Consider the following 54,662-nt stretch of genomic DNA (forward strand, 5'->3'; position numbering starts at 1 on the left):
CGATCGCGGCTGACGGGCAATACGGCGTGTTCTTCGCTGCCCATCAGGTCGCCACCATCGACTTGACGGGCTCAAAAAGTGTCGGTGATGTCTCCGAACGGGTGTCGGCCATGTCCCCGGACTGAACATCAAGCCCGGCAATGACGCGGAATATGTGGAGAGGCATCGCCCATCGTCGGCGCGACGCCTCACTCCCTCACCCCTTGCCCTTCACCGTCGCGACCGTGCCGATCACGCCGCGCGTTGCGAGCGCCGTGATCTCCTCCGCGCTCAGCCCGAGCATCTCCGACAGCACCTCCGCGTTATGCTGCCCAAGCGTCGGCGCCGTGCTGCGGACCGCGGGCGGGTGGGCGGCGAATTCCGCGCGCCAGGGCACGGTCGGCAGCAGGTGCGGCCCGATGAAGGGGCGGTCGGCGCTGTGCCAGTGGCCGGTCGCCAGGAGGTGGGGATCGGCGGGCAGGTCGCCCGGCAACCGGGCGATGCCGGCGGCGATGCCATGGGTCTGCAGCGTCGTCATCGCGACGTCCGGTCGCACGGTCATGGTCCAGTGCGCCACGGCGGCCTCGATGCGGTCCTGCTGCGCGCGCCGGCCGTTGGCGGTCGCGAGCTCCGGATCGTCGCCGAGATCGGCGCGCCGCATCACGGCGCACAGCGCGCGCCATTCGGTGTCGCTGCGCACCGCGATGGTGATCCACTGGTCGATGCCAAGACACGGGAAGCAGCCGTGCGGCACATGCTCTGGATGGCGGTTGCCGAGCCGCGGCGAGGAGCGGCCGGTGATCGACTGCGCGATGATGAAAGGCGCGACCAGCGGCAGCATGCACTGCACCTGCGACAGGTCGATGTGCTGGCCTTCGCCGGTCGCCTGCTGATGGGCGAAGCCGAGCAGCAGCGCCGCGGCGCCGTTCAGCCCGCCGAGCGGGTCGCCGAGCGCGGCATGCAGCATGGTTGGCGGATCGCTCTCGCTGCCATTGACCGAGGGCAGGCCGGAGGCCTGCTCCAGCGTCGAGCCATAGGCGCGCGCGCCGCTCCAGGCGCCGCTCATGCCGAACGCCGGCATGGTGACGACGACGAGGCGCGGGTTGATCGCGAGCATCGCCGCGGCATCGAGGCCGAGCCGCGGCATCACATCGGCGGCGTAATTGTCGATCACCGCGTCGGCGTCAGCGAGCAGGCGCCTGAGCAGCGCGAGGCCTTCCGGCGTGGTGAGGTCGAGGGTGATGCCGCGCTTGTTGCGGTTGTTGAACTGGAACCAGTAAGTCTTCTCGTAGAGCGTCTCTTCGAGATAGGGCGGGCGGGTGTCGGTGCCGCGGAACCAGTCCGGGTACTGGCAGGACTCGACCTTGATCACGTCGGCGCCGAGGTCGGCCATCTGCCGCGTCGCCGTCGGGCCGGCCCAGCCCATGGTGAGGTCGATGATGCGCATCCCCGCGAGCGGCAGCGGATCGTCGGCTGTGGCGGCGCGGCTCGCCCGCCTTGTGTGGGGCGGAAACGTTGCGGCATCGCTGCCGCCGGCGCGCGGCGCGTGGCCGTTCGGCTTTGGCGGGGTGCGGGTGAGCGATTGCGGCAGCACCGGAGCGTCGAACGCGGCGGTGCCGATCGCCACCTGCGCGAAGGCGCCGCGGCTGCGGTGCACCTCCTGGGTCAGGAGCTCGGCCATGTCCGGCACCACGGCGAGCGGCAGCCGCAGCGGGATGCCGCGCTCGAACCACTCCTGCGCCGTGCGCTGCATCAGCGCCGGTGTGATGATGTCGCGCAGCGCTTCCGCGCGCATGAAGCGGTTGAGCATGGTGTTGTAGGCGGGATCGTGCCCGAGTTCGGGCAGGCCGATCAGCTCGCAGAACGCCACCCATTGCGCCGGGGTTACCACGGTGACGCCGAGCCAGTCATGCCGGGTCATGAAGGTGCCGGACGGATAGCCGCGGCCAAACCGGTTGATGCCGGCGCGCGGCCGCGAGAAGCCGGATTCGAGCGCGAGCCCGGTGTCGAATTCGGTGATCTGCAGGAACGCTTCGAAGCTATTGACGGCAAAGCGGCGCGCGCCGGTCGCTGCGCCTCCCATCAGGCCGGCAAGGCTCGGGATGAAGGCGGTCAGCCCCGCGGTCATCGCCACCTGGCCGTCGCGCGGCAGCACCGGCGGGCCGTCCACCGGACCGACCAGCTTGACGAGGCCGGCAAGGCTGCGGCACACCGACTCGGTAACGTGAAGGTCGCGATAGGGACCGTGCTCGCCGAACCACGACAGCGCGGTGATCGCGAGCGCGGGATCGGCGCGGCGCAAGTCGCTGTGAGACAGCCGAGAGGCTGCGATGTCGGTGGGCAGCCGCCCGTCGAGCAGCAGGTCGCTGGTCGCGAGCAGGGCGCGCACGCGCGCGACATCATCGGCATTGCCGAGATCGGCGATGACGCTCGCCTTGTTGGTGTTGAGCCAGGCGAACACGCCGCTCTCGCGTGATCCGTCGCCGGCGTCCACGAGCGGCGCCGCGCGGCGCATCGCATCGCCGCCGGGCGGCTCGATCTTGATCACCTCGGCGCCGAAATCCGAGAACAGCTTTCCGCAGTAGCCGAGCGCATCACCGGAACCGACTTCGACAACGCGTATTCCAGTCAGCGGAAATTGTTGCATCTGCGCTCCACCTGCTCGGAAAAAGCAGTGTGAGCGAAGTCGTCGCAAAGCTCAATGTGCGTGCGCGCATACGGCGGAGGTGGTTTTGCTTTGCTCAGCGGTGGCGAATGATCCCATCGCTTTTGCTGGGGCGGTCCCCGGCCGCCTGGACGGAGAAGTGCATGGCAGTCGAGGGCCGAATTTGCTATATTACGGAAATGAAATCGGATGCCGAGACGAGCCGTCTCATCGCGGATTTGAGCCGCAAATATATCTGGTGGGAGCCGGTCAACGGTAGCTCTCATTCCGACGATCGTGTCATCGCGCAGGCCATGAACCTGGCGACGTTCGAGGATGTCGTGCGGCTCGAACAGATCATCGGACGCGACCGGCTGGTTGATCTCATGCGTCGCGCCGAGCCCGGATGGTTCAGCGAGCGTTCCTGGGAATTCTGGCGGGGGCGACTCTCTTTTTCGACGGGCGGGTCGATCGCGAATGAACCACCGCGGAGGGCGCTTGATGCCGCGGCGTCTTGATCCGAAGCGGTCGATCCTGCCTGCTGCGCAGCAGGAGATCTGGAATCTTTTGAAACCTGCGCCCGACCTCTCCCTTGTGCTCTATGGAGGGACGGCGATCGCCCTGCATCTCGGTCATCGACAGTCCATCGATTTCGACTTCTTCAGTGCTGATCCGCTGGACAAGGCGGCGATCAGGTCGGCTTTCAAGTTTGTCCAAGGCGCCACTGTCCTACAGGACAGCCCGGATACTCTTGTCGTGCTCGCTCACATGCCGTCGGGGCCCGTCAAGGTGTCGTTCTTTGGCGGGCTGGGGATCGGGCGTATCGGCGAGCCGCTGCTGACCGATGACGGGACGCTGCTGGTTGCTTCGCTCGACGACCTGATGGCGACCAAGCTGAAGGCGACACTGGATCGTGCGGAGGCCAAGGACTATCGGGATATCGCCGAACTCATATCAGCAGGGGTGTCGCTGCCCGCCGGATTGAGTGCCTTCGGGCAGATGTTCAACGGAGAGCCATCACAAGTGCTGCGCGCCATCGGCTACTTTAAGGACGGCGATCTGCCGACGCTGGATGCGCGCGACCAGGCGATCCTGCGGGACGCGCGGGATCGGGTCACACATTTGCCCGGCGTCACATTGCTTCGCGGCTCGCTTGCGCCTTGATTTGCATAGCTCTCGGTTTGCTGCTCGTTATGTGTCCGCGCGCGGCGGCGTCGCGGCGAGGGCGCTTGCCATCGCGCTGATCAGCGGCTTCATGAAGAATGCGTCGTTGGCCGGATAGATGTCGGTGCGCAGGCCGTGCGCCGTCAGCTCGTCGGACACCGCGGGACCGACGGAGGCGATCTTGGTGCGCCCGAGCGCGGCGCGCAGCTTGTCGTCGTAGCCATTGGCATGCGCGGCATCGATCAGCCGCCGTACCTGGTTGGCGTTGGTGAGCGCGATGGCGTCGACCTGTCCGTTCGCCATCTGCTCGATGGCGGTGAGGATGTTCGTTTCCGCGGTCTGCGGGTCGTAGACATAAGGCAGCACCGCGTCGACATCAGCGCCCAGTGCGGTGATCGCCGTGATCAGCGGCGCGTGGTCCTTGTCGGGATAGAGCTGCAGGCCGACGCGGTGGCCTTGAAGGTCGAGGCCGGCGAGCAGCGTTGCGACGCCCTCGGAGGTTGGCGTCTCGGTGGTGAGCGAAGGTGCGAGCCCGACTTCGCGCAGCGCCTTGCCGGGCTTGGGGCCGCGCGCGACGGTGCGGGCCTTGCCGACCGCGGCGATGGCCTCTTGCGCGATGCCGAGCCGTTCGGCGAGCTTCATGAGCCGGCGCAGGCCCTCGCCGGTCATCAGCACGAGGTCGTCGAAGGGCTGGGCGATGCAGCGGCGCAGCCAGGCCTCGACCGGCGCCGGGTCGGGGGCGTCATGGATGACGAACATCGGGCATTGCAGCACCTGCGCCCCCTGTTCCGCCAGCAGGCGGGAGAACTGCGCCTCCTCGCGGGTCTCGAGGATCAGGATGCGATAGCCGTTCAGTCTGTCCGCCATGGTGTCATTCCCAGAGTTTGGCCCGGATCTCCGGGGTCTTTCGCGGCCGCCCGGCCGTTAACCAGGGCGGTCCCGCCGGGCCATTGTCGCCGGGGCGGGGATTGGCGCAAGAGGGGGCGGGTGGTAGACCAGCGCCGCCAATGCCGGCCGCTTCGCCGCCCGGCGCCCCCGCAAGATGCCGTACAGAAGACCGCTGCCCATGCCCCAGTCCCAGTTCGTGCTGACGCTTTCCTGCCCCGACCGCCCCGGCATCGTTGCCGCGGTGTCCGCGTTCCTGTTCGCCAACGGCCAGAACATCCTCGACGCCCAGCAGTTCAGCGACACCGAGACCGGCCACTTCTTCATGCGCGTGGTGTTCGAGCCAGCGACCTCCAGTGTCGCGCTGGAGGGGCTGCAGGCGGAGTTCGGCCATGTCGCGATGCGCTTTGCCATCAAGTGGCAGATGCGCGATCGGGCGCAGCGCAAGCGGGTCATGCTGCTGGTGTCGAAGTTCGACCACTGCCTCGCCGACATCCTCTATCGCTGGCGCACCGACGAGCTGGAGATGATCCCGACCGCGATCGTCGCCAACCATCCGCGCGAGACCTATAACGGCTTCGAGTTCGGCGACGTCCCGTTCCATCACCTACCGGTCACCCGCGAGACCAAGCCGCGGCAGGAGGCCGAGATCCTCCGCTTGGTGGACGAGACCAAGACCGACCTTGTGGTGCTGGCGCGCTACATGCAGGTGCTGTCGGACGATCTGTCGGCGAAGCTGGTGGGGCGCTGCATCAATATCCACCACTCGTTCCTGCCGGGCTTCAAGGGCGCAAAACCCTACCACCAGGCCCATGAGCGCGGCGTCAAGCTGATCGGCGCCACCGCCCACTATGTCACCGCCGACCTCGACGAGGGTCCGATCATCGACCAGGACGTCGAGCGCATCAGCCATCGTGATGCGCCCGACGATCTCATCCGCAAGGGTCGTGACATCGAGCGGCGGGTGCTGGCGCGCGCGGTGCGCTTCCACCTCGAGGACCGGGTGATCCTCAACGGCCGCAAGACGGTGGTGTTCACCGACTAGTGTCCCGAATCCGAAGTTCGCACGATTTCGCGGTTGGCTCTTTCGCGAACTTCGGATTCGATAAGGACACTAGCAAGATACAATTCTCTCGTGTCCTGATCGGTTCGCAAGTTCGCAACGAGGTTGCTGCAGATGCAACGAACTTGCGAACCGGGACACTAGTTATTTGTTTTGACGCGTTTTCTTAACGCGAACCGGTGTCCACCCCCGGATCAAGTCCGGGACGGGCTTCGCTTGCAAACGCTCTGGGCTGCACCTGCACCGTCTGCGGGCGGGGCAGGGATGACGGCACCAGCGCCAGCGCGCCGTCGCCGAGCAGCGCCAGCGCCACGCTGACGGCGATCAGCACCGCCGGATACTCCCAGCCACCGCCCGCGGCGTTGAACACCCAGCCATTGGCGCCGTGCACCCAGATGATGGCGCCGAGCAGCGGCGGCAGCAGCGCCAGCGCGACCCAGCGCGCCTGGATGCCGAGCACCAGCAGCACGCCGCCGACCGCCTCGGCGGCAAATGTCAGGTAGGCGAGCGGCGCCGGTAGCCCGACGCTGACAAAGAAGCCGGCGGTGCCGGCGAGGCCAAACGTCAGCAGTTTCAGGACGATGCTGTGCATCAGGTACATCAGTCCGAGCGTCACGCGGATGATCAGGACCCCGGTCGGGGCCAAGCGGGAATCGAGCGGCATGGGGCGGACTCCAGTTGTTGTAATTACAACAAAATAGACCCACCTTGTTGTAATTGCAACGATCGACTAGTGTGCGCCCATGATCGACCGCCTGCCCGATGACACGATCCAGACCTGGGCGCGCCTCGTGCGGGTGCAGCAGGATCTGCTCGACCATGTCGAGGCCGACCTCAAGGCCGCCGGCCTGCCGCCGCTGGTGTGGTACGACGTGCTGCTGGAGCTGGTGCGCGAGCCGGCCGGGCGGTTGCGCTACCGCGACCTGCATGCGCGGCTGCTGCTCGCCAAGCACAACCTGTCGCGGTTGCTCGATCGTCTAGAGGCGGACGATCTCGTGGCGCGCGAGGCGGTGGCCGACGACGCGCGCGGGGCCTGCATCGTGATCACCGCCGCGGGCCGGCAGCTGCAGAAGCGGATCTGGCCGGTCTATCACCAGGCGATCGCCACCCACTTCGCCGCCAAGCTCAGCGACGCGGACGTGAAGAAGCTCGGCGAGATTCTCGACAAGCTGCGCCGCTGAAGCCGCTGCGGCCGCGCTCACGCCACCGGATACGGTCCCTCTGCGTACGTCTCGCCGTGATAGCCCTTGCTGCCGACGGCGCGCGCCAGCGGGCTGCGAACATCCTCGCCGCGACGCAGGCTCGCCAGCACATGGGCGAAATCATAGGCTGGCCGCCAGCCCAGTTCGTCCCTTGCGCGGCGGCTGTCGTAGACGCGGTCGATCTGTGGAAACAGCGACCAGCCTTGCGCTTCATAGAGCGCGGCGCAGTCGGGATAGAGCCGGTGCACCACGGCGGCGGCATCGCGGCGCAGCTCCGCGCAGTCGCCGGGCGTGAACGGCGTGGCCGCCGAGATGATGTAGCGCGCAAAGCGGATCGCCGCCGCGCGGTTGAGTGCGCGCAGATGCGCGCCGACCGCGTCGGCGATGTCGACCCGCCGATGCAGCAATTCGTTGGCCTGGGCATTGGTCATGCTGTGGGCGGCGCGCCGGACCGGATCGTCGTCCTCCTCGGGAAAGAACCGCGAGGTCCGCAGCACGATGACCGGCAGGCGATGGCGGCGGGCGAACAGCTCGCACAGGCTTTCGGCGGCGACCTTGGTGGTGCCGTAGATGTTGCGCGGGATCGGCGCGACAGCCTCGGTGATCCAGGCCGCGGGCTCGCCCGCGGCAGGCGTCAGCGCCGCGCCGAAGGCGCTGGTGGTGCTGGTGAAGACGAAGGCACCGATGCCGGCGGCAACAGCGGCTTCCAGCAGCACCAGCGTGCCGGTGATATTGGTGTCGATGAAATCCTGGTCGGTGTGGGTGACGATATGCGGCTTGTGCAGCGTTGCCGCATGGATCACCGCGTCGACGCCGCGCATGCAGGAGGCGACGAAGGCGCGGTCGGTGATCGCGCCGACATGGTCGGTCCAGGGTGAGGGCTTGATGTCGAGGCCGCGCGCGGGCCGGCCGGCGGCGCGCAAGGTCCGCATCAAGGCCTCGCCGAGATGGCCGGCGCTTCCGGTGATCAGCAGCGTCATGGTGAAGTCCGTGGCAGGTGGCGGGCGACACTGATCACGGCAGGTCGGGCGCGTCCACGTATAAAATATGCGTGATTGCGCTGCTCGTCGGCGCGGGTCAGTCGAGTGTGGTCACCAGCCGGCCGGCGCTGCCGTCGGCAAGCGTCAGGCGTTCCCACAGCACCCGGCTCGGTTGGATCGGAATCACCGGATCGCTGTTCGGGCCGGTGTCGACGACGAATTGACTGATGTGCCCGTCATGCCAGCCGCGCGCCGCGAGCGAGGCCTCGGCGGCGAGAATGTCGGGCGAGGCGTAGCGCAGCAGTGAGCAGCCGATCATCTCGCTGGCGGTGACCCGCCATTCGGCGTGGCGTGCCGGCGAAGCGGCGAGCAGGCGGTGGGTGCGGTCGCAGATCAGGTGCACCTTGGCCATGGACGATTCCACCAGCCTCCGCAGCGCAGCGTCCTGGGCGGGATCGGGCCGGCACGCCAGCAGCCGCCAGGCGGCCGCCTGCTGGTCCACGGTCATGGCGAGCGCGCCGCGTTCCCAGCGCGACACGGTGGCCTGTGTCACCCCGAGGCGTTCGGCGAGATCGGCCTGCTTGATGCGGAGCAGGAGGCGGAGCCGCCGCAGGGTAGGGCCGGGCTGGTGGGTGTCGGAATCCATGCCGCGCAACATCACGCGCCGGCGCGGCGAAATCGCGGCGCGCGGAGGCGTCACAGGCCCGCGGCCTCGGCCGCGACGGCCGCCCTGTCGGGAGAGCCGAAGCCCAGAAACCGCGCCGGATTGGTGCCGAGCACGGCGGCGCGCAGCGCCGCGTCCGGCAGCCATCGCGCCAGGGTGGCGAGCGCCGCGGTGATATGGCCGGCGCCGTTCCCTGCAGGGGTCGCGCCGGCGCCGCTGCCCCACACCAGGCGGTCGGGGCGGATGGTGGCCATGGTGCCCACCAGAGCTCTGAACGCGTCGTCGTCGCCGGCAGGAACGCGTCCCGGCAGGCGGATCCAGCTGCGTCCGATGCGGAGCAGGTCGAGCAGGAAGCCGATTTCGGGATCGTCGAGGCCGTGCCGGGCGACAAGCTCGGCCACCCCGCTGAGGCAGACCGCGACCGGAAGCCGCATCAGCGTCCATTCGTGCGGGGTCAGCACCGCGCCGGCGTCGAGCGCGAGCTCGATATGCCAGCCGAAGGGGACGACACGGTCGGCGTAGCGGAGCACGCTCTCCATCTCGGCCCGGGCGGCCTCGGTGTCGCCGGTCAGGGTGAAGCGCACGCCGCAGACGCCCTGGCTGGCAAGGTCGCGCAGCAGCGCCGCCGACGGGGCGGGAGGCGCCGGGATCACGGTGCGTGTGGTCAGGCCTGCGGGCAGGGCGGTGGGCGACAGCGTTGCGGTCGGCAGCGGCAGGCCGTTGATGATGGCGTGCCGGAAGCCGAGGCCGGCGATGGCCTCGGCGCTGTGCTCCGCAGCCGATGGATCGAGGTCGCAATCGGTCCAGCCGACCGCAACCGGCACGGCGGCGTCGGACGATGCCGTCCGCGCGGCGTTCATGAACGCCTCAGACATCGGTGAGCCCCCAGCCCCCTGTCGAATGCGCGGAGCCTAAGTGATTCTACGGTGATTCGCTGGTGTCCCGAGATGGCCGTGCGCGCCGCTCAGTCCCGGCGGCGGCGATCCGGCCCGCGTCAGTTGGCGCGATTGCCGGCGGCTGGCGCCGGTCCGTAGGCTGCCAGCCCCAGGGGTGAGCTGGCGTCACGCCTGTATACAGTTCAAGGATATAAACCTTGATTTCACGTGATAACCAGTTGATTTCGGCGTCGAGCTGTATACACGATGCCCGCCAGATGGGAGGAGGCGGAGCGCAAACCATGCGCCCGCGGCACAACGGAGAGTTGAGACGCAGGGACGCTCGGAGGGGGATTTTAAGGATCGGGTCACAGGCGCGGAGCGCGCCGGGCCGCGGTCGGGCTGAACGGGCTGCGGCGTACGCGGGATGATGATGCCCCGCGGGACGGACGCCGCGTCCGGAGACGCAAAAATCATCCTTTCGAATAGCGCGTGGGGCAGGGTGACTGGGGCAGCGGCTCCGTCATCGCGGCCTGACATCGCGCTGATACGCAGGCCTTGTTTTTGGGTTAGGGTTCACGCCAAAGCCACCGCCAGGGTGGTGATGAACAACGACAGACGAACGATTGGAGGGAAACGACGATGTCAGCTGGCAATCACCTGTTCTCGCGCGCCGCACTGCTCGGCCTGATCGGCGCCGCCGCGCTCGCCTCGACCTCGGCGCTGGCGCAGGACGCCGTCAAGATCGGCCTGATCGTGCCGATGACCGGCGGCCAGGCCTCCACCGGCAAGCAGATCGACAACGCCATCAAGCTGTACATGCAGCAGAACGGCGACACCGTCGCCGGCAAGAAGATCGAGGTCATCCTCAAGGACGACGCCGCGCTGCCCGACAACACCAAGCGGCTGGCGCAGGAGCTGATCGTCAACGACAAGGTCAACATCATCGCCGGCTTCGGCGTGACGCCCGCGGCGTTCGCCGCGGCGCCGCTCGCGACCCAGGCCAAGGTGCCGGAAGTCGTGATGGCGGCGGGCACCTCGATCATCACCGAGAAGTCGCCCTACATCGTGCGCACCAGCTTCACCCTGCCGCAGTCCTCGACCGTGATCGGCGACTGGGCGGTGAAGAACGGCATCCAGAAGGTCGCCGTGCTGGTGTCCGACTATGCGCCGGGCGCCGACGCGCTGGCGTCGTTCAAGGAGCACTTCGAGGGCGGCGGCGGCAAGATTGTCGAGGAGGTCAAGGTGCCGCTCGCCAATCCGGACTTCGCACCGTTCCTGCAGCGCATGAAGGATGCCAAGCCCGACGCGATGTTCGTGTTCGTGCCGGCCGGCCAGGGCGGCAACTTCATGAAGCAGTATGTCGAGCGCGGCCTCGACAAGAGCGGCATCAAGGTGATCGGGCCGGGCGACGTGATGGACGACGACCTGCTGAACAACATGGGTGACGCGGCGGTCGGCGTCGTGACCGCGCATATCTACTCGGCAGCGCACCCCTCGCAGAAGAACAAGGACTTCGTCGCCGCCTATGAGAAGGCCTACGGCACCCGCCCGGGCTTCATGGCGGTCGGCGGCTATGACGGCATCCACCTGATCTACGAGGCGCTGAAGAAGACCGGCGGCAAGGCCGACGGCGACACCCTGGTCGGCGCGATGAAGGGCATGGCGTGGGAGAGCCCGCGCGGCCCGATCTCGATCGATCCGGAAACGCGCGACATCGTGCAGAACGTCTACATCCGCAAGGTCGAGAAGAAAGACGGCCAGCTCTACAACATCGAGTTCGCGACCTTCGGCCCGATCAAGGATCCGGGCAAGCTGAAGAAGTGACGTGACGCGGCCGCGCGGGCACGCTTGTGCGGCCGTTTCCGTTTGTTCGTACCATTCCCTCATGGTGAGGAGCGGCCTTCAGGCCGCGTCTCGAATGAGGCCCGGGTACTGCACCGGCCTCATCCTTCGAGACGCCCGCTTCGCGGGCTCCTCAGGATGAGGAGCAGGGTTCGGGCATGCTGCAGACGATGAACCACCGGTTGGATCGCTCATGACCGTCCTGACCATCCTGTTCGACGGCGTCGCCTACGGCATGCTGCTGTTCGTGCTGGCCTGTGGCCTTGCCGTGACCATGGGGCTGATGAACTTCGTCAACCTCGCCCATGGCGCGTTCGCGATGGCGGGCGGCTATGCCTGCGTCATCCTGGTCAATCGCTGGGGCCTGCCGTTCTTCGCCGCGCTGCCGCTCGCCTTCGTCGCGGCGGCGGTGATCGGCGTGGTGCTGGAGCGGCTGCTGTACCGCCATCTCTATGGCCGCAGCCATCTCGACCAGGTGCTGTTCACCATCGGCCTGACCTTCATGGCCGTGACGGCGATGGACTATCTGATGGGCTCGCAGCAGGTGTTCATCCAGATCCCGGAATACCTGCGCAGCCAGGTCAACCTGTTCGGCCTCGAGGTCGGGCGCTACCGTCTGATGATCATCGTGATCTGTGGCCTGCTGACCGTGGCGCTGCAGCTTGTGCTCGGCCGCACCCGCTTTGGCAGCCGCCTGCGCGCCGCGGTCGACGATCCGCGGGTCGCGACCGGCCTTGGCATCAACGTCGCCCAGGTGTTCGCGCTGACCTTCGCATTCGGCTCGGGCCTCGCCGGCCTCGGCGGCGCGCTCGGCGCCGAGATCCTCGGGCTCGATCCGTATTTTCCGCTCAAGTTCATGATCTACTTCCTGATCGTGGTGTCGGTCGGCGGCACCTCGACCATCACCGGGCCGTTCCTGGCCTCGCTGCTGCTCGGCATCGGCGACGTCGCCGGCAAGTATTACGTGCCCAAGCTCGGCGCCTTCGTCATCTACGCCATGATGATCGTGCTGCTGCTGTGGCGCCCGAACGGCCTGTTCGGCCGCTCGGCAACGCGGTGAGGGACGTCATGCAGCAGCACGGCGCCATGGGAGATCACCTGGTCGCGGCGGCGCGCTGGCGCTGGCCGGAAGTTGCCTTCTGGCTGGTCGCCGCGGCGGCGATCGTCCTGTTCCCCAACCGCTATCTGATCCTCACCGAGATCGCCTGGCTTGCGCTGTTCGCGCTGTCGCTCGATCTCATCCTCGGCTATGCCGGCATCGTGTCGCTGGGCCATGCCGCGTTCTTCGGCATCGGCGCCTACAGCGCCGGCCTCCTCGCCAAGCACGGCATCATCGACGAGCCGGTGATCGCGCTCGTCGTCGCCGGCTTCGCCGCCATGGTCGTCGGCTTCCTCACCAGCTTCCTGGTGATGCGCAGCTCCGCCGATCTGACGCGGCTGATGGTGACGCTCGGCATCGCGCTGCTGCTGCGCGAGCTCGCCAACCGCTATTCCAACATCACCGGCGGCTTCGACGGGCTGCAAGGCATCACCATCGCGCCGGTCCTCGGCCTGTTCGAGTTCGATATCTTCGGCAAGGTCGGCTTCATCTACTGCCTTGCGGTGCTGTTCGTGCTGTTCCTGCTGGCGCGGCGCATCGTGCACTCGCCGTTCGGGCTGTCGCTGCGCGCCATCCGCAACAACCCGCTGCGCGCGGCCGCCATCGGCATCCCGGTCACCCGGCGGCTGATCGCGATCTACACCATCGCCGCGTTCTATGCCGGCGTCGCCGGTGCGCTGTTCACCCAGTCGACGGCGCTGGCGTCGCTCGACGTGTTCGCGTTCGACCGCTCCGCCGACCTGCTGCTGGTGCTGGTGATCGGCGGCACCGGCTATCTCTATGGCGGCCTGATCGGCGCCGTGGTGTTCAAGCTGCTGCAGGAGCAGTTCTCGACCTGGACGCCGCAGTACTGGCAGTTCTGGATCGGCCTCGTGCTGGTGGTGATCGTGCTGATCGGGCGCGAGCGGTTGCACCGTTGGGTGCTGGTGCTGCCGCGCCAGCTCGCGCGCCTCATCGGCAAGCCGGCGCCGGCGCCCTCGGCCGGCAAGGAGGCGTGATGACGCTGGCGCTGGAAACCATCGGGCTTCGCAAGAATTTTGGCGGTCTCGCCGTCACCCGCGACCTGTCGCTGCAAGTGAAGACCGGCGCGCGCCATGCGCTGATCGGCCCGAACGGCGCCGGCAAGACCACGGTGATCAACCTGCTCACCGGCGTGCTGCGGCCGAATGCCGGCCGCATCCTGCTCGAAGGCTCCGACATCACCGCGCTGCCGGTGCACAAGCGCGTGCTGCGCGGCCTGTCGCGCACCTTCCAGATCAACCAGCTCTATCCCGACCTGACGCCGCTCGAGACCATCGGCCTTGCGGTGTCCGAGCGGCTCGGCCATGGCTCGGACTGGTGGCGTGTGCTGGGCACGCGTTCCGACGTCAACGGCGAGATCGCCGAGCATCTGGCGCGCTTTCATCTGCTGGACGTGATGCGCGAGCCGACCTCGACGCTGCCCTATGGCAAGCAGCGCCTCTTGGAGATCGCGGTGGCGATCGCCACCAAGCCGCGGGTGCTGCTGCTCGACGAGCCTGCCGCCGGCGTGCCCGAGAGCGAGCGCCACGATATCCTCGCCGCGGTGGCGAGCCTGCCGCGCGACGTCACCGTGCTGCTGATCGAGCACGACATGGATCTCGTGTTCAGCTTCGCCGACCGCATCTCGGTGCTGGTCAGCGGTGCGCTGCTGGTCGAGGGCACGCCTGACGAGGTGGCGCGCGACCCGCAGGTCAAGGCGGTCTATCTCGGGGAGAGCGCCGATGCCTGAGCTGCTGTCGATCTCCGAGCTGCGCGCCGGCTATGGCGAGGCGGTGGTGCTGCCGAAGATGTCGCTGCAGCTCGCTGAGGGCCAGGTGCTGGCGCTGCTCGGCCGCAACGGCACCGGAAAGACCACGCTGATCAACTCCATTGTCGGCGTCACCCGCCGGTTCGGCGGCAGCGTCGCGCTCGCGGGCCACGACGTGACGCGGATGCGCCCCGACCAGCGCGCCCGCGCCGGCATCGGCTGGGTGCCGCAGGAACGCAACATCTTCCGCTCGCTGACCGTCGAGGAGAACATGACGGCGGTGGCGCAGCCGGGGCCGTGGACGGTGGAGCGCATTTACGAGATGTTTCCGCGCCTGAAGGAGCGGCGGAAGAACTTCGGCAACCAGCTGTCGGGCGGCGAACAGCAGATGCTGGCGATCGGCCGCGCGCTGACGCTCAACCCCAAGGTGCTGCTGCTCGACGAGCCGACCGAGGGCCTCGCGCCGATCATCGTCGACGAATTGCTGCTGGCGCTCGGCAAGATCACCCGCGGCGGCGGCATCTGCTCGATCATCGTCGAGCAGAACGCGCGCAAGATCCTCGGCCTTGCCGACCGCGCCGTGATTCTCGAGCGCGGCGCCATCGTGCATGACGCGCCGAGCGCCGCACTGAAGGACGATGCCGCGACGCTGGAGAAATTCCTCGGCGTGTCCGGCGGCACCGCGCACTGACCTTTTGTTCAACCGGCGTTTCGACGCCCCACCAAGACCAACAAGCATCGGAGACAGATCATGCAGAGAACCTTCCCTCCCTTCCGCGCCGACCATGTCGGCAGCCTGCTGCGCCCGCCGCGCATCAAGGAAGCACGCGCGAGGCTCGAGAAGGGCGAGATCGCGGCGAGCGAGCTCACCCGCATCGAGGATCTCGAGATCGAGAAGATCGTCCACAAGCAGAAGCAGATCGGCCTGCAGCTCGCCACCGACGGCGAGTTCCGCCGCTCGTGGTGGCACTTCGACTTCCTCGCCAGGCTCACCGGCGCGGAGCTGTACCATCCCGAAGGCATCCAGTTTTCCGGCATCACCACGCGGCCGGACAATGTGCGGGTGATCGGCAAGCTCGACTTCCCCGACGACCATCCGATGCTCGAGCACTATCGCTTCCTGCACAAGCAGTGCGCGATGACCGGCGCCACGGCCAAGATGACCATCCCGTCGCCGGCGGTGCTGCACTTCCGCGGCGGCCGCAAGTCGATCTCCAGGGACGTCTATCCGGATCTCGAGCCGTTCTTCGAGGATCTCGCCAAGACCTACCGCAAGGCGGTCAAGGCGTTCTATGACGCCGGCTGCCGCTACCTGCAGTTCGACGACACCGTGTGGGCCTATCTGTGCTCGCAGGACGAACTGGCGAAGGCCCGCGCGCGCGGCGACGAGGTCGATCGCCTGCAGGAGATCTATGCCCGGGTGATCAACTACGCGATCGCCGAGAAGCCCGCCGACATGGCGATCACCACCCATGTCTGCCGCGGCAACTTCCGCTCGACCTGGATTTCGTCCGGCGGCTACGAGCCAGTGGCCGAGACCATGCTCGCCGGCACCAACTATGACGGCTACTTCCTGGAGTACGATTCCGACCGCGCCGGCGGTTTCGAGCCGCTGCGCTTCCTGCCCAAGGGCAACAAGGTCGTGGTGGTCGGCGTCATCACCTCGAAGTTCGGCGAGCTGGAGAAGAAGGACGATCTCAAGCGCCGGCTCGAGGAAGCCGCGAAGTTCGCCGACGTCAACCAGCTCGCGATCTCGCCGCAGTGCGGCTTCGCCTCGACCGAGGAGGGCAACATCCTCTCCGAGGACGAGCAGTGGGCCAAGCTCGGCCTCGCCGTCGAGATTGCAAGCGAGATCTGGGGCAAGTAACACGCCGGCGCCGCCGCCGTGCACGGTGGCGTTTTGGGATCTGTCGGGGCCGGCCGCGCGGGGCGCTGCCGGCCCCGATGCGTTCCGGGGGCGGGAAGCCGGGTCGCTTGCCGCTGCGCCGGACGCTTGCTTCAATGGGGCGCGCCGGCGGTGGCCGGCATGAGACGGGGAAGGTGATGATCGCACGGCTGGAGAGAAAGCTGCGGATGCTGGCGGTGATCGGTGTCGCCGGTGTCGTTGCAGGGCTGGTGTTCGTCAGCGGACAGGGGCGGACGTCATGGCCGACCCTGGCGGCGGCGGTCGCCTATGGCCTCCTGATCTCGCTGTCGATCGGCGGCCTCGAGCTGTTCGTCGCGGATGGCGTGCTGCGCCGCTGGCTCGAGCGGCTGCCGTTCACCGCCAGTGTGGTCGCCCGCAGCGTGGTCTATGCGGGGGTCATCGTTTTGATCCAGGTGTCGCAGCTCGGTTCGCGGCTGGTCGGGCTGCCGTTCGATCCGTCCGAGCAGGGCGTGTGGCACGCCATCGCCTATTCCGGGCTGTTTGCCATCGGCATGAATCTCGCGATCGGCATCGCCAACCTGATCGGGCCGCGTGCGTTCCTGAACTTCGTCACCGGCCGCTATCACGTGCCGGTCGAGGAGAGCCGCTTCGTGCTGTTCGTCGACATCGCCGGCTCGACCGGCCTTGCCGAGCGGCTTGGCGGCATCGGCTTCCATCGTTTCCTCGACCAGGCCTTCAAGCTGTTGACGCAGCCGGTGGTCGACTTTCGCGGCGAGGTGCTGGGCTATGTCGGTGACGAGATCATCGTCACCTGGTCGGAGGCCGCCGGCGGCGTCGACTGCCGGCCGTTGCGCTGCTTCGCCGCGATGCGCGCGGCGCTGGCGAGGTCGGCCGGTGAATTCGAGCGTGCGTTCGGCGCCGCGCCGCGCATCCGCGGCAGCCTGCATTTCGGCCCGGTGATCATCGGCGAAATCGGCAACGTCAAGCGCGCGATCGTGTTCAACGGCGACGTCATGAACACGGCGGCCCGGCTCGAGGAACTGAGCCGCCAGGTCGACGGCGGCTTCCTGGTGTCGCGGACCGCGCTGCAGTGCTTCAACGCCACGCCGCCATTCGCGATGCGCGACCTCGGCCTGCTGCCGATCCGCGGCCGCGCCGATGGCATCGCGGTGGTGGGCCTCGATATGCCCGGCTGAGCCGCGGCCAGCAGCTAGCGCGTCTTGCGGAACGTGAGGTTGAGGCGCTGGCGGCCGACCTGCGGATGCTCGCCGTCGGGCAGCGGCGCGACGCCGTGATAGGCGAGGCGGGCGGGGCCGCCCCACACCACGACGTCGCCATGGCTGAGGCGCACGCGGCGCGTCCTGTCGTTGCGCGACAGGCCGCCGAACAGGAACGTCGCCGGCAGCCCCAGCGATACCGAGACGATCGGCGCGTCGAGGTCGAGCTCGTCCTTGTCCTGGTGCAGCGACAGTTTGGCGCCGGGCTGGTAGCGGTTGATCAGGCACGCATCAGGCACGAGGCGGGCGAAGCCCGCCTCCGCGGCGGCGTCCGCGGCGAGCGCGGCGAAGGCGTCCGGCATCGCCGGCCAGCGCCGGCCACTCTCCGGATCCACGGGATCGTAGCGATAACCGCTGCGGTCGCTGACCCAGCCGACCGCGCCGCAATTGGTCATCGCCACCGACATGCGATAGCCGCCGGGCGTGATCAGGTGGCGGAACGGCGCCTGTGCCACCACCGCGTGCAGCGCCGCCAGCAGGGCATCAGTGCGCGCCAGCGCGAAGCCGCCGAGCACCACCGCCCCCGTGGCAAGAGGCACGTCGCGCGGCTCGCTGGCGAACAGGTCGTCCATCATCTGGCGTCATGGAAGATGATGCCGACGGTGTGGCGGCGGCCGGAGCGCAGCCGGCTGACGCCGTGGCGCAGATTGACGCGGTAGACGCCGCGCGTGCCCTGCACCGGGCGATGGTGCACGGCGAACACCACCGCATCGCCCTGGCGCAGCGGTACCACCTCGGCGCGCGACTGCATGCGCGGGCGCTGCTCGGTCAGCACGAACTCGCCGCCTGTGAAATCGCGCTCGGGCTCCGACAGAAGAATGGCCACCTGCAGCGGGAACACGTGCTCTCCATAGAGATCCTGGTGGAGGCAATTGTAGTCGCCGGCGACGTAGCGGAGCAACAGCGGGGTGGGGCGGGCCTGGCCCGCGGCGTGGCAGCGCGCCACGAAGTCGGCGTGGTCGTCGGGATAACGCACGTCGATGCCCATCGCCTCGTTCCAGCGATTGGCGATCGGCGCAAGGCGTGGATAGAGCGTGGTGCGCAGCGCCGATACGAGGTCGGGCAACGGATAGGAAAAGTATTTGTACTCGCCGCGGCCGAAGCCGTGCCGTGCCATCACGACATGGCTGCGGAAGACGTCGGCGTCGTAGAGCGTGGCGATCCCGACACATTCCTCCGGTGTCAGCAGCTTGCGGATGGCGGCGCAGCCGGAGGCGTCGAGCTCGGTGGAGATTTCCGACCAGGGCATGGCGTCGACACGCTGCGTGACGGCGTCGAGCTGCGGCGGTGCGGCGGCCGCCACGGTGCGTCGTGCCGTGGCTCGACTGGCGGCGGTCATCGTGCGGCCTCCTGCTGCAACAGTTGCGTCTTGCGGGCGACACCCCACCGATAGCCCGACAGTGTTCCGTCGGCGCGCACCACGCGATGGCAGGGGATCGCCACCGCGATCGGGTTGGCGGCGCAGGCGCTGGCGACCGAGCGCACCGCGCCGGGCGTTCCGATGGCCCGCGCGACCTCGCCATAGCTGCGGGTCTCTCCGGCCGGAATGGCGCGCAGCGCCTGCCACACCCGGCGCTGGAACGCGGTGCCGCGCGGGTCGAGCGGCAGCGCGACCGCATGATCGGGCGTTTCGATCAGGCGGATGACGTCGGCGAGGCGGCCGCCGCAGCCGTTGGTGCTGGCGACGAGCTCGGCATGAGGAAAGCGCGTCCGCAGATCGCGCACCAGCGTGTCGGTGCTGTCGCCGAGCAGGAGGGCGCGAATGCCGTTGCCGCTGGCGGCGACGAGGACGGCGCCGAGCGCGCAGGCGCCGGTGGCGTAGGTGAGGACCGGATCGGGAGATGGCCGCATCCGGAATTGATCCATGAACTTGTCCATGGCGATGCCTCCTTGTGTGGGCGTGACCGTTGCGCCGACGATGCGTCCGCGGACCTGCGAACTCCACCCGATTCCCGACGGCGGGTTGGCAGGCGCTGTCGAAGGGCGGCTGCCGTCGTCGGTGGCGACAGCGGCATCCGCACGACGGCCGGATTCGCATGGCGAGAGCGTGCGGAAGGTCTCGCTGTGGTTGCCGAGAACTCGATGTCCCTTCTTATCTGATTGAATTCACTTCATAAAAATAGCGTCATGGAACTGTCATTCTGCCAGTCGGCGCCTCGGTTATGTTGCCGGGCGTTGCTGTGTCAGCGGAATGTCAGTGAGGTCCATCGCGATGAACGAAACCGTCAACCTACCGGCCGTCACAAGCGATGCCTCGGCGGTGGCGCGGATCAAGTCGGAGATCGATATCTCCGACCGTTCTCGCATTGTCACCTTCGGGGATCGTGCGCAGCGCTCGGTCGTCGAGTTCGCGGACAGGATCCTGGCCCAGACCCAGAACCGCGAGCTCGGAACGACCGGCAAGCTGCTGTCGGACATCCTCGCCAAGGCGCGCGGGCTCGATCCCGCGGCGCTGCAGGACAGCGGCTTCTTCACCCGCTTGTTCTCCTCCGTGGAAGCGCGCCTGCGGCGTTTTTCTGAACAGTTCGGCGATGTCGCGTCCCAGATTGACCGCGTCTGTGTCGAGCTCGACCGCAACAAGGAGACGCTGCGGCGCGATATCGCGCTGCTGGACGACCTGCACGAACAGACCAAGTCCGCGCTGGTCGATCTCGACAGCCATATCGCCGCCGGCAAGGGGTTCGCAGAGGAGTTTCGTCGCGGCCAGCTGATCGAGCTGGAACGCGCGGCGAAGACCGGGGCGCAGAACAGCGACGCCCTGTTGGCCGCGCAGACCTATCAGGACGCCGTGCAAGCGCTCGACCGGCTCGAGAAGCGCGTGTTCTATCTCCAGCAGGCGCGTCAGATCGGCATCCAGCAACTGCCGCAGATCCGCATCGTCCAGTCGGGCGACGAAACCCTGATCGAGAACCTGCAGGCCACCACCGAGCTCACCATCCCGGTGTGGAAGCAGAAGATGATCCTGCTGCTCGGGCTGAAGCGCCAGGAGTCGGCGCTGGCCCTGCAGAAGACCGTGACGGACGCGACCAACGCGATGATGCGCCAGGCGTCTGAGATGATGAAGTCGCAGGCGATCGAGATCGAGAAGCAGTCGCAGCGCGGTATTGTCGATATCGAGACGCTGGAAAAGACCAATCGCGATCTGATCGATACGGTTTCCGGTGTGCTGAATGTGCAGGAGCAGGGCCGCAAGAAGCGCGCCGATGCGGAGCAGCGCATGGCGCAACTGACCGACGAGCTGAAAGTCGCCCTGTCCAAGACTCCCGCATAAGACCGCCGCATGAAGCTGACATCGCCGATCAGGCTGCTTGTCGTCGCGCTCGGCGCATGGCTGCTCGCGGCCTGCGCCAAGCCGGTGCCGGAATTCACCATCCTGTCCGGCTCCGAGAACGAGGTTCTGGCGCCGCTGGTGCAGGAGTTCTGCAAGTCGCGCGGGGCGACCTGCACGATCCGGTATCAGGGCTCGCTCGATATCGCGCTCGCCCTCAAGTCGGGCAACGATCCGGCGGCCGATGCGGTGTGGCCGGCGGCGTCGATCTGGATCGACATGTTCGATACCCAGCGACGGGTGAAGTCGGTCCGGTCGATCGCGCAGATGCCGGTCATCCTCGGCGTTCGCCGCGCCAAGGCGCAGGCGCTCGGCTGGGTGGGCGCCAAGGTGACGTCGAGGGACATTCTCGCCGCGGTCGAGGGCGGCCGCCTGAAATTCCTGATGACGTCGGCCACCCAGTCGAACTCGGGCGCGGCGGCCTATCTCGCCATGCTGGCCGCGGGCATCGGCAAGCCCGACCTGATCGAAGCCGGTGATCTCGACAAACCGGGCGTGCTCGCGACCGTTCGCGCGCTGCTGCGGGGTGTCGAGCGCACCGCCGGCTCGAGCGGCTGGCTCGCCGACCTTTACCGCGACGGGGAGCGGACCGGCGCCGACTACGAGGCGATGTGGAACTATGAGGCGGTCATCAAGGAGACCAACGACAAGCTGATCGCCGACCGGCAGGAGCCGCTCTATGCGGTCTATCCGGAAGACGGCGTATCGGTTGCCGATTCACCGCTCGGCTTCGTCGAGCGGGGCCGCGGCAACGACGTCGAGAGCTTTTTCAACGACCTGCAAGCCTTCCTCCTGAAGGACGACGCGCAGGCACGCATTGCGAGGACCGGGCGCCGGGTCGAGCTCGCCCGTGCGGCACAGCTGCCCTTGGACCCGGTGACCAACGTCAATCCCGGCCGCGCCGTCACGGTGGTTCGCCCGCCGGAGCCGGCGGTGATCCAGAAGGCGCTGGGGCTCTATCAGGAGGCGCTGCGCCGGCCATCGCTGACGGCGTTGTGCCTCGATCTCTCCGGAAGCATGCAGGGCAGCGGCGAAAAGCAGTTGCTCGACGCGATGAAATTCCTGTTCACGCCCGCGCGCACCCGCGAGATGCTGGTGCAATGGTCGAAGCAGGATCAGATTATGGTGTTGCCGTTCAACGACCATGTGCTGTGGACCGCGAGCGCGAGCGGGGACGACAGCGAGCAGGCCGGCCTCCTCGCGCGGGCGCTGGAGCTGCATGCCGGGGGCGGCACCGACTTCTACACCTGCGGGGCGCGGGCGCTTGCCGCCATGAAGCCGTCGCTTGATGACGGGCAGCACCTCGCCGCGATTGTCATCATGACCGATGGCAAGAGCCAGGGCGAGATGGCGACCTTCGAGCGCGCCTGGCGCGCGGATGGCCGGCGGGTGCCAGTGTTTGGCGTCACCTTCGGGGACGATGCCGATCGCAGCCAGCTCGACGCCCTCGCCAGGCTTACCGGCGGCAGGGTTTTTGACGGCACGAAGAACCTGACCGACGCCTTCCGTGCTGTCCGCGGGTACAACTGAATGCCGGCCCTTCCGTCTGGCAGCAACTGGGTCGTCGGAGGGGTGGTCGCAGCCGTCCTCCTTCCTGTGCTGGCGATCGGCGCAGCCATGCCGTTCTGGGGTGCCGTGCTCATCAGCGTGCTGGCCGGCTGCGGCACCGTCGCCGTCGTTGCGCCACGCCAGCCGTTCGCGCGGCTCGATGCCAGCGGCGCGGCGCGCGGCAAGATCGAGTTCGCGCGCGAGCTACTGACGGACGCTGAACCGCTGACCGGGCGCATGGAAGCGGCCGCGGCGTCGATCCGCACGCCCAAGATCGCCGCGCATGTCCGCCATCTCGTGACGATCGCGCGGGATATTTTCGCCGCGATCGAAAAGGATCCGCTGCGGATCGACCGTGTCAGGCGCTTCCTGACCTATTACCTGCCGCGCGCAGCCGAGATCGCGGAAGCCTATGATCTCCTCGAACGCAGCACCGTGCCGGATGCCGCGCGGATCGCGGCGACCAGCGAATTGATCGACCGCCTCGATGTCGCCTTCACGCGCTACGCCGCGAGCCTGCAGGACGCCGACCTCGACAAGCTCGATATCGAGTTCAAACTGCTGAAAAGCGCCCTCGACGAGGATCTGGGGCCGGCATCGTCGTCCGGCGCACCGTCCGGTCAGGGCAAGGGGAGATCCTGATGGCCATTTCGCGCCGCGCCTTCGGTGTCGGCCTGCTTGCCGCGAGTGCCGCGGCGACAGGCGGCTATATCTATCTGCGTGGCCACCCGGAGATTGCCGGACGAATGGGCGAGTCGAGGCGGCTGTTCGGATTCGCCGGCGGCGAGAAGGAGGGGTTCCTCGCCAATGCGCGGGTGCGCAACCTGCTCGAACGCCGCTTCGGGCTGGTGCTGGATGCGCGCCGTGCCGGCTCCGTCGAGATGGTGCGCGAGCGTGCGTTGCTCGACCAGAAGCCGCAATTCCTGTGGCCGTCGTCGTCGGTGCTGGTTGAGGTGGCGCGCAGCTCCGGGGTGAAGATCTCGCGCGACCAGGTGATCTTCAATTCGCCGATCGTGCTCTATTCCTGGGATCGCATCGCCGACGGCCTGGTCAAGGCGGGCTTCGCGGAGTCCGCCGGGGGGCCGCGCTACACGGTCGACCTGTTGAAGCTGCTCAAGGCCATCGTCGCCGGCCAGTCATGGGCTGACATCGGGGTCTCCGACCTGTTCGGCCGCGCGCGCGTCGTCTCGACCGACCCCAACAGGTCCAACTCGGGCTTCATGTTTGCGGGCCTCGTCGCCAGCGTGCTGAGCGGCGACCTCGTCATGATCGACACGCTGGGGCGTGTCGACGGCGACGTCGCCACGGTGTTTCGACGCATGGGGTTCAAGCCGCCGTCGTCGGGCAAGCTGTTCGATGATTATGTGACGGGCGGCGTTGGCGCTCAGCCATTGATTGTCGGTTACGAGAACCAGCTCGTCGAATGGGTGCTGCAGGATGCCGAGCGCTGGAAACGCGTCGAGGCCAACGCGCCGGCCAAGCCTGTCATCCTCTACCCGCGGCCGACAGTGTTCTCCGCGCATCCGCTCATCAGCATCAACCGCGAAGCCGACGATCTCATCGATGCGCTGATGAATGAAAGCGTGCTCGAGCTGGCCTGGGAGGATCACGGCTTCCGCGGCCCGCTCGGCACCATCGGCAAGGCGCGCAACGCGCTGCTGCAGTCGCGCCTGCTCGATCGCGTCGACGCGGTGCTGCCGATGCCGGACGCGCCCGTCATGCTGGCGCTGCTGGATCGGTTGGCCGCCTAGTTCGCTTTTGATGGAAACGCGACCGCACCCGCGGCCCCGCGCGGGTCTTGCGGCTATTTCGCTGGCCTGCCCACGCTCTCGTAGGTGAAGCCGTGCTCGGCCATCTCGTCGGCGCGGTAGATGTTGCGCAGGTCGACGATCACCGGCTGCGCCATCTCCGCCTTCAGCCGCTTGAGATCGAGCGCGCGGAATTGCTCCCACTCGGTCACGATCACCAGCGCGTCGGCCTTCGCCGCGCAGGCATAGGGGTTGTCGCAGTAGGTGATGGCGGGCAGTTCGAGTTTGGCCTGCTCCATGCCGACGGGATCGTAGGCCTGGACATGGGCGCCGAGGTCCTGCAGCGCGGTGATCAGCGGGATCGACGGCGCCTCGCGCATGTCGTCGGTGTTGGGCTTGAAGGTCAGGCCGAGCACGCCGATGGTCTTGGCGCGCAGGTTGCCGCCGAGCGCGGCGGACACCTTGCGCGCCATCGCACGCTTGCGGGCGTCGTTGACGGCGAGCGTCGCCTCGACGATGCGCAGCGGTGCGTCGTGGTCCTGCGCAGTCTTGATCAGCGCACGGGTGTCCTTGGGAAAGCACGAGCCGCCGAAGCCGGGGCCGGCATGCAGGAACTTGCCGCCGATGCGGTTGTCGAGGCCGATGCCGCGGGCGATGTCCTGCACGTCGGCGCCGGCGCGCTCGGCGAGGTCGGCGATCTCGTTGATGAAGGTGATCTTGGTGGCCAGAAATGCGTTGGCGGCGTACTTGATCAGCTCCGCCGTGCGCCGCCCGGTGTACATGATCGGCGCCTGGTTGAGGTAGAGCGGCCGATAGATCTCGGCGACGACCTTGCGCGCGCGCTCGTCCTCGGTGCCGACGACGATGCGATCAGGATGCTTGAAGTCGCGGATCGCCGCGCCCTCGCGCAGGAATTCGGGATTGGACGCCACCACCACGTCGGCGTCGGGATTGGTCTCGGCGATGATGCGCTCGACGTCGTCGCCGGTGCCGACCGGCACGGTCGACTTGGTGATGACGACGGTGAAACCCCTGACGTTCTCGGCGATCTCGCGCGCGGCGGCGTGGACGTAGCTGAGGTCGGCGTGGCCGTCGCCGCGGCGCGACGGCGTGCCGACCGCGATGAACACCGCCTCCGCGTCGGCGACGGCATCGCGCAGGTCGAGGCTGAAATCGAGGCGGCCAGCGGCGGTGTTGCTCGCCACCAGCTCGTTGAGGCCGGGCTCGTAGATAGGGATCTCGCCGCGCTGCAGCGCCGTGATCTTGGCCGCATCCTTGTCGATGCAGGTGACCTGATGGCCGAAGTCGGCGAAACAGGCGCCGGACACCAGCCCCACATACCCCGTGCCGATCATTGCGATACGCATGCTGCCGTTCCAATTCGTTACGCTGGCGGGCGCCTTTTAACAGGGGCGTCCCGCTGTGGCGAGGGCCCGCCGCCGCGGTCATTCTGCACCAGGTTGCTGTCGTGGCTCACGTTTTATTGCCGCGAACCGGTCCCTGTTCCCAGCGAAACGGCTATACGTGAGTCCTGTGATTCATTTGCGAACCGCGGACGGTGCTGACTGGCGATGAAAAACGACCCGCTGCTGGCCCAGATTTCCGACTATTGCCGGGAGGCCGGCATCGCCGAATCGACCTTCGGCCGCCTTGCGGTCAATGACGGCAAGCTGGTGTCGCGGCTGCGCGAGGGCAAGCGGATCACCACCGACACGCTGGACCGCATCCGGGCCTTTCTTGGCGAGGGCCTGCCCGGCGGCGCCCCGCCGCCGCGGCCGGAACCGCTGGAGAAGCGCGATCCCCGGGGCAATTTCCGCTTCTTCGAGAATCGCCAGAAATACCTGCTGTTCGTCCACACCTGCAGCGAGAAGCGGGTGGTGGCCCAGCGGGTGGAACTCGAATTCGCCAGCATCCACCCGCGGCCGCCGGCGCTGCGGGTGTTCGATGCCGGCGTCGGCGATGGAACCGTGCTGGCCCGCGTTATGCGTTCGATGCATAGCCGCTTCCCGCATATGCCGTTCTATGTCGCCGGCAAGGAAATCAGCCTGGAGGACGTCCGCCTGGTGCTGGACAAGCTGCCGGACCGCTTGTTCGAGCATCCCGCCACCGTCTTCGTCCTGACCAACATGCACTATGCCGAGGCGCCCTGGCTGGCGCCGCGCTCGCCGGCGGCGGCGGCCGGCATGATCTGGCGGGAGGTCGCGCTGGGCGGCAACGCGGCGGGGGATTTCGAGGCCCAGATCGCGCAATTGCAGCCATTTCTCGAGGAAAACTGGCGCGCCAGCGTCAGTGCACGCTCGGGCATGCCGGTCTATGAGCGGCCGATCGCGCTGGTGTTCTTCCGTGAGGACCACCGGTTCCTGCTCGATGCGGTGATTCCCCAACCCGGGCGGGTGGAGGCCAATTTCGACCTGGTCATTGCGTCGCAGCCCTACCGGGCGAAGTCCTCGGTCAACTTCCGGGCCAAGCGGATCATTGCACCGCTCGCCCGGGCGTTGCGGCCCGGGGGGCGCCTGATCGGAATTCACTCCTATGGCCATGATCCCGGCATGGAGATCATCGAGGCAGTGTGGCCGGGAGAAAATCCTTTCTCCGTGAGCCGTCATGAGCTATTGCGCGCGGTGAAATACGAGCTGGGGACAGCTGGCCGGGATCTTAACTTCAACGCCTATTCGGACGCGCGTTCCATCTTCCGATACGATATGGAAGCATTGCCGAACGAGGTGACCGGAGCGATCGGGAGCTCGACGGCCTTTGCAGCCTGGAACGCGGCGGTGTATGTCGCTCAGATCGAGGACGACCGGTTGACGGAGATGACCCAGAGCGGCCGGTATCTCGACGCGACCCGGGATGTTCTGCGCCGGCACAACGGCCTGTGGTTCTACGATGAATCCTACGTCATTTCGCGCCGGCGTGACTGACGTTTCATGATCATTCTAAACGGACCGCTGGATGGTCCAGCGGAAGGGGTTTTTTGATGCGCGCATCTTACCTGTTCACCAGCGAGTCGGTGTCGGAAGGTCATCCGGACAAGGTCTGCGATCGGATTTCCGATGAAATCGTCGATCTCTTCTTCCGTGAAGGCCCGAAGGCCGGCATCGACCCCTGGGCGATCCGTGCGGCGTGCGAGACCCTCGCCACCACCAACCAGGTGGTGATCGCCGGCGAGACCCGCGGCCCGTCGACCGTCACCAAGGACTGGATCGCCCACGTCGCCCGCATGGCCATCAAGGACATCGGCTACGAGCAGGACGGCTTCCACTGGGACAAGTGCGACATCAAGGTGCTGCTGCACCCGCAGTCCGCGGACATCGCCCAGGGCGTCGACGCGCTGCAGCCCGGCACCAACAAGGAAGAGGGCGCCGGCGACCAGGGCATCATGTTCGGTTACGCCTGCAACGAGACGCCCGAGCTGATGCCGGCGCCGATCTACTACGCCCACAAGATCCTGCGCCTGATCTCCGAAGCGCGCCACGCCGGCACCGAGGCGGTGCTTGGCCCGGACTCCAAGAGCCAGGTCACCGTGCGCTATGAGAACGGCCGTCCCGTCGGCGTCACCCAGATCGTGGTGTCGCACCAGCATCTCGTCGAGAACCTGACCTCCGCCAAGGTGCGTGAACTGGTCGAGCCCTACGTGCGCAAGGCGCTGCCGGATGGCTGGATCAGCAAGGACACCATCTGGCACGTCAACCCGACCGGCAAGTTCTACATCGGCGGTCCGGACGGCGACGCCGGCCTGACCGGCCGCAAGATCATCGTCGACACCTACGGCGGCGCGGCGCCGCACGGCGGCGGCGCGTTCTCCGGCAAGGATCCGACCAAGGTCGACCGTTCGGCGGCCTATGCGGCGCGCTACCTCGCCAAGAACGTCGTGGCGGCCGGCCTTGCCGATCGCTGTACCATCCAGCTGTCCTACGCCATCGGCGTCGCCAAGCCGCTGTCGATCTATGTCGACGCCCATGGCACCGGCAAGGTGCAGGAGAGCCAGATCGAGAAGGCCGTCGCCGAGGTCATGGACCTGACGCCGCGCGGCATCCGCAAGCATCTCGATCTCAACAAGCCGATCTACGCCCGCACCTCCGCCTACGGCCATTTCGGCCGCGCGCCGGACGCCGAGGGCGGCTTCTCCTGGGAGAAGACCGATCTGACCGACGCGCTCAAGGGCGCGGTCTGACACGTTTCCGGACGAGGCGTGGCCGCAAGGTTGATTGCGGCCGAACCGTCGTCGGCGTGACTTAAAATGCGTCCAAACGAGAAATGAGAGCGCGCAACGCTCTCATTTTTTCCTCATTCATGTTGCGTGTTCCCCGCGGCTTCTCGCATGTCCGGGGACATGCCTTTCAAGGGATCCTCCATGAGCACCGCCGACTACATCGTCAAGGACATCAGCCTCGCCGCGTTCGGCCGCAAGGAAATCGACCTCGCCGAGACCGAGATGCCCGGCCTGATGGCGACCCGCGCCGAATTCGGCGCGTCGCAGCCGCTCAAGGGCGCGCGCATCGCCGGCTCGCTGCACATGACGATCCAGACCGCGGTGCTGATCGAGACGCTGAAGGCGCTCGGCGCCGACGTGCGCTGGGTGTCCTGCAACATCTACTCGACCCAGGATCATGCCGCGGCGGCGATCGCGGCGGCCGGCATTCCGGTGTTCGCCTACAAGGGCGAGACGCTGACCGAGTACTGGGACTACACCGCCAAGCTGTTCGACTGGCACGGCGGCGGCATGCCGAACATGATCCTCGACGACGGCGGCGACGCCACCATGTTCGTGCATCTCGGCCTGCGCGCCGAGAACGGCGACACCGCGTTCCTCGATAAGCCCGAGAGCGAAGAGGAAGAAGTGTTCTTCGCGCTGCTCAAGAAGAAGCTGGCCGAGAAGCCGAAGGGCTGGTTCGCCGAGCTCGCCAAGAGCATCAAGGGCGTGTCGGAAGAGACCACCACGGGCGTCAACCGCCTGTACCAGCTCGCCGCCGCCGGCAAGCTGCTGTTCCCGGCGATCAACGTCAACGACAGCGTCACCAAGTCGAAGTTCGACAACCTCTATGGCTGCCGTGAATCGCTGGTCGACGCCATCCGCCGCGGCACCGACGTCATGATGTCGGGCAAGGTCGCGTTCGTCGCCGGCTTCGGCGACGTCGGCAAGGGCTCGGCGGCGTCGCTGCGCCAGGCCGGCTGCCGCGTGCTGGTGTCCGAAGTCGATCCGATCTGCGCGCTGCAGGCGGCGATGGAAGGCTATGAGGTCGTCACCATCGAGGACGCGCTGCCGCGCGCCGACATCTACGTCACCGCGACCGGCAACAAGGACATCATCACCGTCGACCACATGCGCGGCATGAAGGACCGGGCGATCGTCTGCAACATCGGCCACTTCGACAACGAGATCCAGGTCGCGGGCCTTCGCAACCTGAAGTGGACCAACATCAAGCCGCAGGTCGACGAGATCGAGTTCCCCAAGGGCAACCGCATCATCCTGCTGTCGGAAGGCCGCCTGGTGAACCTCGGCAACGCCATGGGCCATCCGTCGTTCGTGATGTCGGCGTCGTTCACCAACCAGACGATCGCGCAGATCGAGCTGTGGACCAACCCCGGCAAGTACGACAAGAAGGTCTACACGCTGCCCAAGCACCTCGACGAGAAGGTCGCGATGCTGCACCTCGCCAAGATCGGCGTGAAGCTCACCAAGCTGCGTCCGGACCAGGCGGCCTACATCGGCGTGACGCCGGAAGGCCCGTTCAAGTCGGATCACTATCGCTACTGATCGCGTGCGGCCGTCGGGCCGCGCGACATCCCCGTCATGAAAAAGCCCCGGATCGCTCCGGGGCTTTTTTGCGTCTGCGCGACCCGCTTTAGGGAGACAATTCTTCGAGTGTTCTGCCCTTCGTTTCGATCGCAAGCAGTGCTGTGACGATCGCGCCGACAAGCAGCACCGCGGCGAATGCGACGAACACAGATTGGATTCCGGCCTTCGCCAGCAACCATCCAACCGCGATAGGGCCGGCCGAAGAGCCGAGCCGCAACCACGCACTGCCGAGGCCGGTGCCAAGTGCCCTCAGGCGAGTTGGATAGAGTTCGGCTGAATAGAGGTAGAGCGAGAAGGTGATGGTCTGGACAACGGCGTAAGCGAGGCCTGCCAGGATCAGCACCTCGATCGGTGAGGTTGCGCCGAGAGTGGCGAGGGCGATGAGGGGGAGCGAACCCAGCATGAATGCGAACACGTACCAGCGCTTGCGCCCGACTTTGTCGATCAGCAAAGCACAGCACACGGCGGCTGCGACGCCAGCGGCCGATGTCAGCAAGCCATAGAGCAGGCTGGTTTCGAGCGGCAGGGCGAAGGTCTGGCGATAGAGGGTCGGCAGCCAGGCGATAAGCCCATTGGCGACAAAGTAGGAACAGAACCACAGGGCCCAAATAGTGAAAGTGCGCCGGCGATAGAAGTCGGAGAAGAGTTCGCTCCATTGCGAACGTGCGTTCATCTTGGGTTTCGCTGCGATCGGCTGGGGATCTGCCAGCACATGGCCCTCGGCCCTCGCGCTGGCCTCAAGCTTCGAAACGATAGCGTCCGCTTCGGCATAGCGTCCATTGGCTGCAAGCCAGCGGGGCGATTCCCTCATAAAGAAGCGCAGGGGAAGCAGGACGATCGCAGGCGCCAAGCCGACCATGAACATCGCCTTCCAGCCATAGGCAGGCACCAGCGCACGGGCGATCAAGCCGGCTCCGACGAGGCCGAGCAGGAACATCACCTCATAGAGCAGAAAGAACCGGCCTCGCCCCCGTGAGCCAATGTATTCGTTGATGTAGGCGCTGGCGACCGGCACCTCGCCGCCCGTTCCGATGCCCTGGATAAAGCGGAACAAGACCATCGACGCTGCGCCTGCGGCAAACAAACAGGCGATATCCATGCTGACGAAGAGCAGGATGGTGAAAAGCAGCACCTTGAGGCGGCCGAAGCGCTCGGCCAGCCAGCCGAACAACACGGCGCCGATGACCTGGCCGAGATAACCGGCCGAAAGAATCATTCCGGTTTGCTCCGGCCGGAGCCCCCATTCGCTGACGAGCACCGGCATGGCGTAGGCAATGGCGATGACCGTATAGCCATCGAAAAAGGTCGCTGCGCCAATGATGTTGCGAGTCCAGAAGACTTGCCTGGTGACGGGCAAGCGCTCAAGCCGGGCGCTGATGTCGCCTGACGGGAATACTGCGGCGTCGGCTTGCGTTCGCAGGGAGTGCTGATTCATCACGTTCCTCCTCGCCGCCGGAAGCTTATTTGCTCCGTTCGGCCACGTGCATCTTCCGGTTGGGGGCGGCGGCACGCCGCTCGCGACGCTTCCGGTGCATGCATCGGAAGCGTCGCGTCGTATTACTCGGCGGCCAGCAATTCCGGCGCGACCGCGCCGATACCCGCAGCATCGAAGGCCGCAAAGATCTCCTTCTCAGCTTTTTCGCCGAGATTCTTCAACGGTTCGCGGATCGTCGCATGATCGAGCAGACCACGATGAACGAGGCCGAGCTTCAGCGCCACGGTCCCTTCCATATGCGATCCGCGGTGGTAGACGGCGCGGGTGACAGGCAGCAGTTGCTCGAAGATCTTGCGCGCCGCGGGATAGTTCTGCGCCTTCCCGGCCTCGATCAGTTGCACCAGCAGTTCCGGTGCGATGTTGCCGTACCCGACCAGCAGGCCGTCGACATCAAACATCGTCGGCAGCAGCCATTCGTCATGGCAGGAGAGAACCTGCAGTTTGGGGTTGGCCTGCTTGATCTGCGGGATCTCGACGTACCAGCGCTTCATGTTGCGAACGCCGTTCTTGGTCGCGACGACACCTTCCTGCACCGCGATCTCCAACTGGGTATCGAGATCGTAGGAGGCCTTGGTTGCGTCGGGGTACTGGAACAGGATGCATTGCAGGCCTGATTCCTCCCAGATCGCCTTGTAGCGGGACTGCGGCGCGCCCTTTTGATAGCCAAAGCGCAGCCACCCGTGGTTCGGATAGACCAGCGCGCCCGTTGCCCCTGCGGCCCTGCACTTCCTGGCCTCTTCAGCCGCGACCTTGGTGCCTTCGCCGGTGATGCCCGCGATGATCGGCACAGCGCCGTTGACCGCCTCGACATAGGTGCGAATGAGGTCAAGGCGCTCCTTTTCGGTCAGGAACGTCCCCTCGCCAGCGTGCCCCAGGATGACGAGGCTCTTCACGCCTTCGATCGATACCAGCCACTTGGCCAGCCGCGCATTGGCGGGGTGATCGACTTCGCCGTCACGCGTGAAGGCGGTCACCGGGGCGGGGCTGAGGCCTCGAAGGTCCATGGGGGTCATTGCGCGTCTCCTCTGAGCGGATGCATGAGAACGTTATTGGGAACGTTCCCATTGGAATATTGCAATCGTTCCCTGTCAAGGCTAGAATCGCATCTGCGGAAAGAAATTCGTTTCAGGGTGACGGATGTGACCGAGCCTCCCAAAGCGCACCCTGCCTCCAGCCGGGTCACAATTCTCGATGTTGCACGCGTGGCGGGCGTGTCGAAATCGAGCGTGTCGCGGTTCCTTGATGAACGGCTGCCCCGATCGGAGAGCGAGACGGCGCGGCGGGTCAGGCAGGTCGCCGCTGAACTGGGTTATGTGCGCGACGTATCGGCTGCCAGTCTGCGGCGCGGGCAGACCAACACGATCGGCGTCATCGTTCCGCGTCTCACCGACACGGTGATGGCCATGCTCTACGAGGCGATCGCTCGCGCCTGCAGTCGGTCCGGTCAGTTCGCGGTCGTCGCGACGACCGACGATGAATCGGATGCAGATCGCGCTGCAGCGCAGACGCTGATCCAGCGCGGCGTCGACGGCTTGATCCTCTCGACCGCGCGTGAGGGCGGTGGCCTCGCCGAAGAATTGCTGGAGCGCGAAGTGCCGTTCGTTCTTGCCCTGCGCACGGATGGAAGGAGCCTGTCCTCGGTCGGCGACGATCGACTGGGCGGCTATCTTGCGACCCGTCATCTTATCGATCTCGGCCATCGTCGGATCGGCCTCATCGCAGGCCCGGACTATGCCTCAAGCAGTCGGGAGCGGCTTGCGGGCTACCGTCAGGCCATGGCTGAAGCAGGCCATGAGATCAATCTTCGCTGGATCGTGCCTTCGACCTTCGGCATCCAGTCCGGTGCCGACGCTGCAATGGCATTGATGGCTCTGAAGCCCGCGCCGACCGCGATCTTCGCGGTCAACGACAACACGGCGATTGGTGCGCTCTCGGCCCTGACGCGGCTCGGCCTGTCCGTGCCGAGCGACATCTCGCTCGTCGGCTACAACGATATTCCGCTCGTCAGTCTCCTGCCCACGCCGCTGACATCGGTGCGTGTTCCTTTTGATCAGATTGCGTCCAATGCTCTCGATCTTCTCAATGCCGGCGCAACATCGCCGCGTGAGCGGATGAGAGTGGCGGCACCAACGCTCATCCCACGCAAGACAACGGCCGCGATCGGTCGCTAGCGAGGTCGAGGGGCTCATTCCTTCCGTTCAGGTCGGGTGGGACGCGCAGTTCATGGTGCCCGGCCTTTCCGCGACATCCTCGCCTCATGAAAAAGCCCCGGATCGCTCCGGGGCTTTTTTTGCATCGTGCGGCTGAACAGTTCCTCGGCGTTCAGCCGGTCTCGGTCACGACCCCGATCCCCGCGATGCAGGTCCGTTGTCTCCTTGAGGTCTGTTGTCTCTTATCGTCAGTTGTCCATCCGCTGGCCCGCGGCCCGCTGCTGGATGCTTTCGAGGGTTTGCGAGACTTCGAGGCTCGCCATCGACAGCAGGTAGGCTGCCATCCGCTGATCGAGCTTCTCGGCCAACTGCATGGTGGACGCGATCCGGTTGCCGAGTTCCTTGAGTTCCTTCTGTGACTGCATTCTTCTCCACCGCAGACTGTTGTGGCCTTCGACAGGCGGGAGGACGAGAACGAGCACAACTGCCGCCCGGCGCGGACAGCCAGAGACTCGTCAAAAACGGCGGAATATGTGGCCCGAGCCCCCGGCGCTGACCATTGGCCAGTTCTGGCTATTGACCGCGGAATGTGAGCAATCGCAACCGGACGGAACCTCAAAAACGGCAATAGCCCCGGGAGGGGCCATCGCAATGACAACGGGCCGGTTCGGCCGGCAGAGAGCCCGTCAGGCGGGCTCGCCGATCGCGATCTTCAGGGTGCCGATGCCGTCGATGCCGCACTCGACCCGGTCGCCGGGGGAGAGCGCCGCGACGCCGGCCGGCGTGCCGGTCATGATGATGTCGCCGGCCCCAAGCGACACCTGCAGTGACAGGCGGGCAATGATCTCGGCGACATTCCAGATCATCTCGGAGAGGTCGCCCTTCTGCCGCTCGCTGCCGTTCACCGACAGCCAGATCCGGCCGCTGGTCGGGTGGCTGATCTCGCTCGCCGGCCGCAGCGCGCCGCAGGGCGCGGAGAGGTCGAACGACTTGCCGATCTCCCAGGGCTGCTCCTTCTTGCGCGAGGCCATCTGCAGGTCGCGCCGGGTCAGGTCGATGCCGACCGCATAGCCGTAGACATGGTCCAGCGCCTGAGCAGGGGCAATGTTGAGGCCGCCGCTCTTGAGCGCCACCACCAGCTCGACCTCGTGCTGGAAGTCCTTGGTCAGCGTCGGGTAGGGGATGATCGCGCCGTTCGGGGCCAGCATGTCGGCATGCTTGGCGAAGAAGAACGGCGGCTGGCGCTCGTCATTACCGAGCTCGCGGATGTGCTCGAGGTAGTTGCGGCCGACGCACCAGATCCGGCGGACCGGGAAGGTCTTGTCGAGGCCGGCGATCGGCAGCACGGGCGTGGCGGTGGGGGGAATGACGAAGGAAGCGCTGGTCGACATGATTGGGGGTCCGCTGGCTGGGCGACAGGAAGGAGCGGCGCAGGCCTGCGGGCCGGCGCCGGCCCCAATTTAGGCGGAGGTCGCCACCGGCGCCAGCGGCGCCGCTTCACGATGCTGCAAGCGGAAGAACGAGGCGTAGCGGCCGCCGCGGCGCAGCAGGTCGTCGTGCTGGCCAGATTCGACGATGCGCCCGCCCTCGACCACCAGGATGGCGTCGGCATGCATGATGGTGTGCAGGCGGTGGGCGATGACCAGCGTGGTGCGGTTCTGGCACAGATGCGTGATGGCTTCCTGCACCTGCCGCTCGGACTCCGAATCCAGCGCCGCGGTGGCCTCGTCGAGCAGGATCAGCGGCGCGTCCTTGAGCAGCGCGCGGGCGATCGCCACGCGCTGGCGCTGGCCGCCGGAGAGCTGGGTGCCGTGCTCGCCGACCGGGGTGTCGTAGCCCTGCGGGAAGCCCATGATGAAATCGTGGGCGCAGGCGGCGCGCGCCGCGGCGATCACGTCCGCCTCCGAGGCGCCGAGACGGCCGAACGCGATGTTCTCGCGGATGGTGCCGCGGAACAGATAGACGTCCTGGCCGACATAGGCGGTCTGCTGGCGCAGCGAGCGCCGCGAGATGGTCGAGATGTCCTGGCCGTCGATCACGATCTGGCCGCTGTTCGCCTCATAGAGGCGCAGCAGCAGCGCCAGCACCGTCGACTTGCCGCCGCCGGACGGGCCGACCAGCGCGGTGACTTTGCCGGGCTCGGCGACGAGATTCATGTGGTCGAGCACGACCTCGTCCGGGCGGTAGGCGAAGCTGACGTCGCGCAGCTCGACGCGGGCCTGCGTCAGCTTGAGCGCCGGCTTGTCGCTGTCGTCCGGCTCGGTCGCCGGGCTGTCGACGATCTCCAGCAGCTTGCTGGCGCCGATCAGGTTGCTGTTGAGGTCGAGGTTGAGGCGGGCGAGGCGCTTGGCCGGCTCGTAGGCGAGCAGGAACGCGGTGACGAACGAGAAGAACTGGCCCGGGGTCGAGCCCTTCACCACCACGCCATAGCCGCCATAGATCAGCGCGCCGGCGATGGCGAAGCCGCCGAGCATTTCCATCAGCGGGCTCGAGCGGTTGGAGACGCGGGCCATCTTGTTGGCGTTGCGCTCGACGGCCGCGATGTTGGCGTCGATGCGCGCGCGCATGGTGTCTTCGAGCGTGAACGCCTTGACCGTGCGGATGCCCTGCAATGATTCCTGCATGGTCTCGAGGATGTCGTTGGTGTTGGCGAACTGGGTGTGGGCGAGGTTGCGCACCCGCCGCACCAGCTTGCGCAGCACGATGATCGCCGGCGGCGCCACGACGAGGCCGAACAGCGACATCACCGGGTCCTGCATCAGCATGACGACGACGAGGCCGATGAGGGACAACAGGTCGCGGCCGACCGCGGTGATCAAAAGGCTCAGCACCTGCGTCACCGAGGTCGCGCCGGCGGTGAGGCGGCCGAGGAATTCCGAGGAGTGGCGGTCGGAGAAGAAGCCGATGCTCTCGCTCATCAGCTTGCTGAACAGCCGGCGCTGGTTGGTGGCGACGATGGCGTTGCTGATCTGCGACAGGATCACCGACTGGCCGTAGGTCGCCGCGCCCTTGGCGGCGAACAGCGTCATGGTCACCAGCGACAGCATCAGGATGGCGTGGAAGTCGCGCGCCACATAGGCGGCGTTGATGACCTCGCCGAGCAGATAGGCGGACCCGGCGGTGCAGGCCGCCACCACCGCCATCATGGCGAAGGCGACGAGGTAGCGCCGCCAGTAGGTGAGGCCCTGCTCGGTGACCAGGCGGCGGATCAGGACCGCGGCGCCATACGGATCGTCCGTGATCTTTCTCGGGGTCTTGGTCGGGGGCTTGGCAGCAGTATCGGTCATCCGCGGTCCGTCGACGGGCATGGGAACAGGCGCACGTGGTTCCGGCCGCTGGAACCGGTTGCGGCTGGACCATACGGCGGCGTTCGGCCGAGCCTTGTCGGGGTGCTGGCCCCTTGGAGGCCAGGTTCGTGCGAAACGCTTGCCTCAATGCCCTCGCGGGCGGGTTTTTTCAAGCCAAATCAGGGCTTGACGCCGGGCGGAGCGCTGCTCCGCGGCCTGTTTCGGGCCTCCCGGGGGGAAATCAGGCCGCCCTCAGCAGGCTCCCCGCCTGATCAGAACTTGCGGTCGAAGATTTCGGTGCTGTCGTGATAGTTCTCACCGCGCGAATCTCTGATCTGAGCTGATCACACGGGGAGTACGGAGCGTATGAAAGCTGAAAAAAATCTCATCGCGGCATTGATCATCATACTTCTGACGCCGTCCATATCCCTTGCAGATGGCATCAATGGCGAGAGGATTTTTTTGAAGAGATGCGCTGTGTGCCACGGCGTCGATATCAAAGGTACAGGGCCATTGGCTCAGAAAAGCGTTCCTCCAACGCCCGATCTCACAACCCCTGCGTTCAGGAAACGCCTGCGCGATTATCCAGGCGTCATCGTATCGTCCGTCATCCTCCGTCCAAACGGCGATCTCATTCCGAAAACATTGCGAGAGAACGGCGTAAAGCTGCCTGCATTCGCATGGACGGTTCAGGATTTCCGCGATCTGAATGAGTACATGGCGGGGGTCATCACAAAAACGAATTGACCGCGTCGCCGCGCATTTCTCCGGGATCGTCGCAAAAGCCCCTTTTTGAGGGGCGTGGCGGGTCAGGCGATCGCGGCGCGGCTGGTGCTGCTGCGTTCCTGCAGCAGCTTTTCCTCCCAGGCGAGCGCGTGGGCGGCGATGGTATCGAGGTCGTCGTGGCGCGGCGTCCAGTCGATGGCGCTGCGGATGCGCCGGGTGTCGGCGATCATGGTCATGATGTCGCCGGGGCGGCGATCGGCATGCTGCACGGCGAAGTTGCGGCCGGAGACGCGCCGCACCGCCTCGATCACCTCGAACACCGAATAGCCGCGGCCGTAGCCGCAGTTCAGCGTGGTCGAGGCGCCGCCATCCATGAGGTAGCCGAGCGCGGCGCGATGGGCGTCGGCAAGGTCGCTGACATGGATGAAGTCGCGAATGCAGCTGCCATCCGGCGTCGGGTAGTCGGTGCCGTAGACGTCGAGCTTGGCGCGCTGGCCGGTGGCGGCCTCCACGGCGATCTTCAGGAGATGGGTTGCGCCCTGGGTCGCGAGCCCGATGCGGGCCTGCGGATCGGCGCCGGCGACGTTGAAGTAGCGCAACACCACATAGTTCATGCCATGGGCGGTGGCGACGTCGTGCAGCATGATCTCGGTCATCAGCTTCGACATGCCATAGGGCGACAGCGGCCGGGTCGGCGCTTCCTCGACCACCGGCATCTGCTCGGGGTTGCCGTACACGGCCGCAGTCGAGGAGAAGATGAAACGGGGGATGTTGCACTTCACCGCGACGTTGAGCAGGTTGCGCGTCGTCATGGTGTTGTTGCGGTAGTAGCCGAGCGGGTCGCGCAGCGATTCCGGCACCACCACGGAGCCGGCGAAATGAATGATCGAATCGACATGATGGGCGGCGATCACGCCCTCGACCAGGTTCTCGTCGGCGACGTCGCCGATGAACAGCGGCACGCCGTCCGGAAGGTAGTGGGAGAAGCCGGTGGACAGGTTGTCGATGACCACCACGCTCTCGCCGGCCTCCGCCAGGGCCAGAACCATGTGGCTGCCGATATAGCCGGCCCCGCCGGTCACAAGAACGGTCATGCGATCACCTCATTCCCCCGGCGGCCGGAACGCGGCCGCCGCATGTGCTGTCGGCCGGATAGCCTCCGGCGCGGGCACGACAGTGCATGGCGCTTGGTCGATATCAGGTATAACGCAGCGGGCGCGCGGCGCATTTCTGTGGCTTTTTGCGTCCGAAACCGCTTTATGGTTTCCAAACCGTAACGTCGAAGGTGCGTATTTCCTCTCGTCGCATGTCCAGCATCCTGATCATCAAAACCTCCTCGCTCGGCGACGTCGTGCACCAGATGCCGGCGATGACGGACCTGCGCCGCGCGCATCGCGACGCGCGGCTGACCTGGGTGGTGGAGGAGGCGTTCGCGCCGCTGGCGCGGCTGCATCCGGCGGTCGATGCGGTGGTGCCGGTGGCGACGCGGCGCTGGCGCAAGCAGCTGTTGCGCGGCGCGACATGGCGAGAGATTTCGGCGTTCCGCACCGCGTTGCGCACCGTCGCGGCGCAGATGGTGGTCGATACGCAGGGTCTGTTGCGCTCGGCGCTGATCGCGCGCGCCGCCGGCGGCGAACGCCACGGCTATGACCGCGACAGCATCCGCGAGCCGATCGCCTCGCGCTTCTACGATGTCACCCATCGCGTCGGTCGCGACCTGCATGCGGTGACGCGCAATCGCCTGCTCACCGCGGCGAGCCTTGGTTATGAAGCGCGTCAGGCGATCGACTATGGCCTGGTGCGGCCGCCGCGCGGCGACGGCGCGCCTTATGTGGTGCTGCTGCACGGCACCTCGCGCGCCAGCAAGGAATGGCGCGAGGTCGACTGGATCGGGCTTGGCAAGTGGCTGGCCGCGCGCGGCTTCGCGGTGCTGCTGCCGTGGGGCAATGCGGCGGAGGAAGTGCGGGCCGGCCGGCTTGCGGCGGCGATCCCGGGGGCGAAGGTGCTGCAGCGCCAGCCGCTCGATGTCACCGCAACGGTGATCGCAGGCGCGGCGCTCGTGGTCGGCGTCGACACCGGGCTTCTTCATCTCGCGGCGGCCTACGGCGTGCCGCTGCTCGCGATCTTCCTCGCCACCGAGCCGGGGCTCACAGGGCCGGTCGGCGGCGGCACGATCACGGTGCTGGGCGGCAAGGGGCAGTATCCGTCGTTCGTGCAGGCGGCGAGCGTGCTGGAGCAGCAGGTGCTGCCGTCAGTCACCTTGTGACGGATCGAGCAGCGCGGCGACGAAGGCATCGAGATCGCCGCCGGAAAACTTGACGCCCCTGACTCCCGCGGCGACCGCCGCGTCGATGTCGATGTCCTTGTCGCCGATCATGAAGCTGTTCGCCCTGTCGACGGGCCAGTGCGCCATCAGGTCGAGCAGCATGCCGGGCTTCGGCTTGCGCCAGTCGCTGTCGCGGCGATAGCGCGCGACCGGCGCCTCGGGATGATCCGGGCAATAGCGGATATCGTCGATGCGCGCGCCGGCGCGCGACAGCTCCGCGCGCATCCAGTCGTGCAGCACACGCACGTCGTCCTCGCTGAACATGCCGCGGGCGACGCCGGACTGGTTGGTGACGACGAACACCAGGTAGCCGGCGTCGTTGAGCCGGCGCACCGCGCTCGCCGCGCCCGTCATCCAGCGGACGCGGTCGCGGTGGCCGATGAAGTCGTCGTCGTGGTTGAGGACGCCGTCGCGGTCGAGGAAGGCGGCGGGCCGCGGCGCGAGCGGGCTGCTTGAGCCGCTCATGCCTTCGCGGCGGCGAGCAGCATCTGCTCGATCTCGTCGCAGACGGCGTGGCCGGCCATCATGTGGATCTGCTGGATCACCGGCGTGTCGTCGGTCGGCGCGACGAGCAGCAGGTCGCAGTGCTCGCGCATCGCTTCGCCCTTGAGGCCGGTGAAGCCGACGGTGGTCAGGCCCTGCGCGCGCGCGATCTTCAGCGCCGCGATGACGTTCGGCGACTTGCCGGACGTCGAGAAGCCCCAGAACACGTCGCCGCGCTGGCCAAGACCCTGCACCTGGCGCGCGAACACCTGCTCGAAGCCGTAATCGTTGGCGATGGCGGTCAGTGCCGAGGTGTCGGTGGTCAGTGCGATGGCGGCCCAGCCCGGGCGGTCGATCTTGTAGCGGCCGACGATCTCGGCGGCGAGATGCTGGGCGTCGCCGGCGCTGCCGCCGTTGCCGGCCATCAGCACCTTGTGCCCGGCCTGCAGCGCCCCGGCGGTCGCGGTGGCGATGGCGTGGGCGGTCTGCACCAGGCCGTCGTCGCAGGCCGCTTCCGTCATGGCCGCAAGCGAGCTCTGGAAGTGGGCAGCGATCCGGTACTGGCTCAAGGGAAGCTCCGCCTTTCAGAAGTGTGCCGCAGTGGTACTGGCCGCCCGCCGCCGGTGCAAGCGCTCAGGTCGGCACCGGCGCGGCGGTAATCCCGAGCCCGGCCAGGATGTCGCCGGCAACCGTCAGGACCCGGGCGGCGCCGATGTCGGTCATGCAGCGGTGGTCGTTCACGGCGCAGACCGGCTTGTGGCACGGCTGGCAGGACAGCTTGGTGTCGCATTGCAGCGTGGCGGCGAGGCCGTTGAGCGGCGCCCAGTGATAGGGGCTGGTGGGGCCGAAGATGCCGACCGAGGGCGTGCCGATGGCGGCGGCGACATGCAGCAGCCCCGAATCGTTGGAAATGGCGAGGCGGGCGGCGGCGAGCGCCAGGATGCCGTTGCGCAGGTCCGTGCCGGTGAGGTCGCGCACCCGCGGCCCGCCGGCGGCGACGATGGCGTCGGCGAGCGGCTTCTCGCCGGGGCCGCCCACCACCCAGACGTCGATGCCGCGCGCGGCGAGCTGCCGGGCGAGCTCCGGATAGGCCGTCCAGCGTTTCGCCGGGCCGACCGCGCCGGGGGCGAGCGCCACCGCCGGGCCGTCTCCCAGGCCGTTTCTGGCGCGCCAGGCGGCCATCTCGGCGGCGGGGACGACGAGCTGGGGCGGCGGCCAGTCCATGGTCAGGTGGGTGCCGCGCGGCAGCGTCAGCGCCACCTTCTTGTCGATCATCCGGGGCAGGGCCCGTTCGCCCCAGCGCCAGTCGTTGAGAAGGCCGAACCGCACCTCGCCGACGAAGCCGACCCGCTCGGGGATGCCGGCGAGCGCCGGCGCGAGGGCGCACTTCCAGGTGCGCGGCATCATCAGCGCGGTTCCGTAGCCTTCCGCCCGCAGGGCTTGCGCCAGCCGCCATTGCTCGGTGAGCGCGAGCTGGCTGCGCGGCAGGTTCCAGACCACCCCCTTGCGCACCCCCGGCATGTAGTCGAGCAGCGGCGCCACCAGGCTGGTCGCCAGCATGTCCACCGGGCGGTTCGGCCAGCGCTGCTTCAGCACCCGCACCGCGGTGTGGCCGCGCACGAAGTCGCCGATCCACATGTAGGGGACGATCAGGATCGGGCGGGTGTCGGACGGGTCGACCTGCGACGGATCCAGCTTGAAGTATGAATCTTGATTCATAGTTATATGACAGTCCCACGGCCCGGCGGGCTGGATTGGCGCGCGGTGGCGCGCTTGTCTGCTGCCTGCCGGTTATCGCCTGCCGCCGGCGGCGTCCAGTGGCGTGGCGAGAAATGTTGACGCCAGCCCCCGTCCCCAGAAGGTGCATGAATGACACCGGACGTGAGTTGCCTGCCGGCCGGGTCTGGGGCAAAGGTGGCCCCCGCAACGCAAAACTGGAACTTGTCATGCTGCTGGTGACCGGTGGGGCCGGATTTATCGGATCGAATGTCGTGGCCGCGCTCAACGAGGCCGGCCGCGCCGATGTCGCGGTCTGCGACCACCTCGGCAGCGAGGGCAAGTGGAAGAACCTCGCCAAGCGCCAGCTCGCCGACGTGGTGCCGCCGGCCGAGCTGATGGCCTGGCTGCAGGGCCGGCGGGTCGAGGCCATCATCCATCTCGGGGCGATCTCGGAGACCACCGCGACCGACGGCGACCTCGTCATCGACACCAATTTCCGCCTGTCGCTGAAGCTGCTGGACTGGTGCACCGCCAACGCGACGCCGCTGATCTACGCCTCGTCGGCCTCGACCTATGGCGACGGCGAGCAGGGGTTTGCCGACGACAGCTCGGTGGCGGCGCTGAAGCAGCTGCGGCCGATGAATCTCTATGGCTGGAGCAAGCACCTGTTCGACCTCGCGGTGCTCGGGCGGCTGGAGGCCGGCGACAAGCTGCCGCCGCAATGGGCGGGGCTGAAGTTCTTCAACGTGTTCGGCCCCAACGAGTACCACAAGGGCACCATGGCGAGCGTGCTGGCGCGCCGCTTCGACGATCTGCGCAGCGGCCGCGAGGTGCAGCTGTTCAAGTCGCACCGCGACGGCATCGCCGACGGCGACCAGCGCCGCGACTTCATCTATGTTGACGACGTCGTGCGCGTCATCATGTGGCTGCTGTCGCGCCGCTCGGTCAGCGGGCTGTTCAATGTCGGCACCGGCCACGCCCGCAGCTTCCGCGACCTGATGCTCGCCGGCTATGCCGCGCTCGGCCGCGCGCCGAACATCACCTACATCGACATGCCCGAGCAGATCCGCGGCAGCTACCAGTATTTCACCGAGGCCAAGGTCGATCGCCTGCTGGCCGCGGGCTATAATGGCGGCTTCACGCCGCTGGAAGAGGCGGTCGGCGCCTATGTGAAGGACTTCCTCGACCACACCGATCGTTACCGCTGATCGCGCCAACTTCAGGATACGGACGCTTTTTCATGTTCGATTTCGACGCGCTCGCGGGCGCCATGGTCCGGCAGACGGTGCTGTGCATCGGCGACCTGATGCTGGACGAGTTCGTCTATGGCGAGGTGTCGCGCATCTCGCCGGAGGCGCCGGCACCGGTGATCGCGGTCCAGCGCAGCGAGACCAATGTCGGCGGCGCCGGCAACGTCGCGCGCAATATTGCGAGCCTGGGCGCGCGCTGCCTGTTCGTCGGCCTGGTCGGCGCCGATGCCGCCGGTGACGTGCTGCGCGCTGCGCTCGGGCGCGAACCGCAGATCGAGCCGCTGCTGGTGACGGACACGGCGCGGCCGACCACGCGCAAGGTGCGCTACGTCTCCGAGCATTTCTCCACTCACATGCTGCGCGCCGACTGGGAGCGCGCCGCGCCCGCCGCGGAAGCGGTCGAGCAGCAGCTGATCGACACTGCGCTCGCGGCGCTGCCGCGCGCCGACATCGTGCTGCTGTCGGACTATGCCAAGGGCGTGCTGACCGCGCGGGTGATCCGTCATGTCATCGATGCCGCGCGCAAGCTCGGCAAGCGGGTGATCGTAGATCCCAAGAGCGCCAACTTCGCGATCTACCGCGGCGCGACGCTGCTCACCCCGAACCGCAAGGAATTCGCCGAGGCGAGCCGCAGCCGCGCCGGCAGCGACGCCGAGATCGCCACCGCTGCGCGCGAGCTGATGCTGCTCGCCGACTGCGAGGCGATGCTGGTGACCCAGAGCGAGCACGGCATGACGCTGGTGCCGGGCGAGGGCGCGCCGGTGCATGTGCCGGCGCAGCCGGTCAAGGTGCGCGACGTCTCCGGCGCCGGCGACACCGTCGTCGCGGCGCTGGCGGTGACGCTGGCTGCCGGTGCCGACTGGGAAGGCGCGCTGCGCTGCGCCGCCGCGGCCGCCGCGGTCGCGGTCAGCAAGCGCGGCACCGCGACGGTGGCGCTGTCGGAGCTGCGCGGCCGCATTCTGCCGCCGGCCTCGCTCGCCGTCGAGCAGAAGATCGCCGCCAGCGCGGCCGATCTCGACGCCCGCCTCGCGGCGTGGCGCGAGGAGGGCTTGCGCATCGGCTTTACCAACGGCTGCTTTGATATCCTGCATCCCGGCCATGTCCGGGTGCTGACCCAGGCGCGTGCCGCCTGCGATCGTCTGGTGCTCGGCCTCAACAGCGACGCCTCGGTGAAGCGCCTCAAGGGCGAGGGACGACCGGTGCAGAACGAGCTGTCGCGCGCCGAGGTGCTGGCGGCGCTGGAAGCGGTCGACCTCGTTGTGATCTTCGAGGAGGACACGCCGCTCGAGCTGATCAAGCAGGTCAGGCCGGCCGTGCTGGTCAAGGGCGGCGACTACACCCGCGAGCAGGTCGTCGGCCATGACGTGGTCGAGGCCTATGGCGGCGAAGTGGTGCTGGTCGACATCCTGCAGGGCCACAGCACCACATCGCTGGTGCAGCGGGCGCGCGAGGGGCGGACGTGAGCGGGGGCGCGATCGCGCGTGATGGTGCCCCGGCCGGCGGACCGGGGCGCGGACTGATGGCCGCGCTGCGCGATCCGGCGGTGCGCATGCGCAACACCGACATTTTCGCGGCGCTCGCCGCGGCGTCGCTGCCGTGGTCGACGACGCCGCCGGCGGTGTTCGTCGCGCTGTGGCTGATTGCGCTCGCCTTCACGGTCGACTGGCGGGAGCTGCTGGTGTCGCTGCGGCGGCCGGCCTGCTTGCTGCCGCTGGCGTTTTTCGCGCTCGCGGTCGTCGGCACGCTGTGGGCGTCGAGCCCGTGGCCGGAACGGCTGCACGGCATCAATCCGGTGTCCAAGCTGCTGCTGATCCCGCTCCTGATCTACCATTTCGAACGCTCGCGGCGCGGGCTGTGGGTGCTGGCGGCGTTCCTCGCCTCATGCGCGCTGCTGCTCGCCTGGTCCTATGTCGTGCTGGTGTTTCCGGCGCTGAAGCTCACCGCGACCGACGGCGTGCCGGTCAAGAACTACATCGACCAGAGCCAGGAGTTCGCGCTGTGCATGTTCGCGCTGGCGTTTCCGGGGCTGGCGCTGGTCCGCAGCCGGCGGTGGGGCCTCGCGCTCGCCTGCGCGGCGCTGATGCTGGCGTTCTTCGCCAACATGATGTTCGTGGTGTCGGCGCGCACCGCGCTGGTCTACATGCCGGTGCTGCTGGCGCTGTTCGCTGCGCTGCACCTGCGCGCGCGCACCACGGTGCTGCTGTTCGCCGGCGCCGCGGTGGTGGCCGTCGCGGTATGGTTCTCCTCGCCGTACCTGCGCGAGCGCGTCACCCATATCGGCGTCGAGTACGAGGGCTATCAGAACAACCAGATCACCTCGACGGCGCAGCGGCTCGGCTACTGGACGCGGTCGCTGAAGTTCATCGCGAAGGCGCCGCTCGTCGGCAACGGCACCGGGTCGACCAAGATGCTGTTCGAGCAGGATGCGGCCGGCAAGAGCGGGCTTGCCGCCGACGTCATCGGCAATCCGCACAACCAGACGCTCAATGTCGCCGTGCAGTGGGGGCTGCTCGGCTGCCTCGTGCTGTACGCGATGTGGATCGCGCATCTGCTGTTGTTCCGCGGTCCCTCGCTTGCGGCCTATGTCGGCCTGCTGGTGGTGGTGCAGAACATGGTGAGCTCGCTGCTCAACTCGCACCTGTTCGATTTCCATGAGGGCTGGATGTATGTCATCGGCGTCGGCGTCGCCGGCGGCATGGCGCTGAAGGCGCGCCGCGACGATGCGGCTGCGCCGCCGCGAGGGGCCGCCGCGAGCGGAGGTGCGCGGCCATGATCCGCCTCTACCGCATGACCTGGCGCAACTGGCTGATCGCGCTGCATGACGTGCTGGCGACCGGCGCCGCGGTGCTGGTGGCGTTCTACCTGCGTTTCGAGGGCTCGCGGCTGTTCGACCGCCTGCCGCTGCTGCTGTGGATCCTGCCGTATTTCCTGCTGTTCAGCTTCGTCGTCAGCTACCTGTTCCAGCTGACCGCGACCAAGTGGCGGTTCATCTCGCTGCCGGACCTGTTCAACATCCTGCGCGTCTCCACCGTCTTGGCGGTGGCGCTGCTGGTCGTCGACTACATCTTCCTGGCGCCGAACGTGTTCGGCACCTTCTTCCTCGGCAAGACCACGATCATCCTCTACTGGTTCGTGCAGATCTTCTTCTTCAGCGGCGCGCGGCTCGCCTACCGCTATTTCCGCTACACCCGCACGCGCAACCAGGCGCGCGTGATCGCCGCCGCGCCGGCGCTGCTGATTGGCCGCGCCGCCGACGCCGAGGTGCTGCTGCGCGCCATCGAGAACGGAGCGGTGAAGCGGTTGTGGCCGGTCGGCATCCTGTCGCCGTCGCTGGCCGACCGCGGCCAGATCATCCGCGGCGTGCCGGTGCTCGGCGGGCTCGACGACCTCGGTGACGTCGCCGGCGATTTCGAGCGGCGGCAGAAGCCGTTCGACCGCGTGGTGATGCTGCCGTCGGCGTTCGAGCCGGACATGCAGCCGGAATCCGTGCTGATGCGGGCGCGCAAGCTCGGCCTCACGGTGAGCCGGCTGCCGTCGCTGGAGGAGAGCCGCGATACGCCGCAGCTTGCCCCGGTGGCGGTGGAAGACCTGCTGCTGCGGCCGAGCGTCAAGATCGACTATGGGCGGCTCGAGGCGCTGGTGAAGGGCAAGGCGGTGGTGGTCACCGGCGGGGGCGGTTCGATCGGCTCGGAGATCTGCGAGCGCGTGGCGACGTTCGGTGCTGCGCGGCTGCTGGTGATCGAGAACGCCGAGCCGGCGCTGCATGCGGTGACCGAGCAGCTCGCCCAGCGCGGCGCCGATGTCCAGATCGAGGGCCGCATCGCCGACATCCGCGACCGTGACCGCATCATGCGGCTGATGCAGGAGTTCAAGCCCAACATCGTGTTCCACGCCGCGGCGCTCAAGCATGTGCCGATCCTGGAGCGCGACTGGGCCGAGGGCGTCAAGACCAACATCTTCGGCTCGGTCAACGTCGCCGACGCCGCGCTCGCCTCCGGCGCCGAGGCCATGGTGATGATCTCGACCGACAAGGCGATCGAGCCGGTGTCGATGCTGGGGCTGACCAAGCGTTTCGCCGAGATGTATTGCCAGGCGCTCGACCGCAAGCTGCAGAGCAAGGGCAACGGCAAGCCGCCGATGCGGCTGATCTCGGTGCGGTTCGGCAACGTGCTGGCCTCGAACGGCTCGGTGGTGCCGAAGTTCAAGGCGCAGATCGAGGCGGGCGGGCCGGTCACCGTCACCCATCCGGACATGGTGCGCTACTTCATGACCATCCGCGAGGCCTGCGACCTCGTGGTGACGGCGGCGACCCATGCGCTGCAGCCGCAGCGGCCGGACGTCTCGGTCTATGTGCTCAACATGGGCCAGCCGGTGAAGATCGTCGATCTCGCCGAGCGCATGATCCGCCTGTCCGGCCTGCAGGTCGGCTACGACATCGAGATCGTGTTCACCGGCGTGCGCCCCGGCGAGCGGCTGCACGAGATCCTGTTCGCGCACCAGGAGCCGACCGCCGAGATCGGCATTGCCGGCATCGTCGCCGCCCGGCCCGCCGAGCCGCCGCTCGAGACCCTGCGCGGCTGGCTGGGCGCGCTGGAACAAGCCGTCGTCACCGAGGACCGCAGCGTGATCGAGGGGGTGCTGCGTGATGCGGTGCCCGAGTTCGGGCGGGCGGCGCAGGCTTAAATTGTCCGCCGTGGCCGCGCGAAGCGCACCAGCACGAGCGTGACCGCGGCTGCGCCGGCGGCGACCAGCACGATGCCGGCCGGCGCCGACGGCCACACCAGCGACAGCGTGGCCAGGGCGGCCAGCACGAGGTTCAGGACGAACACCTGTCCGACCACCTCGATCACCGCAAAACCGTTGTCGGTGGCGCGCTGGTAGAAGTGGCTGCGGTGGGCTTCCCAGACCTTCTCGCCGCGGCGCAGGCGCAGGCCGAGGGTGAGGGTGGCATCGGCGAGATAGTACAGCGGCAGCAGCAGCGCGGCGGCGAGATGGCCGCTGCCGGCCAGCAGGATCAGGCCCCAGCCGGCGAGCAGGCCGAGCGGCAGGCTGCCGACATCGCCGAGGAACAGCCGCGCGACCGGGCGGTTGAAGGGGGCAAATCCGAGCAGGGCGCCGGCAAGGGCGAGCATCACCGGCAGGCTCTCGGCAGGAGCCGCGCCGGTGACGGCAAAGGCGGCGAGCGCCGCGGTCACCGGGACGAGTTCCGCCACCGTCATCCAGTCCAGCCCGTCCATGAAGTTGGTGAGGTTGACGAACCACAACAGCCCGAGCGCCAGCACCGCCCGCTCCAGCCACAGCGGGCACGGCGGCAGGACCCGCAGGTCTGCGGGCAGGACGGCGATCACCGCCCCGACCGCCGCCGCCTGCAGCAGCAGGCGCGGCAGCACCGGGATCGGCCGGAGGTCGTCGACGGTTCCCACGATGGCCAGCAGCACGGCGGCCCCCAGCACCACGGCGACGGTGCCAATCCCGCCCTGGGCCCCCGTCATGGCCGCCAGGGCGACCGTGGCGATGGCCGCCGCGATCACGGCGATCCCGCCGCCCTGGGGCGTGGGGATCCTGTGGGACGAGCGGGCATTGGGGCGGGCGAGGGCGTAACGGGCAAGAAGGGGCCGCAGCAGGACGATCAGGGCCATGCAAAGGATTGCAGCGGCGATCGGGAGCGCGGCGAGGGACAGGGGGGTAGGCAGAGATGCGATCGTCACGGGGCTGGCGAGTTCCTGGGAGGTTTGTGCCGGATCGGTCTTTCCGCTAGGAGTCCGGCCAGGCGGCGGGGTGTCTGTCGATGGGCCGTGGGTGCGCGTGGGCCCGGGAAGCCGAGCATGGGCCGAAGCTGCCGGCGCGTCACCCCCGGACTGCTCGTCGTCCCCGGGGACGTTGCAGCAGGGATCTGGCAGCAGGAATCCGGCGGCGGTTTCCTTACATCAAGCGGGCCGTCGCGCTCAAGTAAACCGGTCGGAGGCCGCGGGGCGGCGGCGCCGGGACATGTTTTGGATACGTCATAGTCGAGTGGTGATGGGGAAGATCGTCTCGAACGGCTTGCGGGTCTATCGCAAGTATCTCGCTCAGTATTTCATCTTCCGGCTCGGTCGCGAAATCGCGCTCGCGGTCTATCGCGCGGGCTTTCGCCTCAACTGCCGGCTGCGGCGCGGCGACACGATCGCCTCCTATACGTTCGCGTCCTTTTCCGAATTTCGGCGCCGGATGAATCCGCCGACATCGTTCATCGCACCGGCGGCGCATCTCGTCCTGCCGCCGCCGCATATCATCGGCGCGCCATCGGCGGCGCTGGCGATGGCCGCGCCCATCGAGATCGACGTGCCGGAAGCGCGCATCATCGAGATCGCCGGGGCGACCGTGGTCGGCGGCTCGAGCTTCGTCCTGGCGCAGGGCTGTGCGATCCATCCCGATCTGCTGGCGCCGAAAAGCGAGGAATCGCCGGCTGAAATCCGCGGTTTCATCAAGGTCGATGCCGCGCGCACCGCCATGACGTCGTATTTCGGGCCGGTCGCGCGAACGCTGCCGCGCGCGGTCAATCTGCTCGGGCAGAGCGCCGGCAACTACGCGCACTGGATGACGGAGATCGCGCCGAGGCTGGCGATTCTCGATGCATCGTCCGGCTACGATGACTGGCCGCTGCTGGTGGATGGCTGGATCCACCGCAACATGCGGGAGGCTGTCACGCTGTTGTCATGCAAGCCGCGTCCGGTGATTCCGGTCGAGCGCTGGCAGCCGGTGGCGGTCGACGTGCTCGCCGAGGTCTCCGCGACCGGCTATGAGCCGTATATTCCGCACAAGCTCAGCAACAAGCCGCATCCCAGATACAAGAACTGCTTCTCGCGCTACGCGCTCGATGCGCTGCGAACCGCGGCGCAACGCGTCGCAGAGCCTGCGCAGACGGCAGTGCCGGAGAAAATCTATCTGCGGCGGGGAACCGGCAGCACCAACGCCCGCGGATTGAGCAATGTGGATGAGGTCGAGCGCATCATGCGCGACAGCGGCTTTACCCTTGTCGATCCCGGGCAGCTCGGTTTCGCCGAGCAGGTTCGTTTGTGCCGCAATGCGCGCGTCATTGCGGCGCCGGTCGGCGCCAGCCTCGCCAACATGATCTTTGCCCCTGCCGGAGCGACGATTTTGGCCCTCGCGCCATTCTATGAAAACGACAACTATTATTATTATGCCGTGCTAGCCGGGGTGCTTGGACACAAGCTGTTGTTCGTGTTAGGCAAACCCTCATCTCAACGGGCGCACCCCATTCATAATGACTATCACATCGATCCCGGAACCTTGGGCGAGGCGCTGAGAACGTGCCCTTGAGGTTGCGCCCCGGTTCACGCGGGGCGGTTTAGACATCGATGTTCGGATGAAGTCTTTGGAAACGAACGCTAAATGAGCAAGATCGCATTACTTGTCGGCAGCAGCTTCAGTGCCGCGCCCCTGTTCTTTGCGCTGAAGCGGCGTGGGCTCGATGTCTGGGTGTGCGGCAACGCCAAGGACGATCCCTGCCATCAGTATGCGGATCGCTCGTTTTACTTCGACTATTCGGTCGCGGCGGAACTCGCCAATTTTCTGAAAAGTGAGTCGATCGACTATCTGGTTCCGAGCTGCAACGACTACGCCTACATGTCCTGCGCGGCGGTTGCGGAGCAGCATGGCTTTGCCGGCTTCGACCGCTTCGACATCGCGCAGGTCCTGCACACCAAGGTCAGTTTCCGGAAATTCACCGAGGCCAACGGCATTCCGGCGCCGCGCGCGCGGCAGCTGCGCTCGGTCGACGAGGTCGCGGCGTTCGATCTGGCGCAGCCGCTGCTGTTCAAGCCCGACGACAGTTTCAGCGGTCGCGGCATGACCAAGACGTCGGCCGATGCCGATCTGTCCTCGGTGATCGAGCAGGCCCTCAAGGTCTCGCGCTCCGGCCAGGTGCTGGTCGAGGAATTCGTGGAGGGAAATCTCCACAGCCACACCGCGTTCATCGAGGACGGCGATATCGCCTTCGATACCTTCGTCGACGAGTTCTGCACCGTCTATCCGTTCCAGGTCGATTGCTCGAACCATCCGACACGGCTGTCGGCGGCGATTCAGGATGCGGTGCGCGCCGCGATCCGGCGCCTGGTCGGCGCGCTGCAATTGGCCGACGGGCTGCTGCACACCCAGTTCATCGCCGACGGAACGAACGTCTGGTTGATCGAGTGCATGCGCCGCTGTCCGGGCGATCTCTATGGCGGCCTCGTCGAGCGCTCCACGGGCGTGCCGTACCACGATCTCGTCGTCGCCAAGTATCTCGGCGAGCGCTATGCCGTGCCGCCGCGCAACGCCGATCTCAAGCCCTACAGCCGTCACACGATCTCGGTGACGGAGCGCGTCGTCGCCCACTCCTTCAGCCAGAATGCGCCGGCGAAAAACGTCGAGGTGGTGCAGCTCAAGATCAGCGGCGAGGTGCTCGAGCCCGCGCCCTATGACAAGCTGGCCATTCTGTTCGCGGAGCATCACAGCCGGGAGGAGATGCTGGAGGTCGCGCCGCGGTGGGCGAGCCATGTGACGATTCAAGCCCTGGAGCGCGCGTGATGCAGGAGCGGGATGCCGCCGGGCATCGCAAGCTGAAGGTCGCTTTTCTCGGCGGCAGCGTCGACTCGGCGATCGGCCAGGTGCATCGCATCGCGATCGACATGGATCAGCGCTACGAGCTGGTGGCAGGCTGTTTCAGCCGCAGGAGCGCGCCGAACCTGAATACCGCGGCGGCCTATGGCGTCGCGAAGGAACGAGTCTACGACAGCCTCGGCGCGCTGCTGGCGGCCGAGCGTTCCCGCCTCGATGCGATCCTGGTGCTGACGCCGACGGACCAGCACCGCGATCAGGTGCTCGAATGCATCGCGAGCGGCGTGCCGGTGATCTGCGAGAAGGCGCTGGCCGGCTCGTCCGCGGATGCGCTCGCGATCAAGTCGGCGCTCGACAAGGCCGGCGGCTTCCTCGCGGTCACCTACAACTACACCGCCTATCCGATGCTGCGGGAACTGCGCCACCTGATCGATCAGGGACACTTCGGCCCGATCAGTCAGATCCATGTCGAGATGCCGCAGGAAGGCTTTGCCCGGCTCGACGCCAGGGGCAACCGTCCGTCGCCCCAGGACTGGCGGCTGCGTGACGGCAGCAGCATTCCCACGGTGTCGCTGGACCTCGGGACACATGTCCACAGCCTCACCAAGTTCCTGACCGGCGAGAGCCCGCGCGAGCTCGTCGCCATTCAGGACAGCTTCGGCCATTTCGACCAGGTCGCGGACAACGTGCTGTGCATCGCCCGCTATACCGGCGGCCTGACTTCCAATGTCTGGTATGGCAAGAGCGCGCTGGGTTATCGCAACGGTCTGCGCCTGCGGCTGTTCGGCCGCAACGGCGCCGCCGAGTGGCATCAGGAAGATCCCGAATACCTGCATCTCGCCGATGTCGCCGGCCGCAAGTCGCGGTTGGACCGCGGCAGCGGCGAGGCGGTGATCGCCAACCAGGCCCGCTACACGCGCTTCAAGGTCGGGCACCCGGCCGGGTTCATCGAAGCCTTCGCCAACTACTACAGCGACGTGGCGGATGCGCTCGAAGCCTATCGGCGCGACCACAGCGCGAAGTTTCCGCCTTACGTGTTCGGCATCGACGATGCGCTCGAAGGGCTGAGCATGCTCGAAGCCATCAAGTCGTCCTCCACCAAGAAAAGCTGGGTGAGCGTTTCCACATGAAGCTGATCGTCGAAGACGCGGGCAGGCGGGAATGGGCCGAGGTCGCGCAGAGGTTCTGCGGCGAGTTCGTGCGCGACAACGGCCGCAGGAAGTACATCTTCGGCTGCAACGCCTATGGCGAGGATCTCGTCAGGCAGGTCAAGGTCGACGGCTTCATCGACGATTTCTCGAACAACAGTTCGTTCCTCGGGCTGCCGATCGTCAAGACGACGGCGGTGCCGAAGGATGCGATGGTGCTGATCGCCTCCGGCGGCCGTCCGTTCACGGTGATGCGCCATCTCGATACCTTCGGCCTGGAACACCTCGACTATTTCGCGTTCTGCAAATGGTCCGGATTGCCGCTGCGCGAGATCGTCTTCAACGAGGGCTTCGCCGCCGAGTTCGCCGCCAACCGATCCGAATATGAACGCATCTTCGCGGCGCTCGCCGACGACGAGTCGCGGCAGGTCTTCCAGAAGCTGGTGAACTTCCGCGTCAGCTATGATCTCGACAACCTGCGCGGCTTCACCGCGCGCGAGGATGTGCAGTATTTCGAGCCGTTCCTGGCGCTGCAGCGCGGCGGCGAGATCTTTGTCGACGTCGGCTGCTTCGACGGCCACACCAGCCTCGAATTCATCAAGCGCTGCCCGGACTACCGCGCGATCCACGTGTTCGAGCCGGAACAGAAGAACATCGACGTCTGCAAGGCGCGCCTCGCCGGGCACCGCGACATCCGCTTTCATGCCTGCGGCCTGTCCGACCGCAAGGAGCGGCTGCAGTTCAGTGCCGGCGGATCGACCTCCCGGATCGATGAACAGGGCAGCCTGGTGATCGAGGTCGACCGGCTCGACGATGTGATCGACGAGGCACCGACGTTCGTGAAGATGGATATCGAGGGCGCCGAGCTGAAGGCGATCGAGGGCGGAAAGGCGACGATCGCATCAGCCCATCCGCGCCTGGCGATGTCGATCTACCACAATGCCGGCGATTTCTGGCGCATTCCGCAGGCGATTCTGGCGGTGCGCGACGATTACGACTTGTATGTCAGGCATTATACGGAAACCATCTACGAAACCGTGATGTTCTTCATTCCGAAACATTAGGACAATAATCTGTAGGGATGTCCTCAACCCGTGAGATCTAAATGGCTCTGAGCGATTGTAGAATCATTGAACTGCCGAAAATCCAGGACAGCCGCGGCAATCTCAGCATTGTCGAGGCGGGGCGGCAGATTCCCTTCGACATCAAGCGGGTCTATTATCTTTATGATATCCCGGGCGGTGCTGCCCGCGCCGGCCATGCGCATCGCAAGCTGCACCAGCTCATGATCGCGATGTCCGGCGCTTTCGACGTCACGCTGGACGATGGCAAGGAGCGGAAGAAATTCCATCTGAACCGCTCTTATGTCGGGCTCTACATCGCGCCGATGACGTGGCGCGATCTCGACAACTTCTCCTCCGGCGCAGTCTGCATGAACATCGCTTCGGAGTATTATGACGAAGCCGACTACATGCGCACCTATGACGAATTCCTCCAGGAAATCGAAAAGACGCGATGACCAAGGTTCCGTTCCTCGACCTCACCGTTCAACATCGCGCCATCCGCGACGACCTGGTGGCCGCGGCGACGTCCGTGATCGATTCGGGCTGGTATATTCTCGGCAATGAGGTCCAGGCCTTCGAGCGCGAGTTCGCCGAGTACTGCGGGGTCAAGCACTGCATCGGCGTCGGCAACGGCCTCGAGGCGCTGCAGATCACCCTGCGGGCGATGAATGTCGGCCCCG

At 66.9% G+C, this 54,662-nt stretch carries 51 protein-coding genes and 1 pseudogene (1 of these 52 running past the window's edge); 32 read left to right on the plus strand and 20 right to left on the minus strand.

The genetic code is table 11. From position 1 onward, the window contains the following. Positions 1-125: pseudogene (locus AB4Z37_RS27080) on the plus strand (IS481 family transposase); the annotation flags it as partial. A gap of 71 nt (positions 126-196) precedes the next feature. Here the strand turns inward: AB4Z37_RS27080 and AB4Z37_RS27085 are convergent. Continuing rightward, the gene (locus AB4Z37_RS27085; RefSeq protein ID WP_441519810.1) at positions 197-2,626 is read right to left on the minus strand and encodes a CoA transferase; all 2,430 of its coding nucleotides are present in this window, start codon (positions 2,624-2,626) and stop codon (positions 197-199) included. 161 nt (positions 2,627-2,787) lie between these two features. Between AB4Z37_RS27085 and AB4Z37_RS27090 the strand changes: the two genes are divergently transcribed. Together AB4Z37_RS27090 and AB4Z37_RS27095 are read left to right on the plus strand one after the other, a co-directional pair. Then, entirely contained in the window at positions 2,788-3,141 is a 354-nt protein-coding gene (locus AB4Z37_RS27090) for a hypothetical protein (protein WP_441519811.1), read from the plus strand. Further along, positions 3,125-3,787: a nucleotidyl transferase AbiEii/AbiGii toxin family protein gene (locus tag AB4Z37_RS27095; protein WP_441519812.1), complete on the plus strand. Its 663-nt coding sequence runs from the start codon at positions 3,125-3,127 to the stop codon at positions 3,785-3,787. Before AB4Z37_RS27090 ends, AB4Z37_RS27095 begins: the two co-directional genes overlap by 17 nt. Before the next feature lie 27 nt (positions 3,788-3,814). Here the strand turns inward: AB4Z37_RS27095 and AB4Z37_RS27100 are convergent, their stop codons facing one another. Next, positions 3,815-4,654: a uroporphyrinogen-III synthase gene (locus AB4Z37_RS27100; RefSeq protein ID WP_441519813.1), complete on the minus strand. Its 840-nt coding sequence runs from the start codon at positions 4,652-4,654 to the stop codon at positions 3,815-3,817. Positions 4,655-4,853: 199 nt separating this feature from the next. On the opposite strand from AB4Z37_RS27100, the gene purU reads away from it, so the two are divergent. Continuing rightward, positions 4,854-5,717, plus strand: a complete 864-nt coding sequence (gene purU, locus AB4Z37_RS27105) for a formyltetrahydrofolate deformylase (RefSeq protein WP_441519814.1) — start codon at positions 4,854-4,856, stop codon at positions 5,715-5,717. A gap of 184 nt (positions 5,718-5,901) precedes the next feature. On the opposite strand, the gene AB4Z37_RS27110 is transcribed toward purU, so the two are convergent. Further along, on the minus strand, positions 5,902-6,399 hold the full coding sequence (locus tag AB4Z37_RS27110; protein WP_441519815.1) for a DoxX family protein: 498 nt from the start codon (positions 6,397-6,399) through the stop codon (positions 5,902-5,904). Between the two features lie 79 nt (positions 6,400-6,478). Here AB4Z37_RS27110 and AB4Z37_RS27115 point away from each other — a divergent pair, with 79 nt between their 5' ends. Further along, positions 6,479-6,916, plus strand: a complete 438-nt coding sequence (locus AB4Z37_RS27115) for a MarR family winged helix-turn-helix transcriptional regulator (RefSeq protein ID WP_441519816.1) — start codon at positions 6,479-6,481, stop codon at positions 6,914-6,916. A gap of 17 nt (positions 6,917-6,933) precedes the next feature. Here the strand turns inward: AB4Z37_RS27115 and AB4Z37_RS27120 are convergent, their stop codons facing one another. From AB4Z37_RS27120 to AB4Z37_RS27130, 3 genes are all read right to left on the minus strand, one after another. After that, on the minus strand, positions 6,934-7,917 hold the full coding sequence (locus AB4Z37_RS27120; protein ID WP_441519817.1) for an NAD-dependent epimerase/dehydratase family protein: 984 nt from the start codon (positions 7,915-7,917) through the stop codon (positions 6,934-6,936). Positions 7,918-8,014: 97 nt separating this feature from the next. Beyond that, positions 8,015-8,563 (minus strand): helix-turn-helix transcriptional regulator, encoded by a 549-nt coding sequence (locus tag AB4Z37_RS27125; RefSeq protein WP_441519818.1) that lies wholly within the window; start codon positions 8,561-8,563, stop codon positions 8,015-8,017. Positions 8,564-8,613: 50 nt separating this feature from the next. Beyond that, a complete protein-coding gene (locus AB4Z37_RS27130) occupies positions 8,614-9,456 on the minus strand; it encodes an amidohydrolase family protein (RefSeq protein ID WP_441519819.1) in 843 nt (280 codons plus the stop codon). Between the two features lie 642 nt (positions 9,457-10,098). Between AB4Z37_RS27130 and AB4Z37_RS27135 the strand changes: the two genes are divergently transcribed. The 7 genes from AB4Z37_RS27135 to AB4Z37_RS27165 all read left to right on the plus strand — a co-directional run bounded on the left by AB4Z37_RS27135 (position 10,099) and on the right by AB4Z37_RS27165 (position 17,231). After that, on the plus strand, positions 10,099-11,283 hold the full coding sequence (locus AB4Z37_RS27135; RefSeq protein WP_441519820.1) for an ABC transporter substrate-binding protein: 1,185 nt from the start codon (positions 10,099-10,101) through the stop codon (positions 11,281-11,283). A 211-nt stretch (positions 11,284-11,494) separates the two neighbouring features. Further along, positions 11,495-12,361, plus strand: a complete 867-nt coding sequence (locus tag AB4Z37_RS27140) for a branched-chain amino acid ABC transporter permease (RefSeq protein WP_441519821.1) — start codon at positions 11,495-11,497, stop codon at positions 12,359-12,361. An 8-nt stretch (positions 12,362-12,369) separates the two neighbouring features. Beyond that, positions 12,370-13,398, plus strand: a complete 1,029-nt coding sequence (locus tag AB4Z37_RS27145) for a branched-chain amino acid ABC transporter permease (protein WP_441519822.1) — start codon at positions 12,370-12,372, stop codon at positions 13,396-13,398. Further along, on the plus strand, positions 13,398-14,150 hold the full coding sequence (locus AB4Z37_RS27150; protein WP_441519823.1) for an ABC transporter ATP-binding protein: 753 nt from the start codon (positions 13,398-13,400) through the stop codon (positions 14,148-14,150). The genes AB4Z37_RS27145 and AB4Z37_RS27150 overlap by 1 nt, the downstream gene beginning before the upstream one ends. Beyond that, positions 14,143-14,859, plus strand: a complete 717-nt coding sequence (locus AB4Z37_RS27155; RefSeq protein WP_441519824.1) for an ABC transporter ATP-binding protein — start codon at positions 14,143-14,145, stop codon at positions 14,857-14,859. The genes AB4Z37_RS27150 and AB4Z37_RS27155 overlap by 8 nt, the downstream gene beginning before the upstream one ends. A gap of 60 nt (positions 14,860-14,919) precedes the next feature. Further along, complete coding sequence (locus AB4Z37_RS27160) at positions 14,920-16,035, plus strand: cobalamin-independent methionine synthase II family protein (protein ID WP_441519825.1); 1,116 nt, start codon at positions 14,920-14,922, stop codon at positions 16,033-16,035. A 176-nt stretch (positions 16,036-16,211) separates the two neighbouring features. Then, positions 16,212-17,231 carry an adenylate/guanylate cyclase domain-containing protein gene (locus AB4Z37_RS27165; RefSeq protein WP_441519826.1) on the plus strand — a complete coding sequence of 340 codons (1,020 nt, stop codon included), beginning with the start codon at positions 16,212-16,214 and terminating at the stop codon, positions 17,229-17,231. A 14-nt stretch (positions 17,232-17,245) separates the two neighbouring features. Here the strand turns inward: AB4Z37_RS27165 and alkB are convergent, their stop codons facing one another. Genes alkB through AB4Z37_RS27180 form a run of 3 tightly spaced genes read right to left on the minus strand, consistent with a single transcriptional unit; the run spans position 17,246 to position 19,190 of the window. After that, positions 17,246-17,887 carry a DNA oxidative demethylase AlkB gene (gene alkB / locus AB4Z37_RS27170; protein WP_441519827.1) on the minus strand — a complete coding sequence of 214 codons (642 nt, stop codon included), beginning with the start codon at positions 17,885-17,887 and terminating at the stop codon, positions 17,246-17,248. Then, positions 17,884-18,651 (minus strand): 2OG-Fe(II) oxygenase, encoded by a 768-nt coding sequence (locus AB4Z37_RS27175; protein WP_441519828.1) that lies wholly within the window; start codon positions 18,649-18,651, stop codon positions 17,884-17,886. The genes alkB and AB4Z37_RS27175 overlap by 4 nt, the downstream gene beginning before the upstream one ends. Continuing rightward, positions 18,648-19,190, minus strand: a complete 543-nt coding sequence (locus tag AB4Z37_RS27180) for a methylated-DNA--[protein]-cysteine S-methyltransferase (RefSeq protein WP_441519829.1) — start codon at positions 19,188-19,190, stop codon at positions 18,648-18,650. The genes AB4Z37_RS27175 and AB4Z37_RS27180 overlap by 4 nt, the downstream gene beginning before the upstream one ends. Before the next feature lie 313 nt (positions 19,191-19,503). On the opposite strand from AB4Z37_RS27180, the gene AB4Z37_RS27185 reads away from it, so the two are divergent. Genes AB4Z37_RS27185 through AB4Z37_RS27200 form a run of 4 tightly spaced genes read left to right on the plus strand, consistent with a single transcriptional unit; the run spans position 19,504 to position 23,939 of the window. Further along, positions 19,504-20,583: a toxic anion resistance protein gene (locus tag AB4Z37_RS27185; protein ID WP_441519830.1), complete on the plus strand. Its 1,080-nt coding sequence runs from the start codon at positions 19,504-19,506 to the stop codon at positions 20,581-20,583. A gap of 9 nt (positions 20,584-20,592) precedes the next feature. Further along, positions 20,593-22,170: a substrate-binding domain-containing protein gene (locus AB4Z37_RS27190; protein WP_441519831.1), complete on the plus strand. Its 1,578-nt coding sequence runs from the start codon at positions 20,593-20,595 to the stop codon at positions 22,168-22,170. Then, complete coding sequence (locus AB4Z37_RS27195) at positions 22,171-22,830, plus strand: 5-bromo-4-chloroindolyl phosphate hydrolysis family protein (protein WP_441519832.1); 660 nt, start codon at positions 22,171-22,173, stop codon at positions 22,828-22,830. After that, positions 22,830-23,939 (plus strand): hypothetical protein, encoded by a 1,110-nt coding sequence (locus AB4Z37_RS27200; RefSeq protein WP_441519833.1) that lies wholly within the window; start codon positions 22,830-22,832, stop codon positions 23,937-23,939. The genes AB4Z37_RS27195 and AB4Z37_RS27200 overlap by 1 nt, the downstream gene beginning before the upstream one ends. A 53-nt stretch (positions 23,940-23,992) precedes the next feature. Here AB4Z37_RS27200 and AB4Z37_RS27205 read toward each other — a convergent pair whose 3' ends face one another. Further along, positions 23,993-25,303 (minus strand): UDP-glucose dehydrogenase family protein, encoded by a 1,311-nt coding sequence (locus AB4Z37_RS27205; protein WP_441519834.1) that lies wholly within the window; start codon positions 25,301-25,303, stop codon positions 23,993-23,995. A 204-nt stretch (positions 25,304-25,507) separates the two neighbouring features. Here AB4Z37_RS27205 and AB4Z37_RS27210 point away from each other — a divergent pair, with 204 nt between their 5' ends. The 3 genes from AB4Z37_RS27210 to ahcY all read left to right on the plus strand — a co-directional run bounded on the left by AB4Z37_RS27210 (position 25,508) and on the right by ahcY (position 29,694). Continuing rightward, complete coding sequence (locus tag AB4Z37_RS27210) at positions 25,508-26,857, plus strand: hypothetical protein (protein ID WP_441519835.1); 1,350 nt, start codon at positions 25,508-25,510, stop codon at positions 26,855-26,857. Positions 26,858-26,913: 56 nt separating this feature from the next. After that, positions 26,914-28,110 (plus strand): methionine adenosyltransferase, encoded by a 1,197-nt coding sequence (gene metK / locus AB4Z37_RS27215; RefSeq protein ID WP_441519836.1) that lies wholly within the window; start codon positions 26,914-26,916, stop codon positions 28,108-28,110. A 180-nt stretch (positions 28,111-28,290) separates the two neighbouring features. Further along, the gene (gene ahcY / locus AB4Z37_RS27220; RefSeq protein WP_441519837.1) at positions 28,291-29,694 is read left to right on the plus strand and encodes an adenosylhomocysteinase; all 1,404 of its coding nucleotides are present in this window, start codon (positions 28,291-28,293) and stop codon (positions 29,692-29,694) included. Positions 29,695-29,782: 88 nt separating this feature from the next. On the opposite strand, the gene AB4Z37_RS27225 is transcribed toward ahcY, so the two are convergent. Together AB4Z37_RS27225 and AB4Z37_RS27230 are read right to left on the minus strand one after the other, a co-directional pair. Then, complete coding sequence (locus AB4Z37_RS27225) at positions 29,783-31,171, minus strand: MFS transporter (protein WP_441519838.1); 1,389 nt, start codon at positions 31,169-31,171, stop codon at positions 29,783-29,785. A gap of 122 nt (positions 31,172-31,293) precedes the next feature. Beyond that, positions 31,294-32,244, minus strand: a complete 951-nt coding sequence (locus AB4Z37_RS27230; RefSeq protein WP_441519839.1) for a dihydrodipicolinate synthase family protein — start codon at positions 32,242-32,244, stop codon at positions 31,294-31,296. 126 nt (positions 32,245-32,370) lie between these two features. Here AB4Z37_RS27230 and AB4Z37_RS27235 point away from each other — a divergent pair, with 126 nt between their 5' ends. Beyond that, positions 32,371-33,402 carry a LacI family DNA-binding transcriptional regulator gene (locus AB4Z37_RS27235; RefSeq protein ID WP_441519840.1) on the plus strand — a complete coding sequence of 344 codons (1,032 nt, stop codon included), beginning with the start codon at positions 32,371-32,373 and terminating at the stop codon, positions 33,400-33,402. 227 nt (positions 33,403-33,629) lie between these two features. Here AB4Z37_RS27235 and AB4Z37_RS27240 read toward each other — a convergent pair whose 3' ends face one another. The 3 genes from AB4Z37_RS27240 to AB4Z37_RS27250 all read right to left on the minus strand — a co-directional run bounded on the left by AB4Z37_RS27240 (position 33,630) and on the right by AB4Z37_RS27250 (position 36,668). Continuing rightward, positions 33,630-33,806, minus strand: coding sequence for a hypothetical protein (locus AB4Z37_RS27240; protein ID WP_441519841.1), 177 nt, complete (start codon positions 33,804-33,806; stop codon positions 33,630-33,632). 261 nt (positions 33,807-34,067) lie between these two features. Continuing rightward, on the minus strand, positions 34,068-34,772 hold the full coding sequence (locus AB4Z37_RS27245) for a fumarylacetoacetate hydrolase family protein (protein ID WP_441519842.1): 705 nt from the start codon (positions 34,770-34,772) through the stop codon (positions 34,068-34,070). Positions 34,773-34,841: 69 nt separating this feature from the next. Further along, positions 34,842-36,668 (minus strand): ABC transporter ATP-binding protein, encoded by a 1,827-nt coding sequence (locus AB4Z37_RS27250; protein ID WP_441519843.1) that lies wholly within the window; start codon positions 36,666-36,668, stop codon positions 34,842-34,844. Between the two features lie 366 nt (positions 36,669-37,034). Here AB4Z37_RS27250 and AB4Z37_RS27255 point away from each other — a divergent pair, with 366 nt between their 5' ends. Further along, the gene (locus AB4Z37_RS27255; RefSeq protein ID WP_441519844.1) at positions 37,035-37,415 is read left to right on the plus strand and encodes a c-type cytochrome; all 381 of its coding nucleotides are present in this window, start codon (positions 37,035-37,037) and stop codon (positions 37,413-37,415) included. A 62-nt stretch (positions 37,416-37,477) separates the two neighbouring features. Here AB4Z37_RS27255 and galE read toward each other — a convergent pair whose 3' ends face one another. Further along, the gene (gene galE, locus AB4Z37_RS27260; protein WP_441519845.1) at positions 37,478-38,488 is read right to left on the minus strand and encodes a UDP-glucose 4-epimerase GalE; all 1,011 of its coding nucleotides are present in this window, start codon (positions 38,486-38,488) and stop codon (positions 37,478-37,480) included. Between the two features lie 212 nt (positions 38,489-38,700). Here galE and waaC point away from each other — a divergent pair, with 212 nt between their 5' ends. Then, positions 38,701-39,660, plus strand: a complete 960-nt coding sequence (gene waaC / locus AB4Z37_RS27265) for a lipopolysaccharide heptosyltransferase I (RefSeq protein ID WP_441519846.1) — start codon at positions 38,701-38,703, stop codon at positions 39,658-39,660. Here waaC and AB4Z37_RS27270 read toward each other — a convergent pair. The 3 genes from AB4Z37_RS27270 to waaF form a co-directional block, all read right to left on the minus strand. Then, positions 39,646-40,185 carry a D-glycero-alpha-D-manno-heptose-1,7-bisphosphate 7-phosphatase gene (locus AB4Z37_RS27270; RefSeq protein ID WP_441519847.1) on the minus strand — a complete coding sequence of 180 codons (540 nt, stop codon included), beginning with the start codon at positions 40,183-40,185 and terminating at the stop codon, positions 39,646-39,648. The two genes, waaC and AB4Z37_RS27270, sit on opposite strands and share 15 nt — an antisense overlap. After that, the gene (locus tag AB4Z37_RS27275; RefSeq protein WP_441519848.1) at positions 40,182-40,772 is read right to left on the minus strand and encodes a D-sedoheptulose 7-phosphate isomerase; all 591 of its coding nucleotides are present in this window, start codon (positions 40,770-40,772) and stop codon (positions 40,182-40,184) included. Before AB4Z37_RS27275 ends, AB4Z37_RS27270 begins: the two co-directional genes overlap by 4 nt. A gap of 64 nt (positions 40,773-40,836) precedes the next feature. After that, positions 40,837-41,922: a lipopolysaccharide heptosyltransferase II gene (gene waaF / locus AB4Z37_RS27280; protein ID WP_441519849.1), complete on the minus strand. Its 1,086-nt coding sequence runs from the start codon at positions 41,920-41,922 to the stop codon at positions 40,837-40,839. Positions 41,923-42,149: 227 nt separating this feature from the next. On the opposite strand from waaF, the gene rfaD reads away from it, so the two are divergent. From rfaD to AB4Z37_RS27300, 4 genes are read left to right on the plus strand one after another with little or no spacing between them, the layout of a single operon-like run. Beyond that, positions 42,150-43,130, plus strand: a complete 981-nt coding sequence (gene rfaD, locus AB4Z37_RS27285) for an ADP-glyceromanno-heptose 6-epimerase (RefSeq protein ID WP_441519850.1) — start codon at positions 42,150-42,152, stop codon at positions 43,128-43,130. A gap of 32 nt (positions 43,131-43,162) precedes the next feature. Next, a complete protein-coding gene (gene rfaE1 / locus AB4Z37_RS27290) occupies positions 43,163-44,635 on the plus strand; it encodes a D-glycero-beta-D-manno-heptose-7-phosphate kinase (protein ID WP_441519851.1) in 1,473 nt (490 codons plus the stop codon). Then, a complete protein-coding gene (locus tag AB4Z37_RS27295; RefSeq protein WP_441519852.1) occupies positions 44,632-45,945 on the plus strand; it encodes an O-antigen ligase family protein in 1,314 nt (437 codons plus the stop codon). Before rfaE1 ends, AB4Z37_RS27295 begins: the two co-directional genes overlap by 4 nt. Next, the gene (locus AB4Z37_RS27300) at positions 45,942-47,855 is read left to right on the plus strand and encodes an SDR family NAD(P)-dependent oxidoreductase (protein WP_441519853.1); all 1,914 of its coding nucleotides are present in this window, start codon (positions 45,942-45,944) and stop codon (positions 47,853-47,855) included. Before AB4Z37_RS27295 ends, AB4Z37_RS27300 begins: the two co-directional genes overlap by 4 nt. On the opposite strand, the gene AB4Z37_RS27305 is transcribed toward AB4Z37_RS27300, so the two are convergent. Then, the gene (locus tag AB4Z37_RS27305; RefSeq protein WP_441519854.1) at positions 47,852-48,811 is read right to left on the minus strand and encodes a glycosyl transferase; all 960 of its coding nucleotides are present in this window, start codon (positions 48,809-48,811) and stop codon (positions 47,852-47,854) included. The two genes, AB4Z37_RS27300 and AB4Z37_RS27305, sit on opposite strands and share 4 nt — an antisense overlap. On the opposite strand from AB4Z37_RS27305, the gene AB4Z37_RS27310 reads away from it, so the two are divergent. From AB4Z37_RS27310 to AB4Z37_RS27335, 6 genes are all read left to right on the plus strand, one after another. Further along, a complete protein-coding gene (locus AB4Z37_RS27310; protein ID WP_441519855.1) occupies positions 48,810-50,492 on the plus strand; it encodes a glycosyltransferase family 61 protein in 1,683 nt (560 codons plus the stop codon). The two genes, AB4Z37_RS27305 and AB4Z37_RS27310, sit on opposite strands and share 2 nt — an antisense overlap. Positions 50,493-50,564: 72 nt before the next feature. Beyond that, entirely contained in the window at positions 50,565-51,740 is a 1,176-nt protein-coding gene (locus AB4Z37_RS27315; RefSeq protein WP_441519856.1) for an ATP-grasp domain-containing protein, read from the plus strand. Continuing rightward, complete coding sequence (locus AB4Z37_RS27320) at positions 51,740-52,900, plus strand: Gfo/Idh/MocA family protein (RefSeq protein WP_441519857.1); 1,161 nt, start codon at positions 51,740-51,742, stop codon at positions 52,898-52,900. Before AB4Z37_RS27315 ends, AB4Z37_RS27320 begins: the two co-directional genes overlap by 1 nt. After that, entirely contained in the window at positions 52,897-53,982 is a 1,086-nt protein-coding gene (locus AB4Z37_RS27325; protein ID WP_441519858.1) for an FkbM family methyltransferase, read from the plus strand. The genes AB4Z37_RS27320 and AB4Z37_RS27325 overlap by 4 nt, the downstream gene beginning before the upstream one ends. 41 nt (positions 53,983-54,023) lie before the next feature. Then, on the plus strand, positions 54,024-54,437 hold the full coding sequence (locus tag AB4Z37_RS27330) for a sugar 3,4-ketoisomerase (protein WP_441519859.1): 414 nt from the start codon (positions 54,024-54,026) through the stop codon (positions 54,435-54,437). Continuing rightward, on the plus strand, positions 54,434-54,662 hold the start of the coding sequence (locus AB4Z37_RS27335) for a DegT/DnrJ/EryC1/StrS family aminotransferase (protein ID WP_441519860.1). 875 nt of this gene lie beyond the right edge of the window; the window shows 229 of its 1,104 coding nt (coding positions 1-229); the start codon lies at positions 54,434-54,436; its stop codon lies off the right edge, out of view. Before AB4Z37_RS27330 ends, AB4Z37_RS27335 begins: the two co-directional genes overlap by 4 nt.

The sequence above is a fragment of the Bradyrhizobium sp. 2TAF24 genome (assembly GCF_052115025.1).
In the GTDB taxonomy this organism is placed as follows: Bacteria; Pseudomonadota; Alphaproteobacteria; order Rhizobiales; family Xanthobacteraceae; genus Bradyrhizobium_A.

Excerpts from the sequence above, each read along its gene's own strand:
- AB4Z37_RS27085 (WP_441519810.1), bottom strand. The coding sequence starts at position 2,626 with ATGCAACAATTTCCGCTGACTGGAATACGCGTTGTCGAAGTCGGTTCC.
- AB4Z37_RS27090 (WP_441519811.1), top strand. The coding sequence starts at position 2,788 with ATGGCAGTCGAGGGCCGAATTTGCTATATTACGGAAATGAAATCGGAT.
- AB4Z37_RS27095 (WP_441519812.1), top strand. The coding sequence starts at position 3,125 with ATGCCGCGGCGTCTTGATCCGAAGCGGTCGATCCTGCCTGCTGCGCAG.
- AB4Z37_RS27100 (WP_441519813.1), bottom strand. The coding sequence starts at position 4,654 with ATGGCGGACAGACTGAACGGCTATCGCATCCTGATCCTCGAGACCCGC.
- purU (WP_441519814.1), top strand. The coding sequence starts at position 4,854 with ATGCCCCAGTCCCAGTTCGTGCTGACGCTTTCCTGCCCCGACCGCCCC.
- AB4Z37_RS27110 (WP_441519815.1), bottom strand. The coding sequence starts at position 6,399 with ATGCCGCTCGATTCCCGCTTGGCCCCGACCGGGGTCCTGATCATCCGC.
- AB4Z37_RS27115 (WP_441519816.1), top strand. The coding sequence starts at position 6,479 with ATGATCGACCGCCTGCCCGATGACACGATCCAGACCTGGGCGCGCCTC.
- AB4Z37_RS27120 (WP_441519817.1), bottom strand. The coding sequence starts at position 7,917 with ATGACGCTGCTGATCACCGGAAGCGCCGGCCATCTCGGCGAGGCCTTG.
- AB4Z37_RS27125 (WP_441519818.1), bottom strand. The coding sequence starts at position 8,563 with ATGGATTCCGACACCCACCAGCCCGGCCCTACCCTGCGGCGGCTCCGC.
- AB4Z37_RS27130 (WP_441519819.1), bottom strand. The coding sequence starts at position 9,456 with ATGTCTGAGGCGTTCATGAACGCCGCGCGGACGGCATCGTCCGACGCC.
- AB4Z37_RS27135 (WP_441519820.1), top strand. The coding sequence starts at position 10,099 with ATGTCAGCTGGCAATCACCTGTTCTCGCGCGCCGCACTGCTCGGCCTG.
- AB4Z37_RS27140 (WP_441519821.1), top strand. The coding sequence starts at position 11,495 with ATGACCGTCCTGACCATCCTGTTCGACGGCGTCGCCTACGGCATGCTG.
- AB4Z37_RS27145 (WP_441519822.1), top strand. The coding sequence starts at position 12,370 with ATGCAGCAGCACGGCGCCATGGGAGATCACCTGGTCGCGGCGGCGCGC.
- AB4Z37_RS27150 (WP_441519823.1), top strand. The coding sequence starts at position 13,398 with ATGACGCTGGCGCTGGAAACCATCGGGCTTCGCAAGAATTTTGGCGGT.
- AB4Z37_RS27155 (WP_441519824.1), top strand. The coding sequence starts at position 14,143 with ATGCCTGAGCTGCTGTCGATCTCCGAGCTGCGCGCCGGCTATGGCGAG.
- AB4Z37_RS27160 (WP_441519825.1), top strand. The coding sequence starts at position 14,920 with ATGCAGAGAACCTTCCCTCCCTTCCGCGCCGACCATGTCGGCAGCCTG.
- AB4Z37_RS27165 (WP_441519826.1), top strand. The coding sequence starts at position 16,212 with ATGATCGCACGGCTGGAGAGAAAGCTGCGGATGCTGGCGGTGATCGGT.
- alkB (WP_441519827.1), bottom strand. The coding sequence starts at position 17,887 with ATGATGGACGACCTGTTCGCCAGCGAGCCGCGCGACGTGCCTCTTGCC.
- AB4Z37_RS27175 (WP_441519828.1), bottom strand. The coding sequence starts at position 18,651 with ATGACCGCCGCCAGTCGAGCCACGGCACGACGCACCGTGGCGGCCGCC.
- AB4Z37_RS27180 (WP_441519829.1), bottom strand. The coding sequence starts at position 19,190 with ATGGACAAGTTCATGGATCAATTCCGGATGCGGCCATCTCCCGATCCG.
- AB4Z37_RS27185 (WP_441519830.1), top strand. The coding sequence starts at position 19,504 with ATGTCAGTGAGGTCCATCGCGATGAACGAAACCGTCAACCTACCGGCC.
- AB4Z37_RS27190 (WP_441519831.1), top strand. The coding sequence starts at position 20,593 with ATGAAGCTGACATCGCCGATCAGGCTGCTTGTCGTCGCGCTCGGCGCA.
- AB4Z37_RS27195 (WP_441519832.1), top strand. The coding sequence starts at position 22,171 with ATGCCGGCCCTTCCGTCTGGCAGCAACTGGGTCGTCGGAGGGGTGGTC.
- AB4Z37_RS27200 (WP_441519833.1), top strand. The coding sequence starts at position 22,830 with ATGGCCATTTCGCGCCGCGCCTTCGGTGTCGGCCTGCTTGCCGCGAGT.
- AB4Z37_RS27205 (WP_441519834.1), bottom strand. The coding sequence starts at position 25,303 with ATGCGTATCGCAATGATCGGCACGGGGTATGTGGGGCTGGTGTCCGGC.
- AB4Z37_RS27210 (WP_441519835.1), top strand. The coding sequence starts at position 25,508 with ATGAAAAACGACCCGCTGCTGGCCCAGATTTCCGACTATTGCCGGGAG.
- metK (WP_441519836.1), top strand. The coding sequence starts at position 26,914 with ATGCGCGCATCTTACCTGTTCACCAGCGAGTCGGTGTCGGAAGGTCAT.
- ahcY (WP_441519837.1), top strand. The coding sequence starts at position 28,291 with ATGAGCACCGCCGACTACATCGTCAAGGACATCAGCCTCGCCGCGTTC.
- AB4Z37_RS27225 (WP_441519838.1), bottom strand. The coding sequence starts at position 31,171 with ATGAATCAGCACTCCCTGCGAACGCAAGCCGACGCCGCAGTATTCCCG.
- AB4Z37_RS27230 (WP_441519839.1), bottom strand. The coding sequence starts at position 32,244 with ATGACCCCCATGGACCTTCGAGGCCTCAGCCCCGCCCCGGTGACCGCC.
- AB4Z37_RS27240 (WP_441519841.1), bottom strand. The coding sequence starts at position 33,806 with ATGCAGTCACAGAAGGAACTCAAGGAACTCGGCAACCGGATCGCGTCC.
- AB4Z37_RS27245 (WP_441519842.1), bottom strand. The coding sequence starts at position 34,772 with ATGTCGACCAGCGCTTCCTTCGTCATTCCCCCCACCGCCACGCCCGTG.
- AB4Z37_RS27250 (WP_441519843.1), bottom strand. The coding sequence starts at position 36,668 with ATGACCGATACTGCTGCCAAGCCCCCGACCAAGACCCCGAGAAAGATC.
- AB4Z37_RS27255 (WP_441519844.1), top strand. The coding sequence starts at position 37,035 with ATGAAAGCTGAAAAAAATCTCATCGCGGCATTGATCATCATACTTCTG.
- galE (WP_441519845.1), bottom strand. The coding sequence starts at position 38,488 with ATGACCGTTCTTGTGACCGGCGGGGCCGGCTATATCGGCAGCCACATG.
- waaC (WP_441519846.1), top strand. The coding sequence starts at position 38,701 with ATGTCCAGCATCCTGATCATCAAAACCTCCTCGCTCGGCGACGTCGTG.
- AB4Z37_RS27270 (WP_441519847.1), bottom strand. The coding sequence starts at position 40,185 with ATGAGCGGCTCAAGCAGCCCGCTCGCGCCGCGGCCCGCCGCCTTCCTC.
- waaF (WP_441519849.1), bottom strand. The coding sequence starts at position 41,922 with ATGAATCAAGATTCATACTTCAAGCTGGATCCGTCGCAGGTCGACCCG.
- rfaD (WP_441519850.1), top strand. The coding sequence starts at position 42,150 with ATGCTGCTGGTGACCGGTGGGGCCGGATTTATCGGATCGAATGTCGTG.
- rfaE1 (WP_441519851.1), top strand. The coding sequence starts at position 43,163 with ATGTTCGATTTCGACGCGCTCGCGGGCGCCATGGTCCGGCAGACGGTG.
- AB4Z37_RS27300 (WP_441519853.1), top strand. The coding sequence starts at position 45,942 with ATGATCCGCCTCTACCGCATGACCTGGCGCAACTGGCTGATCGCGCTG.
- AB4Z37_RS27310 (WP_441519855.1), top strand. The coding sequence starts at position 48,810 with ATGCAAAGGATTGCAGCGGCGATCGGGAGCGCGGCGAGGGACAGGGGG.
- AB4Z37_RS27305 (WP_441519854.1), bottom strand. The coding sequence starts at position 48,811 with ATGGCCCTGATCGTCCTGCTGCGGCCCCTTCTTGCCCGTTACGCCCTC.
- AB4Z37_RS27315 (WP_441519856.1), top strand. The coding sequence starts at position 50,565 with ATGAGCAAGATCGCATTACTTGTCGGCAGCAGCTTCAGTGCCGCGCCC.
- AB4Z37_RS27320 (WP_441519857.1), top strand. The coding sequence starts at position 51,740 with ATGCAGGAGCGGGATGCCGCCGGGCATCGCAAGCTGAAGGTCGCTTTT.
- AB4Z37_RS27325 (WP_441519858.1), top strand. The coding sequence starts at position 52,897 with ATGAAGCTGATCGTCGAAGACGCGGGCAGGCGGGAATGGGCCGAGGTC.
- AB4Z37_RS27330 (WP_441519859.1), top strand. The coding sequence starts at position 54,024 with ATGGCTCTGAGCGATTGTAGAATCATTGAACTGCCGAAAATCCAGGAC.